The organism is Nocardia amamiensis NBRC 102102 (assembly GCF_001612745.1).
Lineage (GTDB): Bacteria > Actinomycetota > Actinomycetes > Mycobacteriales > Mycobacteriaceae > Nocardia > Nocardia amamiensis.
Window position 1 is genome coordinate 1 of the sequence record NZ_BDBA01000044.1, and the last position, 57671, is coordinate 57671.

Here is a 57671-nt window from a genome sequence, read left to right on the forward strand (position 1 = left end):
GAGGCCGCGCCGTCGCGGATGCCCGCGGCGACGATCCGGCGGCAGCCGGGCCGTCGTCACCGGTTCGGCAAAGAGGTGTCGCAGCGGACGAGGAATCCGGTCCGCAACCTGTCACGGCCGACCCGCACGACGCATCGGCGCAGCCGGGTCCGGTGGCGTCGGCGACCGAGCGCCAAGGGACACAACAGGCTCCTGACGCAGCGGCCGATCCCGAACCAATCGTGTCCCAGCTGGTACCGGCGCAGGCGCACAAGGATTCGGTCGGCGGATTGTCGCCGGACCAGGACGCGTCCCCGACAATGACGGTCGTCACCGACCCGGCGCCCGCTCCACAACGCGGCGATCCCGGTCCGCGCACACCCGGCGGGGACAGGCCCGTGGACGCGGCCGGGCAGCAACGGCAGACCGCGCAGCCGACGGGTGGCCCAGTGCGACCGGCCGCTGGGGTGCAGCCTGGCGCACCCGCTGCCGGTGGGCCACCCGGCGCTGCCGGAGGCAATCGGCCGCCACGTGTGTCGGCCCCGAAGAATGCTGGCGCGGAGCGCCCTCCGGCCGTCGAACCGGTCGAAGGAGCGCGCGGGCAGGCCGAGGACGGTCGTGCCCCGTCAGGGTCGGCGACCGCCCACGCCACCGACAATGACAACCGGAACACACCGCCCGCGGCCGCCGAAGCGGAGTCGAAGCACGGTCGCACGGCCGACGGCACCACAGGCGACGAGACCGCCCGAGCGACGCATCCGGATGAGGCGAATGCACCGGAGCACGCACGCGCGGGCGACGACAGCGCGAATGGGCAACAGGCCAAAGGTCATCCCGATGTAGTCGACGAGGCGGGACCATCGCAACCGAAGCCCGGTGAGTCCGATACCAGCGGAGACGATGTCCCCGGCGGTCGTGCGGGCGACGATGGTGCGAGTGAGCAGCAAGCGAAGACGAATTCCGATACCGCCGACGACGCGAACGCGCCACGACCCGAGTCCGAACCCGCTCGCGCACAGGATGACTCGGACGCACCGCCAACCGCTCGCGCACAGAATGACTCGGACGCACCGACAACCGCTCGCGATGAAGACCCCGCCGACGCGCGTGCGAGGGCGAGAACCGAAGTAGAGCAGCGTAATGCGGCCGAGCGGCAGCAGAACGAGCTGGTGCGCGAACACCACCGGCAGCGTGTCGGAGCGGCGGCCGAGCGCGAGCGGGCCGCCCTTGCCGAGCTGCAGCGGCAGGAGAAGGCCGTACGGGTGGCGGAGGAGCATGAGCGGGCCACCCGCGTCGGCCTCGGCGACAAGGTACGCGATCTGTTCGGGCGGGGCACGGCGGAGGATCGGGTGGCCGTCGAAGCCGCGCGGGCCGCTCAGGAGCAGCTCGGGCAGGCTCGGGCGAGGTTGGCCGAGTGCCGGGATGCCTACGAGGCGGCGGTAGCCCAGCATGACGCCGCAGCCCAGGCGAGAGCCCGTGACCTGGTCGAAATCTCGGACAACGCGGGTGTTTCGCTGATCAACGACTACGAGGCCGGGGTGCTCACCGATCGCGACGCCGTGTTCGAGGTAGTTGCCCAGGAGCGGGTACGCGCGGCCCTGGATGCGGGTCGCGCGATCGGGGAGTTGCGGAACCCCGGCAGCACGGCCGACGGTACGAGCCCGTTCGCGAACGCATCACCGGAGTCGTTGGTCGACACAATGGTGCGGGGATCCAGGGAGGAGCGCGTCGCGGCCATGACGGAATGGATTCGCCGGGGTGACGACCGGCATCGGCTGGTGCGGGAGACGCAGGCCGCGGCGTTCCTGCTGCTCGAGCACGGTCCGGTCGATATGAAGACCGGTGAGGGCAAGACCATCGTCATGGTGATGAAGAAGGTGTCCGACGCCATCGATCACGGCACCGCACATGCATGGACCAGTAGTGATCTGCTCGCCGGTGAGCTGGCCGCCGAGTTGCAGGCATTCGTGGTGCGGCCGGAGTCGGATACCGGGATCGATGTGGTCCGGATGGATCAGGACGGTCCGCTGCCGGATCCGGTACCCGGCCGTAGCCGGATCGTCGTCGGCACGAAGGAGGACTACCTGTTCCGCGCGTTGAAGGTCGCGGATTCGATGATGAACGAGCTCGCGGCCAGTGGCATGTCGCACCAGGAGGTGACGGCACTGCGGGACTTCCTCAATACGAAACCGTCGATCGATCTGATCAAGGAAAGGCTGGATACCGCGGCATCCGACCACGGCCTTGACCTCCGGTACGACCCGTTCCCGGCGGGCAAGCTCACCATCGACGAATTCGACACCATCTTCGACGGCAATTCCGAATGCGTACTTTCCCCCGGGGCGGCGGAGGAGGCCACACCCGAGGTGGTCGCCGAACTGCAGGGGATCTGGGATCGGCTGACGACCGCGGAGCGCGAACACGGTTTGACGGCAGCGGATTTCAAGAGGCCGGAGAACACCCGGGGAATGTGGGCCGCAGAAACAACCCCGGCGGCGGTCGCCAAGCTGGAGAAGGTGACGGGTGGACCGGTCACCGCCTCGGAGCTCAAGCTGTACGCCGATGCCGCCAACGCCCGCTGGGGGCTGGAGAAGGGCACGCACTACATCACCCGGGCGGACGAAGGCGAGGGCGCGAAGATCGGCATCCTCGCTCACGAAACCAACGACAAGGCGATGTGGGACAGGACGAAGTCGACCGAGGTGCGCTGGCAGGACGTCGGTCAGTTCGTCGACCTCAAGGAAGGGCTGCCGGTCCGGGCGAATCAGGAACATTCGCTGCGCATGTCGGATCAGCAGTTGATCGGCAGCAAATTGCTGTTCGATCCGTCTGGTTTGTCCGGGACCATGAAGGGCGTCGAGGGCATCACCTACGACCTGTACGGCGTGGGGCCGGTGCCGGAGCTTCCGACATTCTATACATCGCAACGGGTCGTGGAACCGCCGAAATTCTACGAGAACACGCATTCGAAACTCATGCAGCTGGCCCGTGACATTGTGCGGGATGCACATGTTGTCGACGGCGAGCAAACGGGCCGTGCGCAGTGGGTCGTGTGCATGGACAACGGCGAAATCCGGGGCGACCCGGATGCCGGGCGGATCGGTCTGATCGACCTGCTTCGCACAGCGGCGAAGGAAGAACACGGCGAGGGATTCGAGCTGAAGTTCGAGGTGGTCGATGCGGAATTCTACGCCGAGCACGGTGGTAGCAATGCCGCCGCCGAGGCCCTGGTCAGGCAGAAGATCGAGGAATTCGGGGACAAGGGCACCATCTATATCACCAACAAGGACGGAGGCCGCGGTGCCGACCCGACACCGTCGCAGGAGGTGATCGATCTCGGCGGTGTCGACGTCAAGGTCAGCGGCGGGCCGTCGTACTCCGAGCGGGTGAACGACCAGGTCGATGGTCGTGGCGCCCGTGGCGGATCCGGCGACGACCGGGAGCACGGTGGCACCCCGGGTTCGGCGGTGCACTACGTCTCCCCCGAGGACTTTCTGGGCCGGGTCACCGACCACGGCGTCACGCAGCAGATCGTCCAGTACCAGGAAGCCGTCCAGGCCCACCGGGCCGCCCAGGAACAGCACGAAGCCCACAACACCGAGGCCACCCGCATCGAACTCAACAGGGCCGAAACGGCGCTGCGAAACGCCGAGTCCGACCTGTGGAAGCATGCCGTCCCGGCGATGAAGGACGCCGTCGAGCAGAATCAGCTCGCCTCCAAGTACGCGAGCGCCAACCAAGCCAACGCCCCGCCCAGGGACGCACATGGCACCGCGACCCAGCAACCCCAGCAACCCCCTCCCCAATCCGCAGGGACAGCGGCTCCGCATGCGACCGGTTCACATGCGACCCCGCACACACAGCACACCCCTGCCGCCAGCCACAACGGCACCCCCGTCCCGACCGCCGCCGGCCTCGCCGCCGGGGCGACATCCAACCTGGCTTCCGGTAACCCACCGGTCGCACCCAACCTGCGTGACGAGCACGGCGACAGCACCCTCCGCCACCTCCTGCAGGTGCTGGACGCACCCGGCGGACAGGCGGCCGCACCGTTGCTGCCGGTGGCGCAGGCCGTCCGCGACGCGGCATTCGATCAGGTCGAGTCGCAAGGGATCCCCATCGGCACCGACGTCGCCGACCACGTGCGCGAGACCGCACGAAATCTGTTGAACACCAGCCTGAACCAACTCGATCCGGCGCAGCGTCAACTCGTCACCGACGCCGGGACGGTGCTGCAGCAAGGACGCCGGCTCGAAGAAGAGCACAGCGCAGCCGTCGCCCAGTTGGTTGCGCAGGTGCCGACCGCCCAGCCTGTCCTCGCGGCCGCTGCGGGTACCACCGTCCCGTTCGACCTGCTGCCCGCCGGCGACCGCACCGAGACACTGCAGCGGGCGCAGCAGGGCGACCGATCCGCCGCGCAGGCCTTGGACCGCCATTTCGGCCCCGCCACCGCCCAGGCCATGTGTGCCGTACTCAGCGGGGATGCAGAGCACGGCACCCCACCCACGCGGATCCAGCTCCTGGCGCACGCCGTCGCCCGCGCCACGCTCGGCGCCGCCGAAGCCGATGGCTGGCAAGTCCCCCCGGGCATCGACATCGGCGACTGGCTGCTCAGCCGAGCGCTAAACACGTGGCTCGACAGCCTTAATCACCTGAATCCCGCCGTACGCCGACTCGTCACCGAAGCGCTGAGTCCTCAGTCCCGCGGCACTGACCTCACCGACGCCCAGGTCGCCTTGCTCGAGTGGGTCGCGCAGGAGATCGCAGTGCAGGCGGCCGATTCGACGGCCCGGCAACGGAAACCCTCGGCCGAGAACGGCGACCGTGCGAACTCCGCGAGGACGGCCGAGGCCGATCGAAAAACCAAGCAGGCCATTGCCCGGCAGTTGTTCGAGACGTTCGACATCGAGGTGCTCGGACTGGACAAGCCGGGGATCTCCGTCGACACGGCTCTGTCGATCAGGAATGCGATAGTCGACGGTTTCGCGGCAGGGCAGGAGATCAAGCTCGACGTCGTACTGGTCGCCCCCATGGTCGGCAATACCGGTGCCTGTATCTGGACTCCCGACGGCATCGAGAAGGACGCTCCGACCTTCATGGTCCTGAACGAGAACCTCTTCGGTGATCAGGAGAAATTCCGGAAAACGATGCGGAAGGCGGTGCAGGCAGGCCGCCTGATGGCCCCGACCGGAGATCCTGCGTACGACGCCGTCAGTCACGAGATGGGGCACCTGCAAGACAAGAACGCCCGAGAGGGCATCTACGAAAAGCGGCCGATACAAAAGGAACGAATCAGACACGAGAAAGAAGAGCTCGCCAAGAAGGCGGAAGATACCGGGGAGGCACGCTCCGAGAAATCGGATCAGACGGCGGAGGTACGCTCCGCAGACTCGAAAGAGGCGCGGGCCTTCGGTTTCCTGTACGAGCATTTCGTGGCCTTCAAGAAGGCGGACATGCTGCCATCGGAAATTGCTTTCGATGATTGGCTGGGTCAGCTCGACTCATACAGCAGGAGTAGGAAGAAGTCCACAGAAGAAGATCGCCTGTACAAGGCCTTCGTATCGTGGACGAATCAATTCGAAAGTCGGGCGGCTTTCGACAAATGGCTGCAACGAGCCGGGATCTCACGGGTTACCGGTCCGCTGCGCCGGGTTTTCGGCGAGCAAACAGAAGAAGACGATCGAGCGGGCTGGGTCGATATGAGACTCGTATACGACGCTTGGCTGCAGCAGCTCGATCCCCACACTCGCAGACAAATACTCACCGGCGAATTCGAACAAGCTCATCCCGATCCGGACGCGGCGACGAAGAGGGACGAACTGGGCACTTACGAACCCCGGCTGGGCGACCTCAAAGTGTTCAATCCGGCAGAAGCACTGGCCGAGGCGAACAACGCGTTCGGCAGGACCGCACCGGCCGATCGCACACATCCCGCCTACGTCCTGCAAGCCCTGCTTCGAGACATTCCGTATTTCCAGGTGTTGCGGGAAGCCGAACAGCGCAATGCCCTGGTGCAGGCGGACTATCGCGGTCCGGTCCCGGCCGCGTCCGAGTCCGGCACGAGCATCGCCTCGAACGGCCCGTCCGCATCCCTTGCCGCGAGATGGCGCGCTATGTCCCCCACCGCCCGCGCCAACTACGCGGAACAGCAAATCGCATACTTGAACCCCGACACCGGTTTCGTGCTCGACGAGTTGGCCCGGCTCCAGGCGGAGCACCGCGCCACGGTCGCATCGTCCCCGGATCGCACCGCACAGACGCCCGAACCGCCAGCGCCCCAAGGTAATTCATCACGCACGGCGGGGCCCGGACGACCTGACGGCAGGTCGGCGCTCCCACCGGAGTTTTGGCAGCAGCACAGTCAGTCCCACGCGCGGGCAGCTGTCCCGGCCCCGATCCACCTCGGTGACCCCGACGATGCGCAGCCGGACCCGACGCAACCCGTCCCGGACTCACCGACTCCTCGCTCGGACACCGGCGGATCCACCAAGGCGAAACCGGCCCACCTCGCCGAGGATGTCTCGAACCCGGAGCCGGACACCGTTCTGCAGCGCGCGCGGCAGGGGGATGCAACGGCGTTCAACGAGCTACGCGAACGATACGGCAGGGCCGCACTTCGGGAAGTGCTTGCCCGGCTCGGGGTTCCGGCCTCGCCGACCGGCCGCGACTTGCGGCCGCTCGTACAGGTGGCACAGGAGCTCAACCGCATGGCATTTCGGATCGCGGAGGCGCACCGATGGCGTGCCGATGCGGGCACGGATCCCAGCGAATGGCTGCACGGCATCGTGGGAGGTCTGGTAGACGGCTGGTTCGGGCTGAATGCCACGCAGCGCAAACACGTCACCGAGGCGGTGGACGCAATGCGGCGTGGCGCGGCGATCAGCTTGGTGCAAAGAGGTGCGCTCAACAGGTTGGCCGACGCCGGCGAGCAGGTGATAACAGCCGCCGAAACGCACGCAACCGACTCGTCACAGCAGACGGATAGTGGGCTTACCAAGCGTCAGTTCGAGGTGCTCGAGTTGATGGCTGCGGATATGACGAGCCCCGAGATCGCAGATGAGCTCGGGTTGTCCCCGGGGACCGTGAGCATCTACGCGACCCAGGTTCGCCACAAACTCGGTGCCCGTACCCGTGCGGAAGCGGTGTACATCGCACTGAGCACAGGCATTCTCCCCGGCAGTCCCCGCGCCGACGGCGAGACACCCGGTCGCGAAGATCTCCAACTCACCAGTCGCGAAATCCACGTACTCGGGCGGATCGCGAACGGAGACACCAGCGACGACATCGCTCAAGACCTTGAGATCTCTCCGAGAAGCGTGGACCAGTTGGTGGGTCGAGTCGGCCGGAAACTGAGCGCACGCAACCGTCCTGGAATTATGGCTGCTGCCGTAAGAACCGGCGACCTCGCGCTCGCCGACCCTGCCGACGCCGTCCCGGGCACCGGCCGAATATGGCTGGCCGATTACGAAACCAACGTGGTCAATCGGATCGCGAACGGTGAGACCAGCAAAGACATCGCGCAGGCGCTGGGCCTGTCCTCGCTCACCGTGGACGACTACCTGATGCGTGTCTGCCGCAAGCTCCGCGTGCACAACCGGGCAGCGATGGTGGCCATCGCCATCCGCGCCGGACTCCTGCCGGGGACTGCCCGGACCGCCGTGGAAGTTCCCGAGTTGACCACCGCCGAAATCGATCTGCTCACCCGGATCGCGAACGGCGATACGAACGCCGATATCGCGGAGAACCTCCAGACTTCCTCGAGCGCGGTGGACAAGGCGCTCGCCCGTATCCGCGAGAAACTCGGTACCCGCAACCGACCGCAGACGGTCGCAGTGGCTATCCGTGCCGGCATCCTGCCCGGCGCCGATACGGTCGAAGCAGCTCCCGCCGCTCCCACAAACCCGGCGGAACTGAGGGAACAGCATGGGCTCGACACGTTCGGCTATGTGCTGTCGCTGCTCGGGGTATCAGCGAGGGGCGGGCGCCGAAGCGAACGGCTCGCGCGCGCCGTGCAATTGGCGTTGGAGATCAATGACGATGTATTCCGGCTCTCGGACTCGAGCTCAGGCGGCGACGTCGTCCAGCGATTGCGCGAATCTGCACGGGAAATGCTGGAGCACAGATGGTTCCACCCTCTCCGCGCCAAGATGCTGGCGGTGCTGCGCTCCGATGGCATAGCCGAATCGGATCCCCGGTACGGCCGCCTCGCCGAATTGACCGTCACCGAACTCCGGGGACACCTCGACCAGATCGGTGTCACCACGCGTTGGGTGTTTCTCGAGCTGGCGGACAGTCTGCATAGCGGCCGGGACATAGGTTCGTTGTCGCGGCAGGAAAAGAACAGTGTGCTGCGGATCGCGGATATACCGCGTGAGGAAGAGGTCTCGCCCCCGCTGCAGGGCGCCGCGCCACACACCGCCTCCGGAGCCTCGCGAACCGGCCGGGAGGAACCCGAACCATCGGCTACCACCGACCGAAGCGCTTCTGGTACAGAGCATTCCGGCATGACCGATCGCGAGATCGACATGCTGGCACTCGTTGCGAAGGGTCACTCCCACCGCGAGATCGCCACAATACTGGCACTTTCGGGCCGCGACGTCGGCGCCGCCATGCGTTCGGCGGCGGCGAAGTTGGGAACCGCTCACTGGGCGGAAATGCTCGAGGTGGCGCGGTGCAGAGGGATCGATCTGAATGTCAGCAGCCCGGCCACTCCCGGGCGCGACCGGCCCCGAGACGATGCTGCGGCACGCTTCAACGCCTACCGCTCCGCACTGGCAAATTCCTTGGCGGCAAGGACCGGGGAGTTGGGTTCTGCCGCAGTGCTGGCCGAGGCCACCCCCGAACAGATCGCGGAGGCCAGTAACCAGCTATCCTCCATCGAGCGACAAATACTGGCGAAACTGCGATCGAGACAACCGATTCCGCGGGATTCGGCCGCCCGGCCAGCCGTCGCCGCCGCTCGACGTCTGGCTTCGATTCTCGTTGCCGAGCAACACAGATTGGATGTCCAGCTGGCACGGGCGCTGTCCGAAGCCACCCCGGACCAACTGGAGGAAGCGCTCGGCACGCTCACGGACCTGCAACGGAAGATCATCCGCGCTGTCTTCACACGCAGGCTGTCCCTCGAAACCATGGTGTCCGGTCTCGGATATCGGGATGAGGCGACAGCCAAGTTGTTCGTGGTCAACACCGTCCGGCAACTCGGACAGCACCTGGCCGGAATACCCGTCGCCACGCCGCTGAGTGAGACACGGCCGAGTGGCGCAATGCCATTCGGACATGAGCATATAGCTGGACGAAGCGCAGTCGCCCAGGCACCACCCGGCGAAACCGCCTTCGAGCGCGGTCGTCGTGAGGCCGAGGAGGAACGACGGGCCGCTGCCTCACGCATCAGCGAAGCCGAGATCGACCTGCTCAACAAGGTTCTGTCCCGCCTGGATCAACTCGCACCCACCATCGGTCGGGTGTCCGGTCCCGACCCTGTCGCTATCGACCTCGGGGACTCCGAGGACCCCAGCGTCCGGGACCTCGAGAAAGAGGAATCACGCGACAGTAGCGCCCATGAACCGATCGATCCGGCAAGTACCCCATCAGGGGCTGGGCTGGGATCGCCCGGCGCACATGTGCCCAGAACCGCGCTGCGGCAGTTGCTCGAGCGATACGTCACGCAGGGTCGCCGGGATAAAGCTATCGCTGTGCTGCGGCACGAGTTCGGCGACAAGGTGTTTCGGTGGGTTTCAAGAGCCTTTGCCGAACCCCGAGTGGCGCAGGAGGTCACAGACGAAGCATTCGCGGCGAGTGTCGACCGTCTCGCTCAGATTCCTGACCGGAACGTCGAGGCTTGGGTGGTATTCATTGCGCGCAACCTCATGCCCAAACACGCCGAGTTTGCGCAGTTCCGGCAACGTATCCAGCAGGTCTTCACTGAAGCCGGAGGCGCGGAAGAACTCCGGCAACCGCTGGCCGAGGCGACGACGTCGGAGCTGCAACGGGCGCTGGAGGCACTGAATGCCACGCAGCGCGCGAGGCTTGGCCGCTTCTGGTCCGGCGATGCCGCGCAGTCGCTGCCCCAGGGCAATCGCCCGGCGCGGGACCGCGCGGTGTGGTCCGCTGTCCAAACGTTCGTACTCGCCATTGCCGCTGAACGGGGCAGGCACTCGACGACCCCGGTTGGCGCGGCCGAGCTGAATGGCTTGCAGCTCCAATTGCTCGGACTTGCCGCGTCAGGCCTATCCAATGAGGAGATCGCGGAACGTTGGGGGATCTCGACACCCCGCGTCGCCGGACACTTTCTACTGATCGCCCGTCTCATGAACCTCAACGTTCGCGAATCGGCACTCGATGCAGCACATCACTGGTTCACCGAGGCCCCCCGCCCGGACTCGGCCACTCGTACACCGCACACCATGACGGTGGGGGATAAGGAACTCTACCGCGCTCTCACAGAGAGTGAGAAGGAATTGTTCCGGATGGCGGTGGCGGGAAATACCGATATCGAGATCGCGGAGCGCTGGAAAGTATCCGAGAATAATATTGTCGCGCGCTGGCTCCAAATCGCACACAAGCTCGGAATCGAATTCCGCGGCGACCTGTTGGACAGCGCAGCACAGGCAGGCATCATTCTTGCATCACGGCCTGCAATGACTGAGCGCCATGAGGGCGACACAGCGAATTTCGATATCACGGAACAGCAGATCGAACTGCTGCACCTGCTCGCCAAAGGCTGGGTCAGCAGCGCGATAGACGAGCACTGGCATGCACCGCCCAGAACAGCCGAGAAGCAACTGGCCCAGGTAGCCAAACGATTCGAAATACCGGGCCGGGGCCCAGGAGTAGTAGCATATGCGATACGTAGAGGAATTATCGAAGGACCGGACGACGGATCGGCTGCGGCCGAGCTGAGGCCGAGAGATATCACACTGATCGGGCTCGCGGCAGAAGGTAGGACCGATCCGGAGATTGCGAAACTCATCGGAAGAACTCCCGCAGCAGTAGGCATATATTTCAGGGATATTCGTCACCTACTCGGCGCCAAGACGCGCTCTGAGATGGTGGCTATGGCTATCACCGCAGCCGACTCCCGATCGGAGGAAATCGCACCCGGTCGACGACAGGAAAAGTTACTTGAACTATTTCCGCCCCCAGCATCCGTGCCGCGAATGCTGCCGGACCCCGATGATCCGCGTTACGCGTCGATCGATCAATGGCTGAAAGCACTGCGGCGACATTTCAAGATGACGCAAGCAAAGTTCGGCGAGCAGGCCGAAACAGCCACATCGACAATTTCCCGGATGGAGCGGGGCCTGTCGAAGCCACGAGTCATCGTGCTTCGGAATTTGCGGGACAACCTCGGATTTCCCAACGATGTACTGGTCAAGGCACTCCGACGCTTCTATGCACGCCCGGATGCGACAGTGGCCAATCCGGCAATACAGCGCCGGTTCTGGGATCTGATCGCCACGCGGCGAGGATCTCGCGAGGAAGACGAGATCCATGTGGAAATATTTGAGGAATACGCGTGGATTGCCCGTGCGGTGGCTGCGGGCTGGGACGAATCGGATGGGAGCCGGGCTGCCGACGACATATTTATCGCCATTCTGAACTTCGCCCCGGTAGACGATTTCTCCGATCTCGCATGGGCGACTGCCCGAGGCGCCTGCAAGGACGACTATTTCGAGCACCGATTTCCAGATATGGACGAGACCACCCGGAAACTTGTCGTCCGAGTGGATACTTACCTCCGAACTTTCGACAAACCGGATTCGGTCCCCGACACCGAGATCGCGATATCGCTGAACCTCGAACTGTCGCAAGTCTCCAAGGCACGCGCAATTCTCGATCAACGCCTGACCGCGATTCAGCCGTTTTCCAAGGACTTTTCAGGCAGGCTACGGCAAGCCCTATCAGATCTGCCCGATCCCGAACTCGCGGAACACGCAATACGACTGCGCCTGTACGAAGATCTTTCGGTGACGCGGGTGGCGAGACGTTTGGGAATCTCACCTGAGCAAGTCGAGCATATCCTGGGTGTGGCCGTGCCGAAACTTCGGGCCGCATTCGCTGACCGCGATCCAAACCCACCGAGTGCCGGTGGCTGGGAGCGGGAGAGGCCCCGCGGCCCCCACATCGATCCTGTCGCCATCAACTTCGACGATACCGAACCCACACCGCACACCTCCGAATCGGAAACTCCGAACACGGCACCGTCACGTATTCAAGTCACCGATATCACCGCTGGTGACACCACAGCGGCCGAACTCGTAGCGCAACAACTCACCACCCTGCTGGACGGCTGGGCGAACCCCGACTTCATCCGCGACATCACCGCGGCCGTCTGCGCATCGGTCCGATGGGGAATCGGCACCATCTCCGTCACCGCCCAACTCACCGGCAGTGAACTGCACGTCCATCTCACCGACATCACCGGCGATCACAGCTACGTCGAAGTCGACTGGCACCTGGACCCGACACCACGGCCCGTCGAACGCGCCGCCCGGCCACCCGACCGAGCCTCTGCGGACGAACTCGATCTCGCCCGAATGCTGGAGATGTTCGGGGACGAGGACGAAGTTCCCCGCTATCAGCCCGAGGTCGGACGTACGCGAACCGCCGTCGAACAACGGCTTCCGTGGCTGTCCCGCAACGAGATCGCGCCGATACTGCGAGCGGTCAGCGAACTGGTCACCAACGCCAAGAAGCACCTCTACAGCAACGCCGATGACCATGGACTCGCACCCGAAGAAGTCCTCGACCTCTCCGTGTCGGCCACCGGCGACGTGCATGTCACCGTCACCAACGAGCTCGCACCGGGAACCGCCGCGAAACTGCCGCCCTGGACCGACGACGAACAAGCATGGGAGCGCGAAGGCGGCCGCGGCACTCAAATCATGATCACCGAAAGCACCGTGGCGGTCCGACGTCTCATCTTCGCCAATGGCAAGAACACCATCGAACAATCCGTCGAACACTGGCGGACACCCCCCGACGGCGAGATCGCCACAGCCCATCGCCAACTCGGCTCGAAGAAGGCCGCCGCCGCCCGATACACGACGACAGGCCGGTTCCTTCGCGACGCCGTCGAAGAACAGCACACCTCCGCAGAGCAACCGGCCAACCCCGACCCCGTACCCGACTACATCCGCAACTGCGTCGTCCAATCCGTCCGCGTGGCCGGGGAGGACGGCCTCGTCGGCGCCCGCATACCGCACAAGGACGCGACAGCATGGCGCGAACTCGTCACCGGCCTTGGCACCGGCATCCACGAAATCCCCGTACCCGAGACCTGGGACAATCCCGACAACGACCCCCTCGCCGCGTACATCGACGCGATCCTCGATCCCGACAACGAGATCCACAGCGCTGCTTTCGTCATCGAGGACGATCAGGGCAACGCCCACAGCTACTACGTCACGCAGCTGAACGGCCAAGCCATCATCTTCGACACCACCATCGCCCAACCCTCCGCCACCGATCCCGACCACCCCCACATCTCCGGCAAACACGTTGCCCGGGTCCGCATCCGCGAAAAGTGGACACAGTCCTACCCCACCATCAACCGCGCCTTCGTCGCCTACTTCACCACCATCACCGACCCCGGCGACACCGGCCTCAAAGGCACCCTCACCCCCCTTCCTCCACCCGATAACGCCAACTTCGGAGGCACCGACAACCCCATCCTGGGCAGGCACGGCAACACCGAATCCGCCACGCAACGCCCCCCGGTGACCGACCGACAGCGGGAGACACTCAACCTGGTCGCCGCCGGACGAACGAACCAAGAAATCGCAACACTCCAAGGCTCGGACCCCGATCCCACCGACGCGAATGATGGGACGCAGAACCAGTCCACCCCACCCACGGACACCGACAGCCAGCACCCACCCACGCCCGGCAACCGAATCGACCCTGTCGCACTCGCCCTCGACGAACCGGAAACGCCCGAATCGACAGCTTCAACCCACCGGGCACCGAGTGACCCCAACGAACACGACCCCGCCCCGCTGCCCACAACCCAGGAACTGGTCGCGGATCCAGGAAAACTGAAGACGTTGCGGCAGGAAGTCGACGCACTGCGGCAGCAACTCCTCGAACTCAGCAACGGGCGCGCAGATCTGTCGAGCGCAGCAGCGGTGGACAGGTTGCTGGGGGCGCTGCTGCAACTCGAGCGAGAAGGCAAGCTGAACGCCCGCCAGGCCCGCGCACTCCCGCTGGTCGAGGAGTATCGCGAGAAGTCCGGTCTCCTCGACGACGCCGAAGGAGTCCGCGGCGAGCACCGGGAATTCAAAGCTAATGACGCTCGCCGGACGGAGCAGCCGGAAGACGCCAGGCCGACCGCCTCCCCCGGACCCGACCCCGTCGCTATCGACCTCGGCCCCGACGAAAACCCACCCGCGGACCGGCAGTCCGACAACGTGGAATCCCGGGACACCGAACAGCTGCGGACGCTGCGTGCCGCGGTCGCCGCGAGACTGGCAGGCACAGCGGAGGTCTCGAACGATCCCGTGCTGAATCGCGCACCCGCTCTGATCGATGAACTGGTGGCCGCGCGGCGCCAGCCGGATGCGCAGGTCCCGGCGGAACGGCTGCGGTTGCTGGAGCAGTTCGCGCACCAGATGTCGGCATGGTTGGCCGGCGCGGACGAAGCCGCCGAGGCAAACGCCGCCTACGAGCAGGGGCTGCGGGAAGGGACGCCGGCCGTCCTGCGGGCCCGGCAGGACGCCGCGGAGATCCGGCTCGGATCGGCTCTCGCCGCCGTCGCGGAGGTCTGGGCACAGCCCCGCCCCCAAACAGACACGCTGATCGTGACCCGGCCCGCGGACCACCTCCGGCCAGGAGAGACGGAACGGCTGCGCGACGTGGCCGAAACGATCTTCGGGGAGATGGTGGCCGCGGGGCCAGCGATCGATGCGGAGAGCACCCCCGACCGCCATCAGCTCGCCGAGGCCACGCGGCGCTATGACGCGCTGCGAGATATGTCGCAGTGGCTGGAGGAACTGCTGACCTTCGCGGAGCAATGGGATCTGACACGGATAGGCCGGGAGCGCCTCTCGTTCCTGCTCGACCACTTCCGCACGATCTCAGAGCTGTTGGCGGCGACCCAGATTCGCGACACTGCGGCCGCCGCCCTGGCCGGTGCGACCGATCGAGAACGACGACTCGCGCAAGCCGCCGAGAGCTACGGCATGGCCGACCGCGCGGTCCGCAATATCGCGCAGATGCTCGGCGAACCGCAGCATCGCGCGACGGCCGCTCCCCCGGCAGCGCAACCCGGCGCACCCGTCGTCTGGCCCGGCGCGGACGGACAGCCCGACTTCATCGCACAGACCCAGCCCCGGCAGCACGATCTCACCGAGCCCGGTCCCGGCGGGTCGGCGTCGCCCGATCGAACCTCCGAGGACCGCGCAGCGCAGGCCGGATCGGAACACCCACGGGGACACCATGTCGAGGAACCCCGCGGCTCCGATGAAACCGCACCGCGGCGCTATGTCGAACAGAACCTGACGGTGGAGGATCTGGGTTCGGTCGCGGCAGCGAGCGATCAGGGCCAGCACGCGCACAACGAGGACGCCTTTGCCCTGATCCGAGTGAATGTCGGTGGCGAAGAGGCCACCGCACTGATCGTGAACGACGGTCTCTCCCGGCCGAAGGGCGGTCACCGCGCCTCCGCCGCCGCCAAGGCAGCCGCCCACGATTTCGTGGTGGCGGCGCTGCGGCAGGCCGACCGCGACGGCCGGATCGATCCGGTGGCCGTAGTCGAAGGCGCGGTGGCCGCCGCTCAGGAGGCGGTACTCGCCCTGCCCCCGGAGTCGCCCGCAGACAAGCCGCCCGCCACCACGATCGTGGTCGCGTTGATGGAGTCGGGACGGCTCACCGTCGACTGGGTAGGCGACAGCCGGGCGTACTGGATTCCGCTGGACGGCGGCCCGCCGATACAGCTGACCAGGGACGACTCGAAGGTCCAGGATATGCTGGACGTCTTCGACGACATCACCCGCGAAGAAGCCGAACACTCGTCGATCGGCGGCCCGGGTCTCACCCACGACCTGGGCCGGTCTCTGGACGGGCTGAAACCGCGCGAGAAGGCCCGAGACATACGCGGCTACGGTGTCGTCCTGGCGCTGACGGACGGTGTGTGGGAACCGATCAGTCCCGACGACCCCGAACCCATCGCGGCCATCGTCCGGCGATCGCTCGCCGAGGCCCCGGGCGATCTCGGCGCCGTCACGCGCGCACTGGTACGGGCAGGCATCGAAGCGGGCACAGCCGACGACGTAACCGCCGCAGCGGCATTCCTGTCGGCCGCGAACATCGACACCCCCGCGAATGCGGCGACGGACCACGACGGGCCCGCGACCCCGGCCAATCGCGGCCCTGACCCCGTCGCGATCGACCTCGGTCCGGACGAAGCCGATCCCACGCCGGTCGGGTCACGACAACCCGGAACCACCCCGCCGCGGAACTCGCCGAATCGCATCGGGGGACCGCACGGCACGACTAAGGAGGCGAACACCGCCGGCAGAGTCGGCACCCCGTGGGACAGCGCACTGCAGCTGCGGCAGGTCCTCGAGCAGCATGTCGCGAGCGGACGACCGGAGCTCGCGACCGCCCTGCTCCGGCAACGGCTCCAGGCCGAGATACCGCGCCTCGCAAAGAATTTCGGTCAAACGGCCGCGCACCACATCGCCGACGAGATATGCGCTACGGCGATCGGGCGCCTCGCGCAGCTCGGTAACCGAAATATCGAGTTGTGGTTGAACAACATTGCGCGAGAAGTCATCCGGAACCATCGCAGTATCGCGGGCCCCTGGTTCAGCATCCGCGAGTTCGTTTCCGAGTGCGCACAACTCGAGCAAACCGATCCACTGATCCGGCTGCTGGCCGAAGCCCGAACCACGGATGTGCGGCGGATCCTGGAGGGGTTGCCGAGCCACCGGCGTGACCGCTTGATCCGCGCCTTCTGGCCCACGGGTCCGGGCACATCACCTACCGCGCCCAACGGCACCGAATCCGATCGTGATGCGCTCTGGGTCGCAGCACGCCAGTTGGCCACAGCGGTGGCGGCCGCCGCGAACTTCCCTGCCCAGCTACCGGCTCGGGCCGCAAGCAGCGTAGCTCGGATCGACCGACCCAGCAGCCCGTCCACAACGACATTCTCTCCCTGGCTCACCAGCAGGGAACTCGAGGTGCTCAACCTGATCTACCAGGGTTTGACCTATGCGGAAATCGGGCGACGGCTGGATGTCGACCCGAAGGCGGTCAGTAACTACCAGAGGAGTGCGGCCAAGAAGTTCGGTACCGCCGGCGTCATCCCGACGGTCCTGGCGGCCAAGCGGCAGGGATTCATCCACGACGGGGACCGACCACCGGCCGGTACCGTCCGACTGTCCCGCGAGCAACGGCAACTCCTCCAGTTGATGGCCGACGGCCTCACGGATCAGGCCATCGCCGAGGTGCTGGGCGTGGCCACGCTCACCGTCAAACGCCGCCGAGCCCGGATCGGCGCCGTACTCGGCGAGACAGAGCGAACTCCGATGCTGATGAAAGCCGTGCGGCTGGGAGCCATCGACGAACCCGCGAGCGAAGCGAGCACGCCTAGGCCACCCCGCAGACCGGACACCGTCGCCATCGATCTCGGCGACGCCGACGAACCTGCGCCGGTCACACCACAGCCGTCGCGCGCCTCTGGACCGGCGGAGCAATCAGCGCAGGGCACCACGACGCGCGGCGCCACCCCGTGGGCTCGACCCGCACAGAGTGAGACACCGCCGGGAACCGCAGCGCTCAATGTGAGCGTTTCACGGCCTGGTCCTCTGCTGCATCGGGTCCAGGAGGCGGAGCTGGCCCGGTACCTCTACGGTCGGCCGGAGGTCAAGGCTGCGGCGGTGGCGGTGCTGGACCGGCTGGAGAGAGTGATCAGGGGCCTGTTCCAGGACGTGCTCGAGGATCTGCCCGCGACGGAGCGGGACGAGCGGATCCGAGCGGTTTTCGACGCGTCCGCGAGGCCGCGGTGGGGCGGCATGGTGCTGCCGTCGGTGCCGATGGACGAGCTGAAGCGCGACGGAAACCTGCGCGAACTGTTGTCGGCGATGCTCAACGCCATGATTCGCAATGCCGAGCTGGAAGCAGGCGTGGGTCTGACGTTGGACCAGGGCATCGCCCGGTACATGAATCAGACGCAGGAGTGGCGACGGAGCAAAGCGCGCGAACTGGGGCTGGACTTCGACGCGCTGGAGGCGGTTCGCGCGGCCGTTCTCGAGGACAAGCAGCCCGGAGAACCGATCACCTGGAAAGACCTCAACTCGGTCAAGTACGTGCGGAAGCACGGCGACGCCGCCGATCGGGCCTACGCGGAGTACGAGCGGCGAAAGGCGGCATTCCCCGAACGAAATTCGGACGTGCCACGTCTCACTCCCACTTCCCGGGATGCCGCCGCGCTGGGCATGCCGCTGTCGCTGCGCGAATTCGCCGCGATGCCGGAGCGGAGAGTGCTGCGTATCAGCAAACTCGAACTCGAGGACGGCGTGGCAATCCCGCGTCTCGAGGACGGCCGCGTCGATACCTCCCGGTTGGAAGCCCAGCTGAGAGAACACGACAACTCTGTCGCCTATGTCGCGCCCACCTACATCCTCGACCCACGCGGACGGCGAATGGTCGACGAAAATGGTTGCCGCATCGCATCTATCAGCGTCTATCACGATGAGGGCACTGTCGGTCCCGAGGAAGCCTTCGCCCTCGACCACTCCGAACGGGTCATCCAGCTCCCGTGGCGACCGGGATACGTCTACGTCGCCCCCGACGACAGCAACGACGACATCCGCAGGCTGGCCGAGCAGGAAATCCCCTCGAACGCAGGCATTTCCGGCACCGCCACCCGGATGCTCGCCCGCTTCGACTGGCTGCGCCCGCCGGGCGTCTCCCGGCACGGTTTCATTGCGGCGTTGTTCGCCTTCATGCTTCCCCACCAGCACACGGTGTACGAGATCGTGCGGGGCTTGGAGATGGCGGGCGTGCGGATGGGCGACGACCCGGAGTCGATGTACCGCACGATCATCGAACAGTTCGGCCCCGGGCAGCTGCCCGACCGCCCGCCGCATGCCGCGCCGAGTGATACAAAACGGCAGCCGGCACGGACACCGTGGCAGCCATCCGAATCGCCATCCACTGCTCGGCCCGATCCGGCCGCATCGGAGCCTCGAACAGACGGCTGGACACCCTGGAAGGACAGAGCGTCCCTCGCCGAGGCCGCGCGGAACGCAGGCAGCACTCGGAAAGAGTTCGTGCCACACGCTCTCGCAATAACGCCGTGGGCGGTGCAGAAGCAAGCCACGTCGATCGACGCCGAACTCGGCGTCGAGGGGCGCAACGAGCTGGACGCAGCAATCCGAGCCGGCCAGGCCGGCAGCACCGCCGCGGCCGCCCCGCGCAATCCGGCCGCGCCGGCCGAGACCACTGATCAGACACCGCAGACCGACAAATCAGCACGCCGCCCCGGAGGCATCGACCCCGTAGCGATCGACCTCGGCGATCCGGAGGAGCCAGCGGGCAACGAGCCCGCTGAGGAGCCCGCCACATCACAGCAACCGACCGATCCGCCCGCCGAGAAGTCGTTGTCGACGCGAGGGCTGCTCGTAGTCAACAAACCGTTCGCACGCCTATTGCTGGGCAAGTGGTATCTCCCGGCAGAGGTCGGCAATATTTTCGGCACCAGCCTCGCTACGACTGCCGGACCCTATGCGCTGTTGAACGCGGACCAATCAGCGGCGGCCGCCGCCATAGCCGCCGCCGCGTGGTGGCTTGCAAAGGGCGCCGAGCCATTGGCCGGCCGCGGCGCCGACCGTTCCGATCGGCGAAAAATAATGCTCCGGGCCCAAGCGATCGGCGCGGCGGCTGCCGCCACCACCACCGGTTTGTTCCTTTTCGATGCGCCGAATCTCGCCCTTACGGTCGCCGCGGCATCACTGGTCGAAGGTACTGCGGCCACCTATTATTTCCGCGCCTTTCAAGCAGCGGCCAAGGACCTTCTTGTCACCGATGCACAGAAGCAGACAGGCAACGAGCTGAGGAATGTCACCGGATCCGCTGCATCTGTCACCGGACAAGCCCTTGGTCCCGGCCTGGCCGGCATCGCGCCCGCGGCGCCGTTCGGACTGAACACCCTTTCCTATCTGACGAATTGGGTAAACATAAAGAACTTGTCGTTGCCGCCCCAGACCTTCAGCGCGCCGCAGTCCCTGTTCCGTGATATTGCAACCGGTGCGCGGGCACTGTGGGACGACAAGTTTCTTCGTGACTACACCGCAATCACCGCGATAAACAACGCCGCATTTGCGATGATGGGCTTCCGCACCGCCACCGTAGTGGAAGCCTCCGACCTGGGCTGGGCAGGAGGCGCGGTCGTTGCCGCACCCGCCATTGGTGGGATAATGAGCGGCGTTCTCTCGAAGGTGACTCGTAACGTAAAGACCACCACCTTTTACCCGATAGCACTAGCCAATATGGCCGGGGGCTTCGCGCTCCAGGCCGCGACAACCGACCCTGCAGTAATAGCGGCCGCAACATTCTGGGACTCGATGGTTATGTGGACCATGATCGCCAAGGCCGGCACCTACGAGCAAAAAGCCATCCCCTCAGAAATATTCGGTCGAGTAGGAGGCGTGAAAGGCGGGATAACGAATGTCCCCGCCGGTGCCGGTCTGTTCGTAGCCAGCGCCCTCATCGGCGGTGCCGCAGCGAACGCGCACAGCGGCGACACGGTTGCCGCGCTGGCGGCGACCATCAGCGCAATCACCGCGGTCGGCTACGGCGTTGTCCTTTTCGTCAGACAGGGCCGCGTCTTCTACCGGATCGTCAGCAAAGGCGGCCGCGGGTGGTTCGGACGACGCGAGCGCCCCGCCGGGACCGAGACCGCAACCGCGCCAACGCACATCCCGGCAGAAGCGAGCGCGGGCTCGCCCACGCACACGGCTCCGAATACACCCACCCCCGCGCCGGAGGCACCCGCGCCGGAGGTCATTGGCAACTGCGCCATCCACATGAGCCGCGTCCACCGAGCGCTCGGCGACGACACCGCACCGGAACCCGTCGACAGCGACCCGCGATGGAAGGCCGAAGACAATTGGCGCATCACCGAAGAGACCCTCGGCGCCCAACTCCGCCCGATGAAGACCAAGGGCCTCGACCCCATTGCCATAGCCGTCGAAAAAATCCGCGACAAACGCAACAAAATCGACAGTGCCGCTGTCACCGTTGCCGGACACATCCACTACATCGTCGACGTCGAAGGCCAAATCCTCATCTTCGACACCCTCATCGACACCGCCACCACCCCGGATGCGAGCACCGCATCAGAAGCGAAACGCACCCGGAAACAACGTGACCTCCACGTCCGCAACTACGACGGCGACGAAAACGGTGAGACCAAATGGAAACCCTCGTACGACACCTTCGAAGAGGCCTTCGCCGCCTATTTCAAGAGCACCAAGACGGGCACCCCCACCCCCGCCCGTCGCCCCCGGCCCGATTTCCTGCACCGCAAACACCCGGTGAAGCTCCTCGGCCGACCCGAGGACACCGGCGGGGACGCGGTATCGAGGTTGAGCCCGGCGGAGGTCGGTGTATGGCTGCGCGACGAATTGCGCCGACTGACGGGCAATCCCGACGTTGAGGTCCACGAATTCGACCGGCCCGATCTCGACCCGGAGACTATCCGTGAGATCGCCCGGGCTTTGGTCGACATGGCCACGCAGCACCCGCAGGTCGATATCGGCAGCATCGACATCGGCGAGCTCTCGTCGAAGGTGGGCGCGAGGACGATGTCGAAGACCGATCCCATCACCGGTGCCGTCACAACCGAATGGATGACGTTCAACGCCGACTTCGCCGCGAATCCGGACGAACTTCATCGGTGGATGCAGGACCGAATCGCCTCCGGGAAGGCGCATCCCAGCATGGCCGACCGTCCTGCGTATGCGATCGTCGTGCACGAGTTTGGCCACATGCTCGACTACGCGGGGCGGCGGGAGGCTAACTACCGTGCCGAGGAGATGCTGTTCGATCATTACAAGGCAAATCGCCTGGGAGAGAAAACTTACGCGGCGTTTACGGCCTGGCTGCACCGCTATCTGACCGTATACAGCTTCGACAAGAACGGCTATTTCAACCCGACCGAGGCGTTGGCCGAGGCCTTCGCCGATGTCGTGCTCAACGGCCGCGACAGTGTCAACGATCCGGTGGGGCTGATGTACGACCTGCTGGTGGACTCCGTCGCTGCACCCCGAACAACGGCCGACAGCGGCGAGGTGGACCACTCACCGGACCCCGAGCCTGAGCCCGAGCAGGAAGTTACGCAGGTCATCGACCAGATGCGCGACCTGGAGAGTGCGCTCAGGCAACTGGCCGACAGCGCCGGAATGATCGACCCGACCGTGCTGCTTCGTATCCGTGCGGAATTGGACGCCCTCATGGACGACCGGCTGGCAGCCCGCCCGGATGCCGCGCGCCGGCACGATCAGACGATTGCCACGCTGCGGGATTTGACCTCTCGCTCGGACCTCACCGAGAGCGATGTCCGAGCGCTCGCCGAGATCGTCCCGATGAAACGCAGCCGAATGTCAGGGTTGTTGCGCGGGGCGAATGATCGCTACGTCCAAGCGCTGCGCGCGGCGGCCCGTTCGCTGCTCGCGGATCTCGACGCCGACCGACCCCCGCGCGTGGCCGTGGACCTGGCTGTCAGCGAATTCTTCCACGGCCTCCGCGCCGAGGTCGACGATGTGGTGCGAAAGTTCTACTCCGGCAGTAACTCCGAGTGGACCGTACCGCGCTTGCTCGACAACAGCCGTTCGATGCTGTCCGCTGCCGAGGCCGCTCGGCGGGCCATCACCAGCGCGTGGCGCCGCATCCCCGAGGATCGGCTGCTGCCGCTGTTGTCGGAACTCGCCCGGGGCGGGCTCGGCCGAGATGACGTCATCGATGACGTCATCGCCAGACTCCCTGCGCCGCTGGGTGTGTCGGGCGGCGTCCGGGAATCACTGCGCCGGGCAGAGAATGCGGTGTTGCGCAGCTACACCGAAGCCGCGGTGCGCGGGTACGTGTTCGGGGAGCAAGACGCGCGGACCATCACGGCCTTCGAAGAGGCTACCGCGAGGGTGCGCGCTGCGGTGGGTCTGTCAGAGACCGATCGGGACCTGTCCGCCGAGGTGCGCGACGCCGTGGTCCGGGCCCTCTCGCTGAACGGTGTCCCCGCCTCCGACACCACACCACCGTCGACGCACACAGGAACGACCCCGGGTAACAGCGCCGACCCCGTCGCGATCGACCTCGGCGACGGCGACGAGCACGAACCCACACCACCGATCGACGACGCCGAGTCGCCTGACCCGTCGGCCGCGCCGGCGGAGGGACCTCGGGCGAGCAGGACGGCAACCGAGATCGTGGCCGCCCTGGAGCACGCCGACTGGCTGCCGATCGAGGTCAGGGCCGCTGTAGGTGATAACCGGCGAGCGTTGGCCCGGCGTGTCGACAAACTCCCCGATCTGCAGCGAGAATGCCTGCGCCAGAAGCTCGTCGAGGGGCACACGACCGCTGCGGTGGCCAGACTTCTCGGCAAGAGCCGCGGGGCCGTCACCATGGCCCAGCGCCGCGCCATGGCGAGCTTGTCCGAGATGCTGCCGCCCGGTTCGCTAGCTTGGCTGCAGGCTCCGCAGAAGACAGCGCAGATTCAGGCGGCCGAGCAGGACAAGACCCCCGACGCGACCGCGCCACCGGTGATTTCCGAAGAAGACGCGGCGCTCGACGCCGAAATACGTGAGCTGGAGCGTGCGCTCGGCATCGAGACCGATGCCGAGCGCACACTCGAGCTGACGTTGTATATGGAGGACAAATTCCGGAATGTAGCGATCGCGGCGGGGGTGGATCGGCCCGAGTTGCTCTTCGGACGTAAGGAGTGGCTGAGCTGGCTGGAAGCTCGCCACTACGCAAAAAAGCATCTCGGCGACGAGCTGAGCGTGGAGTTCATCCTGAAATTGCATGAGCTGCTCGGGCGGCGGATGGACCCGGAGTCGGCAGGAAAGTTCGGTTATTCGAAAAACAGCAACTTTGGCTCGTTGTACTGGCCCGCATCCGAATACGAGCGTGCGGCAATCAGTGCCAACCGTCTTCTCACCTATGTGCCTGGGCCGCTCGAATCCGGCCCGTACGGTGTCGTGTTCTATCCGGCAGACGACGGTAAGCCAGGAGCACGCCGGGTCCGAGTCCTGGATGCGCCGTTGACCGAGGCGGAGATCGCGGCCATCAATAAGGATCCATTGCTCGGATACCGGCCCGCACTCCGGACCCAAGAATACGGGATCATCGTATACCCGAATTTCGGCGGCCTGGACGGGACGGCCGCGGACGTAGCAGCGATGTGTGAGTCGTTCAACGCCGCAGTGACCAATCCCGACAAGGACCCCTACGAAGTAGCCGCAGACCTGGAGCTGTGGAGCATTTCCGGGCATCACGGGAAGGGCGACTATCACGGCCGGCTGTCCAGAATCCTGCTGAATTGGGCGCTCGAAAAGCAAGGAAAGCCCGCCAGCGCCATTCCAGAGTTCGACGAAGATCTCCTCACCATGCGGGACGACTGGGTGGACACGGTCAAGGCGGGAAGCCTGCGGTACCGACTGCTCGAAGCCCAGGTCGAACAATCCGCGGGCACAGCGGATCCGGTGTCACTGCTCGGTCTCGCCGGTGCGCGAGAGCGCTACCGCCGCATGGGTGGAAGGCCCGCGCCGTTCGTGCCGGGAGAACAGCACGATGCCCTCGCCTGCAAGCGACTGCTGGCCACGCTGCTGTCGGACGCGCCGCTCCCCGAAACCGACGAGCAGGTACTGGCAATCGTCGACCGATCGCTGCGTGAAGGGCCGAATGGGGGCAGGGACACAGCGCACCAGCCGGATACCACCCCGCACGAACCCGCAAAGCCGACATCATCCGGCAACCACATCGACCCCGTCGCCATCGACCTCGACCCCCACGAACCGGACGCATCCGACAACGCCGAGACCGCCGGTCCGGCTGACACATCCCGCGAGGGCGTCGCCGATCGCTCCCTCGAGCCGCCACAGCACGAACCCCCACCCGAGCCGGCCGGCGCGGTCGTCGTCCATGGTGTAGATGAATTCGACGAGCTTGCCGATCTGGAGCCGGGACGGCCTGACGGCGAGATGTCCGGCGTCGTCTTCGCGGTCGGTGCGGACACCACCACATCGACGACACTCGCCGTGCAGGCGGGCACCGACCACCGTCCCCGGACTTCGCTGTCCCTGCACACGGTCGAAACACCCGCATGGCACGACGAGGTGGAAGAAGCCCTGGAACTGCCTTATCTCCAGGTGCGAATCGGGGACGTGACGGCGGAATGCCGGATCAGATACGTCGTCCACGACGACGGGTTCATCTACGCCTATGTCATGTACAACCATCCGGCCCTGTCCGGCAACGCCTTCCGTCTGATCCGCGCGACGATCGACGCCGCTCTCCTCGAGCGCAACTCCGGTGCCGCGGTGTTGATCACCGAGAGCTTCGAGGGGGATGCCGAGACGCCCCCGAGTTCTGCCACGCGGATGACGTCGCCGCAGGCATACTGGCGGCCCACCGGCAGGGGCTGGCAATCCGACATGCGTATCGGCCAACCCCGATTCTCGGCCGCCGCTCGGATGCGTAGCACCGAGCCCACGGTGGACTGGTTGGTCGACCGATTGAGCGAATTCGGATGGGGAACCGCCGCAGACATATCACGTGTGGCAGTCGCGCTCGGCACGGTAGTTGCTGAGCCGCTGCAGCACAGCCGCGCGGAGATACAGATCGCCGTAACAGTCACCGGACCCGCCGATCCGGTGCGGGTGGAAGTCACCGACGACGCCGTCCCGAACCATGATCTGACGGAATCGATCGACGTCGACGACAGCGGCACATACTCTGTCGACGCTACGGCGCAACGCGTCACATGGTTCGAGGTTCGAATCGCACCCCCTGATAGCCCTCCTGCCGTCGCATCCCGCGACCAGCACATCGGACGCGCAGACCCCGTCGCCATCGACCTCGACCCCGACCCCGACGGCGATATCGGACAAGGGTCGGCAACTGCTGAGACCAACGACATACGGCATGCGATCCGCAAGTTCGAAGAGGCACTTGGCATACATACCGACGCCGAGCGTGCGCTCGAGCTCAGCCTGTTCATGGAGGACTGCTACCGAGACATCGCCCTCGTCGCGGGCCAGCATCGGCCGGAGGAAATTTTCGATGGTCCCGAGGGATGGGCGAGCTGGCTCGATGCCAGGACCTACATCGAACAGCGGCTCGAGCAGGATCCTGATCAGGACCTCAACGTCGGGTTCCTGCTGGAGATCCGACGGAGACTGACGATTCGGCACCATCCCGAGATGGTCGGAACATTCCGAGCCGCGCCTGGGGGCTTCGGAGAACTCGGGGCACCGCTGACCGAGGGGGAGGTCGCCGCCGTCGAGCAGAACCGACTACTGACATACGTGCCGGGGCCATTCGGACCAGGACCACACGGAGCGGTCTTCGAACCCGTGCACCAGGGCCGCCCCGGAGCGGCGACGGTGCGTTGGCTGAAGTCGCCCCCGACCGAAGAAGAATTGGCCGCTATCGAAGCCGACCCGCTGCGGCAGTTCTGGGGGCCGGAAAATGAGACGGTCGAACACGGGGGGATCCTCTACCCGGCGTTCGGCGGGGCCGAAGGCACGCGGGCCGCGCTGGATGACGTGTGCCGCTGGTACAACCAGGCCATCCGGGATCCGAGGAACGATCCATATGTGGTCTCCGCGGAACTACAGCAGCGACTGATCACCATTCATCCATGGATTCCCGACTTCAACGGCCGTTTCTCCCGGCTGGTGGCACTGGTGTGGGGCCTGACAAGGGCGGGGCTGTCACCCAGCGCCGTACCCGGCTCGTATAACAACGACCTGTTCACAACGGTTCCCGAGTGGGCGAAGGCCGTCCATGCCGGGAGCCTCCGATATACCGGATGGGCGCGCGAACTCGAACGACTCGGTCCTGCAGTGGATCCCGTGCGACCGTTCGGCCTGGAACCGATGCGCGAGCAGTACCAGCGCATGCGCGGCACAGCGACGCCGTTCCGACCCGGCGAGAAACAGGACGGCGACCTCACCACACAGGTGCACGCCGCATTGCGGTCCGAAGGCGGAACCCGCACCGCAATCCCGGATATCACCCAGGAGGGATGGGCAGCCCGCAAACCCGCGCCCGCACCTACCGCACGGGAGCGAATCGGGTTGCCCGACAACGCCGACCCCATGCCCTCAGCGGCAGACCGGAACGTCGATGTCGAACTGAACCTCGCAATCCTCGCCCGCAACCACGACCACTTCCCGGTCGAATACAGCACCGACCCGGGAATCGTCTACATCCCCGACCCCGGGAGCTCACCAACCGAAGTCTTCACCACCGGCATCCTCCCAAAGGGAGAAGGCCCCCTCACCGCCTACCGCGACATCGACCACGCCCGCCGCTGGTCCACCACCGGCCGTGTCTTCGCAGCACGCCCCGAAGCCGCATTCCTCCGCGACGACCCCGACCGCTCCGCCCAACTCATCGGCGGAATCACCGGACGAGACATACTCGGCTACTACCACTTCGGCCACGAAGTGCCGGCCACCCTCCCCTACGGATTCACCATCGCGGCCCAGCACGCAGGTGATTGGATTCCCAACTCCACACACGACGATCCGCCCGAGGCACCGCTGCCAGCCGAAACCACTACGCCACCCGAGCCCGGTTCCCGGATGTCCGCCGTCGAATTCGCCGTGCTGCTCGATGAAGCCGAACGCTCCGGGCCGCCCGTCCGAACGAGCCCCCGCCACATCGCCAGCCGGAACAGCCTCACGGAACTGCTCACCTATCCCAACGGTTTCCAAGTGATCGAGAAGAGCCTGCTGGCGTCTGAGTGGCGCGCCGCCGAGATCCTGGTGTCGGCTGTCGGCTATCTGATCGGGGCACCCGTACCGCCGGTGATCCCCGCATATGACCGCGAAGATACCGTGCTGATGCCGCGGCTACCGGGCGATGCCGTTCCGAACGTTGCCACCCTGGATGCTGCTGCTCTGGAGATATTGCGGAACCATCCGGACACGCGCGAGCTCGGTTTCCTCGATGTGATCGTCGACAACTGGGACCGAATGGACAACCTCCTGCGCGACGGACACCACTACTACGGCCTTGACCACGCGTTCGCCTTGGAGAAGCCCCTCGACCCGAGTGCGAGCCCGATCTCGCAGCGCTATGTCACCGGCGTCGACCTCCACAACGAAGCCGACCCGTACGAATGGGCGGCCATCGACCGGAGCCGATCAGAACTCGATGAGCACATACGTACCGTCAGCGCACTGCGGGCGTTGTTCCTGGTCTACGGGTCCGTGGACGGGCATCGACGGGTGCTCGCGCGGCTGGAAGGGATGCGCGAGCACGCTTCCGACGACGCACCACAGGATTCGAAACGGCCCGTGTCCGGCGACCGCGAGATCGCCGAGTTCTGGCGAGATTTCCAGGATTTCCTGATCCGTGCCGGAACCGTCGTAGTGGGCGACCCGGCCATCGAAGAACTGGCCCGTGCTCGTATGTCGGATGTCCGGGCTGCATTGGACAGCCTCACGGAGAGCCAGCGACGCCTCATCGATCTGTTTCGGCGCGGGTCCGAGACTCCGGCTTCGGGACAGACACAACCCATCGATCACGGGATCGAACCCGCCGAGATAGTGGATGCTGCACGCACACTCGCGATCTCCACATTAGAATCCGGCAGCCGGTCCGGCCCGGAACAGAATCGGTCTGTACAGACGAACAACCCGCCGGTCGGCAACCGCATCGACCCCGTCGCAATCGACCTCGGCGACAGCACGCCCCCGTTCGACGGCGAGACCGCCCCAGCCGAACCAACTCCCGACTCGCGCTGGGCTTTCGGCACCGCCGAGGGCGAGCAAGGATCCACGCTTCCAGCCGATCCGCACCCCACCCAACAGGAGGAGAAGCACGCGGCGAGGGCATTCGCCGCACTGCGCCATCAATTCGGGCAGCACGCGACATTGCGGTCGCTGGTCGAGCGCGTCGACCCCGACGAGGTAGTCGATGCCGCCCGAGCCCGCGCCAGAAGGAATGCGCGCTGGTGGTTCTCGCTGTCCACCGAACAGCAGTCGGGGATGGTGGCGGTACACCCCGCCCTGATCGGCAATACCGACGGCATCCCGTACACCGTGCGCGATTACGCCAATCGCCGATCGATCACCCGGCAGCTCACGCAGCTGCGCCGGATCATCGGGCACCGCAAACTCACCGCCGCCGAGAGGACGCATCTGCTCAACCTGGAGACCACCCGAGATCAACTGGCCGAAATAGAACGCCGCGTCGAGGAATTCGGTTCGCCGCCGGTACAACTCCTCGCCTACGACGCCGAGAAATACAACGGCAACGGCCGGATCTCCGTCTCCATCGGAAACGCGGACGAGGCGACGAACGTCACCCGCCATGTCGGCGGCTTCGGGACCACGCTGCGGTCACTGCTGTACCGATATGGGTTTGCGGGTGCGCAGTACGAGATGACCTCACGGTATGCACCCGAAGAGACCGTGGCGGCCATCATCGATATCGGCTACGAACACCCGACCAAACTGCTGAAGGGAACGGCGCCGGTTCTCCCGTTCGATCCCGCCTATCACCGGTTCGCCGAAGTCGGTGGCTATGCCGTGGCGCGAGATACGGTGTCCTACAACGCTACTCGCGAGGCATTGGCCGAGTATCGGGGAATCGCGATGCCGCGGCTGCACACTCTCCTCGGGCACAGCTACGGCACCACGACCGTGTGCTACGCGGGGCAAGATGGACGGCTGGCCGGCGAGATCGACCAAGTGGTTCTGACCGCATCCCCGGGCGCGGGCCCGATGACCCGGGCCACCGACTTCGGGATCGGGGCCGAGAACGTCTACGTGCTGACGGCGACCCGTGATCCCATCGCCTGGCTCGGCGCCACCACTCCCGACGGGCGCGGCCGATTCCTCAACCGTGGTCTGGGACCGGATCCTGCCGGCGAATCCTGGGGAGCGGTACGGGTCACCGCGGAGCCACCGAAGACACCGGAGTTCCGCAAGCGCATGCAGGTCCATCAGGGTTACAACTCGTATGCCGATGTCGAGGCCCGGGTGCCGACCGAGTCGTTGGACAATATCGGCCTGATCACCGCGGGCCGCGGCGCCGAGGCTACCCGCGCCGAACATCGACCGGCCGATGCGGGCCGCGGTCCGGCCCCTCGTCTCACCGATCCGGAACGCCGGCGTGCCGCCCGCGCCCGCGCACTGAACGATGGCTTCGCTCCGGCGGAGGCCGCCGAAATCGAGCAGCTCATCGCTGAACTGCTGACCTTCCGCGACAAGGACGGCAATCGTCCGTTCGCCTACCTCGAGAACATGCCGATTCCCAGCGCCGCCGAACCGTCCGGGCCGGATTGGGTCGCCAACCGCGGGCAGTGGTTCCGGGCGCTGCTCGACGGCGATCGCGCCAAGCTGCGAACCGTAGAACTCACCGCCAAGGATTTCTTCGAACTGAAGCGCTTGCTGCGCCGCTCCCCCATCTACCTGACGCTCGCGCTGGTCGCCGCTACCGGTTTGAAAGCCGAACAGCTGCTGGGTATTTCCGACTCCGGCCCGCTGTTGTTCAAGCAGGAGAAGCGAATACAGGGTGACAAGACAATCACCGTCTGGAAATTCCGGACCTTGCCGGAGGACGAGCCGGAAGGACCCACCAGCAGCGCCGCCGTCGATCGGGCCATGCCGTTCCAGCGGTACCTGCGCGACACATCGCTCGATGAGCTGCCGCAACTGCTGTCCATCGCGACGGGAACCATGTCCTACCTGGCGGGCAGACCGATGCTCGACGGCGACCGTGTCCAGATGCGGAAAGTACTCACACCCGAGGAATACAAATTCTGGGAGCACCACCTCAAGAACGACCTGTGGTCGGCGCTGCACTTCCCCGGCTGCCGCGGTTTCGACCGCGAGTCGCCGGAATACCTGCGCACCAGATATCTCGCGGCCCGCCTCTATTCGCTGATCGGAAGCCGGTCGGTCGACGAGTACATGCTCGGGGTGATCGACCGGTACCTGCTCGGCATGGCTCGCAGCGAGGGCCGAGTACTGATACAGAACCTCGCCGCCCACCTGCACGGCCGTTTCCTCTCCAGCCCCGGCGCGAGGACGGAGACGACCGATGCCGCAGCACAACCGTCGTCCGACGCCGAATCCACGCAATCCCCCGATGGTGACTCCGGTCGTCCGGTCACGGACAGCGGCGCGGCGCAACCATCACCCACCGCGGCGGAGCCCGCGCCCGGCGACCCGCTGCTCGAGCGGATCCGCGGCATCAACCCACTACGCAACTGGGACAACAGCGCCGAGTGCACCATCGCCGCCGACCTCCGGCTCAGCGGCCGACCCGACATCGTCGCCGAACCGCCGGAAACTGGACGAGCACCCGGTGACGACAGCCGATCCCACATCCGGTTCATCCAGGCCCACTACGACACGACGTTCCAGCACGTCGAGAGCTGGACCGGCCTCGAACAGCAACTCCTCGACGCCGGCCACCTGGCACGCGGCATCATCGCCTACCGCCACCAACCCTTCGGAGGTCCACAAGGCCACACCGTCAACGTCGTCAACTACCACGGCACCATCCGCTACGTCGACGGACAATCCGGCCGAGACGTCACCAAGAGCATCCACGCACTGACCCACCGACTCACGGAACCTGCGGGCCATCGCAACCGACCTCCGGATATCGACGCCCACTTCCTCCGCACCGACGGCCATTACACCGGATCCCGCCCCGGCGCACCGGGTGTGGCGAAGCCCGTCCCTGGCCCGCCCACGGTCAACGAACCCGCCCGCGACCCCGGGGACTCCGACCAGGAGCCGCAAAGTTCGCCGAAATCCGAGATTTCCTAGAGCTCATCGCCCCCCGGATAACAGAAAGACCCCCGGCAACGGCATCGACCCCGTTGCGATCAGCCTCGGCGACGAAGACGCCGAGGACGAATATTTTGCCGAAGGTCCGCTGACCGACGCTCCACCGAATCCGCTCGACAACGCTCAGGTGGTACGGCTCGGCCACCTCTTCCAGTGGGGCCGACCATCGGCGGTCTGCTACTGGAGTATGCGGCTGGCAATGGATCTTCTTGATCAACGCGCCGATCGGATTGCTCGGGCTGCTCCTGGCCGCACGACTCCTGCCCGCCGACGAACCTGCCGGAACAACCGGGCCGCTGGACATAGTCGGTCTCACGCTGGCTTCGCTCGGCATGGTCGGTCTCACTTACGCCCTGGCGGCCTTCGCCATTCGTATCAGCGAGTTGCTCCCGCCATCGAACGTTCGATCACCTCGAAGATGTCGGCATCCGTCTCCTGCTGCCACTCGGGCAACTGATCCCAATCCGCCACATACCCCGGCTTCGGGTCAGGAATGTGCTTGTAGATCTGCCCGATCCAGCACAGCGCGAGCCATCTACCTTTCTGCGTCCGGCTGAGCTTGCTCGTACTCCCACCGCTAGCTGCTACAAAGGCGGCCACTTGGTCGTAGACGGCAATCGCGCTGGCCTGCTCCCATTCAGGCATTTCCTCCCAGGGTGCGATGTACCCCGGCTTCGGATCACCGGGGTAATGAGCCTTCACTCCGTCGATCCATGCCTGTCGGAAGACGCGACCGCGGTCTAATTCCTGCACGACTCTCCTCAGATTGATTGGCGTGGTTCTGTGACAACGCGACGATCTGGCGATCGAGGTGCTCGACATGCCGGTCGTCGCCGAGCGGCGCGAGTCGGCGGCGTAGATTTTCGAGCCGACGACCGATGTATCCGGAGCGGGTCTGCCGGGCAAGATCCAGAGCAGCGTCGCCATACATGACCGCCTGGAGAGGGTCTCTCTTCACTGCGCCGACGGCAGCGAGATCTACGAGAACGCTGGCGCGGCGCCGAGACGAAAGCCAGTTGTTCAGGACGTCATCGAGAATCTGTTCAGCGCGGTCAGGCTGATCGAGTTGGACAAGACACGTAGCTCGTTCCTCGGCCAGACGATCGCCGTCGAATCTCAACCACCCGTTGGATCCCAGGTGACTCATGGACAGGACTCCTTCCGCTGAGTCGGTGGCACGCTCCCACCCGGCATAGTCGCCCAGTCCAGCCAGCGCCCGCGCATGCACCGCATCGACCCAATACCTCGTGGTCAGAGCATGATCCCCACGACGCGCAATCTGCCGTGCCGACTCGGCGAGTGTTACCGCCGCGGGAAAGTAATTGTCGTGGATGCTGATGTAAGCCTGCCGGGTCAAGGCGCAGGCCCAAAGATCCCAAGCAGAAGCTTCTTTGCTGAGAGATGCGGCAACCGTATAGCAGTATGCCGCCTCAGGATACCGATCATCGTCGAACAGAATCTCTCCCGCCAACTGTGAGACCTCGGCGGCAAGTTCGCAGAGACGACGACGGACCGAGTCACTATCGGGACGGCACAGACCGCTGACCACGACACGCAAGTGTTCGCGGACTGCAGGTAAGGCTGCAGCTTTCGTCGGCGCTGATGAATACTCCTGCCACAGAAGTTGATTCATCGCCGCGTATTGATCGGTCGTGGCAATCTCGATTCGGCGTTCGAGGTCATCGGATTCGACGACCCTGTCCCAGTCGATGGACGTCGCCAGCGCCGCGCTGGACACGGATAGCAACTGCAGCAGTTCGCGCCGATTCATGTCATCGATCTCCGTGAGGTACTGGGGGCCGTGCAGACCGGGCGACTCGTCGCTGTCGAGCTCAGACGCTCGTTCCGACGCCTGGCGCAGCCCGGACGGTCGTCGCAGTTCACCGCAACGCAGTCGGAACCTGGCCAGCTGGTCTGCGTCTGCTCGCGCGAGAAAGGTGTCCATGATCGCGGCGTGTTGCGCACGGAGGATCCGCTTCGCACCTTTGCGTTCCCAGTTCCGGAGCGTGTCGAAGGGAACCCCAGCGAGTTGACAGAACCCTAGCCGCGTCTCACGCAGCGCATCCCGCAGCGCACGTACCTCCAGCCCGGTCCACTGAAGCTGAACAGACATAGGCACTACCCCCATACCCGTCGAGTGCATGCAGCATACCCCCGACGAACCCTTGTAATACCCCTGATGACACTCCTTACCAGGCCTTCCTTGCTGCGACCGTTGGCACAGCTCCAGATATCAACCCGAACCCACGCAAGAGGACAGTCATGTTCGAAACATTGAAGGTCGGCGCTTGGGCATGCATCGACGGACGGTGCCCCGTACGCCCACTCCTCCACCCGGAAGACCAAGCTGTCACCCTGATCTTCGGTGACTGTGACACCTTCGAGCTGTACCTCGACGGTGCCGCCCTCCGAAACATCATCAAACTCGCGACCATCGCTCTCGACGAGCTCACGACGCACGCCTCCACTTAGACCTGGATTGATCGCAATGTGCAGTAGAGCGGTACCGGCTCAGCATCGAGGCGACCTTCGCCATACCGTCAGCGCGTCGGATACCCGGGCGCACTGGCCCACTTCTCGCCCGCGATCACGACGTGGTCGAGGAAGCGGAGGCCTACGGTGTGGGCGGCTTCGGTGAGGATGGTGGTGGCGCGGCGGTCGTCGGGGCTGGGGGTGGGGTCGCCGGAGGGGTGGTTGTGGACGACGGCGAAGGCGCGGCCGTCGTGGCGCAGGACGGTGTTCAGGATTTCCCGGACCGGGACGGCGACCTGGTCGACGGCGCCTTCGGCGACGAAAACCTTGTGGCGCAATCGGTTCTGCGTGTCGCATACCAGCACGAGCAGTCGCTCCACGCGGGCGCCGGTGAACTGCGGGCGGGCCGCGGCGGCCACGTCGGCGGCGCTGGTCAACCGGAACGAGGTGTCCGGGCCGCCGCGTGCGCGGGCTCCGAGGTGGAACGCGGCGATGATCGCGGACGCCTTCGCCACGCCGATCCCGGCCCGCCGCGACAACTCCTCCGGACGCGCGGATGCCAATCCGGGCAGCCCATCGTGCTCGACCAGCAACTCCGCCGCCAGATCCAGCGCACTCGCACCACGCCTGCCGTGCCGCAACAGCAGCGCGAGCAACTCCGCGTCGCTGAGCGCTTGTGGTCCGAGCACCAGCAACCGCTCGCGCGGCCGCTGCGCGACCGGCACATCGACAAGAGAGACCGCCATTACTCCACCCCTCGGTCCGGCCAACAGTGCCCGGGATTCTGCCAGCCACCACCGACATCTCGGCCGGAGCTGGTCGCTCGCGGTCGTGCCTTCCTGCCGACACGCGGAGCCCGTCATGCTCCGCCTGCATGCCGACAGTCCTATCCCGGTTCTCCCCGACTGCTGCTCGCACTCGGGCCACGGCAGTACGGCGTCGCCACTCGAACCTGAGCGCTACACAGCCCCGCGCCGGGCCGAGCGGAGACAAGGCGGCCGCCTATCCGGGAATCAGCACGCAACCCATATGCTGATGGGCGGTTCGGTCACCAAGTCAGTCCGTGAGCTGGGAGTTGATGGGCGATGTGGTACCTGAAGGCGCAATGGCATCACAACTTCACCGACGAGCCGGTCGAGATGTTCAGCGAGATCGGCGACGACGGTTTCGAGGTGCGCAAGGTGGAGATATTTTCCGACGGCCGCATGGATTGGGCCGATGCCGGTCGCGGCACCGGCACGACAACGCTCAGCCGGATGCCGATCCCGATGGTGGACGAGATCAACGAACAGGTCGAGTATTCTGCCCTCGCGGTCGATGCTCGCGAGTTCGAAACCGTATGGCTGCGTGCACTCGGACAGCAACGGCGCGAGCAGCGATAGTGCGCTGCTGTGAGGTGGCGCCGCCCATCCGGGTGATCCCCTAACGCTCGACGGCCGCGGCATCCGGCTCGGGAGGGGTGAGGAAGGCCTTCGCGGCGAGCTTCTCCAAGTGATGCAACTGCCGCTCGTGGACGACGATCCGGCGCAGGGCCTCGTTGATGGTGGCGTCGCTCGTCGCCGTGCCCATGATGGCGGCGGCAGCGGCGAGCAGATTCTGGTCGAGATCGATCCGCACGGATTTCATGCGTCCTCCTTCGTACATTCGCCATATTGCGGCATGACGCCCGCTCATGTCCGGCAAATCGCGAACTAGGCCTTGCATTCATACCCTACGGGGGTATAGTTCCACGCATGGAGCACAGGCACGACCTCTCCGGCGACCACGCCTCGCACGCGCACGCGACGCACACCGCCGAGCAGCACACCGCGAAGCACCCGTCGGCTACCTGGCAAATGGCCGCCATGGCGACCCTGCACTGCCTCACCGGCTGTGCCATCGGCGAGGTCCTCGGCATGGTGATCGGCACCGCGCTGGGCTGGAGCAACGCCGCGACCATGGCCCTGGCCATCGTGCTGGCGTTCCTGTTCGGCTACGCCTTCACCATGCGCGGCGTGCTGCGGGCGGGACTGCCGCTGGCCGCGGCCGTGAGCACCGCCCTCGCCGCCGACACCGTGTCGATCACCGTCATGGAGATCGTGGACAACGCGGTGATCCTCGCTGTCCCGGGCGCGATGGACGCCCACCTGGACAGCGCGCTGTTCTGGATCACCCTCGCCTTCGCCTTCGCGGTGGCGTTCGTGGTGACCACGCCGGTGAACAAATGGATGATCGGACGCGGCAAGGGCCACGCGGTGGTGCATTCGCTGCACGGCGGGCACTGATCAGCACGCGGCCCAGCATTTCCTGCCGCCGACGCCGGAAAGTGGCCCGTTCAGCTAGGCAGTTTGCTCAGCTGGACGGGCTTTTGTTGTCGGCGGCGGTCAGCGGTGCTTGCATCGAAGTATGTTCAATGAGGCTCAGCTGTACTCGCCGGTCACCCGCACCGGCGACGACGTGACAGTGCACCTGAGCGACGAGCACCCCGGCGTGCACGATCCCGAGTACCGGGCCCGTCGCAACGCCATCGCCGCGCTGGCACTGGACTACGCGCCAGGAAAACCGCTCCCCCGCATCGACTACACCGATGAGGAACAGCAGGTGTGGCGGATCGTGTCGGCCGAACTCACGCGCAAACACCGCACCTACGCCAGCGCGGAGGTGCTCGCGGCGGCCGAGGCGCTGGCCCTGCCGACCGATCACATCCCGCAGCTGGACGAGGTGTCCGCGGCGCTCGCACCGCTGACCGGATTCCGCTATGTCCCGGCCGCGGGCCTGGTGCCGCTGCGCGAGTTCTTCGGCTCCTTCGCCGATCGGATCTTCCATTCCACCCAGTACATCCGGCATCACTCCGCGCCGCTGTACACACCGGAGCCGGACGCCATCCACGAGATCATCGGGCACGCCACTCAGATCGCCAGCCCGCGCTTCGCGGCGGTCTACGCCGCGGTCGGCGCGGCGGTCGGCAGGCTCAGCACCGAGCGTGCGCTGAAGTTCCTCGCCGACGTCTTCTGGTTCTCGATGGAATTCGGCGTCGTCCGGGAACATGGCGAGGTCCGCTGCTATGGAGCGGGTCTGCTGTCGTCCTACGGCGAGATCGAGGAGTTCCGGCACGCCGAGCTGCGTCCGCTCGACATCGCCCAGATGGGTACCGCGGTCTACGACATCACGCACTACCAGCCGATTCTCTACTGCGCGGAATCGATCGCCGAGATCGAGGACGTGATCGGCGGCTTCTTCGCGACCATGGACGACGACACACCCGATCGATTGCGGCACGCCAGCCCAGCCGGAGCGTAGTAGTTCCGGCACACCGAGCCGGGTCGAAGCCGCTCAGGCCTGCGGCCCGAGCGGCATGCCCGCGTCCAGGAACTCCAAGGTGCGGGTGATGTTCTCGATGTTCAACGGCGTGACCGTGGCCATGGCCAGGGCGGCGCCTGCCATCGCGCCCGCCGCCACGCGCACCTCGAAATCGTCTGCGGGCCTGCCGACATGGTCGGCCAGCAAGCCGGCGAGGAGATCGATGCTGCGGATGATCTCCCAGCCGATGGCCGACCGCAGCTCCGGCACGTGATAGAGCAGCGCTTGCCGTTCCTGCTCGAACGCCAGATCGGCCGAGGGCAGACCGCCGAAGACCTCGAGCACCGCGTTGCGCAAGGCGGTGAACGGCGAGACGTCGCGCGGCTGCCGTCGCAGCGCCTCGATCATCAGCGGATCGAGGTCGTCGGCGAGCACCAGCTGTTCCTTGGTCGGGAAGTAGCGGAAGAAGGTGCTCGGCGAGACATCGGCGGCCGCGGCGATCTGCTCGATCGTCGTCTCGTTGTAGCCCTGCTCGCGGAACAGCCGGAACGCCTCCATGCGAATCGTCCGGCGGGTCCGTTCCTTCTTCCGCTCGCGCAGACCCTGCGCCGTCCCGCTCGCGGGTAGCTCAACCGACATGAATCGATTCTGCCGCACCCGGCTCCGGCGCCTGGTCGGGTCGCCGGGTGCGCACGAACGCCACGGCCAGCGCCGCCGCCAGCAGGCACAATGCGGCGCAGGCCCACAGCATCGCGCTCATGCCGCCGACGAACGCGTCCTGTACGTGGTGCAGCATCGCCGGATCGCCCGACTCATGCGCTGTCGCGACACCCGCGTTGACACCGTCCGAGATCGGGTCGCGATTCAAGGCGCCGAGCTCCGAACGGTAGCGGGTGGACAGCACGGTGCCCAGTACCGCGACGCCGATGGTGCCCGCGGCCTGGCGCAGCGCCTGCAGCAGCGCGGAGCCCGACCCGGAGCGCTCGGCGGTCAGCTCACCCATCGCCACGCCCATGGCCGCGGGCATCACCAGGCCCATGCCGGCGCCGAGCAGCGTCAGCCACACCGCGGTGAAGCCGTAGCCGCTGTCCACGGTGGTCAGCGCGCCCAGCGCCAGCGAGCCGCCGAGCAACCCGAATCCGGCGGAGATCACCACGCGGATGCCCAGTTTCGGCAGAATCCGGTCGACCAGCCTGCTGCCGATCAGCAACCCGCCGATCAGCGGAAGCAGCCGCAGTCCGCTGCCGAGCGCGTCCACGCCGAGCACGGCCTGGAAGTACTGCGGCACGGTGAAGAACATGCCGAACATGGCGAAGTTCACCACGATGGAAAATGCCGTGCCCCAGCGGAATCCGTCCGCGGCGAACAAGCCGAGATCGACCAGCGGATACGCGGTCCTGCGCTGCCAGGCCAGGAAAGCACCGAGCAGCAGCACACCGCCCGCGACGATCGCCCAGGCGCGGCCGTCGCCCCAGCCTTCCTCGCCGATGCGGATGAAGCCGTAGGTGAGCCCGAGCATGCCCGCGGCCGACAGCAGGATGCCGAGCAGGTCGATGCGGAAGCTGTGCGCACTGCGCGATTCCGGCACCAGCGCCGCGACGGCGAGCGCGCCGATCACCACCATCGGCACGTTGATCAGGAACACCGAACCCCACCAGAAGTTGCGCAGCAACCATCCACCCACGATCGGGCCGAGCGGCAGTCCGATCGCCGTCGAGGTGATCCAGATGGTGAGCGCACGCTGCCGCTCCGCTCGGCCGGGAAACATGTCGGGCAACACCGACATCGACAGCGGAATCATCGCCGCCGCCGCGATGCCGAGCACGACGCGCGCCGCGATGAGCTGACCGGGCGAGGTGGCCACGGCACAGGCGATCGACGCGATCCCGAACAGCACCAGCGCGGCCAGCAGGAACTTCTTGCGGCCGTAGCGGTCGCCGAGCGCGCCCGCGGGGAGCATCACGGCGGCCAGCGCCAGCGTGTACGCACTGCTGAACCATTGCAACGCAGCGGTATTCGCGTTCAGGTCGACGGCGAGCGTGGGCAGGGCCACGGTCAGCACGGTGACGTCGAGCCCGATGGTCAGCATTGCGACCGCCAGCGCGCCGAGCGCGAGCCAGCGACGGGTCGAGTCGGTCTTCATGACACCTCCAGAAAAGAAAGCTACAACCTTTTGATAGTAGCTCTCATTTGAGAGAGTATGTCAAGTTTGTTCGACGAGCTCGGGGATATGCGCGGCTGACCGGCGGAACCCTCGCTAGGCTCACTGCCGATGAAGATCACGCAGTTCCGTCGCCGCGCCGGGTTCTACGCGGGCGCCCTGCTGGCCGTCGTGGCGATCGGGGCGACGGCCGTGCCCTCGCTCGCCGCGCCGACCACCAGCACGCCGTTCACCACGCCGAACACCGACGGCTGCCCGCAGAAGACACTGCCGCCCCCACCGATCGATGCGTCCGAGGTGCCCGCGCCAGGGGAGCCGACACCGGCTCCGCTGCCGATCCCGACGCCTCCGATCGGCGGCGCCCGGCTCGGCGAGTGCGGAGTCGCGCTACCGCGATCCGGACCGCCCGCACCGCAGGACATCTCGGCGACGGCCTGGCTGGTGGCGGATCTGGACACCGGCGAGGTGGTCGCGGCGAAGGACCCGCACGGGCGTTATCGGCCCGCGAGCACGATCAAGGTGCTGCTCGCCACGCTGGCGCTGCGGACACTGGATCTGAACAAGGTGGTGGTCGGGACGCGAGCCGACGCCGATGTGGACGGCACCAGGGTCGGCATCGGTCCGGGCGGTCGCTACACCAATCGCCAGCTCATGCAGGCGCTGATCATGGCCTCCGGCAATGACGCGGCGCACGCCATCGCCGCGCAACTGGGCGGCGACGCGGCCACCATCGCGAAGATGAACGAACTGGCGAAATCCTTGCGCGCCATGGACACTCGTGCCGCCACCCCGTCCGGCCTGGACGGCCCCGGCATGAGCACCTCGGCCTACGACTTGGCGGTGCTGTTCCGCGAAGCCATGACCATCCCGCTGTTCGCCGAGCTCATTCGCACCGAGCAGGTCGATTTCCCCGGCTATCCCGCGGATCCCCAGATTCCCGGCGATACCGACCGGCCCGGATATCCGATCGGCAACGACAACCAGCTGCTGTACAACTACGCGGGCGCCCTCGGCGGCAAGACCGGCTTCACCGACGACGCGCGCCAGACGTTCGTCGCCGCCGCCGAGCGCGACGGCCGCAGGCTGGTCGTGACCCTGTTGCAGGCCGAGGTGCGGCCGTTGCGCCCGTGGGAACAGGCGGCCCGGCTGCTGGACTACAGCTTCGCGCTGCCCAGCGGCGCGTCGATCGGCAACCTGCCGGGCGCGGTGGTTCCCCAGCGTGACGCGGTGGTACCCCAGCGTGAGCAGAGCGAAGTAGCGCTTGCCGCACCACCCGCGTCGGGAACCGACCCTTCCGCCATGCCACTTGCCGAAGAGCGCCGCGTCGATACCAGGACCGTGCTGATCGCCGTCGGCGTCATCGTGATCCTCGTCCTGCTGGCGGGGGCACGCCGAGCCAATCGACGACGTTGATCACCCCTGCTCGCAGGGCAACTCGGCCTGCTTACCGCTCACCGGCGGCCGGGCAACCGGCGTAACCCCGAAAGCGCAAGGGCCGCAAGTGCACCCGCACCGAAGAAAGCGGCGCCCGCACCCACCGAAACATCGCGCGCGTGGACTCGCGGCGCGATAACCGCGGGCGGAGGCGGTGGGATCTCGGCTTCCGGCTCGTTCTCGGCGGCGGTGGCGGCCCAGGCGGTAGCGAAGAGGACGATGCGGTAGGTGACGTAGGTGAACACCAGCAGACCGATGATCGAGCCGAACGTGGCGCCCGCCGGGCTGCTCAGCACCGATCGCAGGTAGATCGAGGCGACGATCTTGAACACCTCGAACGCCAGCGCGGCCAGCCCCGCCGCTTTGGCCGCGCTGGCCAGTGTGACAGGTTCGCGCGGCAGCCTGGCGATGACCCATGCGAACACCGCCCAGGAGGCCAGAAACCCGAGCAGTGTCGACAGCAGCGTCAGCAAAACCCCGGCGCCGGGCAGCTCGGCGAGACCGAGGCTGGTGAGCAGTTGCCTGCCGAGCGCGCTCGACGCCAGCGCCGACAGCCCCAGCGAGACCACGAACGCCAGACCGAGACCGACCAGCGCGCCCAGATCGGAGAGCTTGGTCACCAGCCAGTTGCCGTCCGGCGTCTTCTGTTCCCACTGCTCGGTGAGCGCGGCCCGCAGGTTGGCCATCCAGCCGAGTCCGGTGTAGACGCCGACGAGAAGACCGAGCACGCCGACCGTACGCCGCGACTCGACCGCCTTGTCGACCAACTCGTTGAGCTGATCGCCGAACGAGCCGGGGATGTTCTCGACAATGTTGGCCCGCAACTCGCTGAGCAGCTCCGGATTGCGGGACAGGACAACGCCCGCGACCGCGAACGCGATCATCAGCAGCGGAAACAGCGATAGCACAGTGAAGTACGTGATGCCGGCCGCGTAGTAGTCGCCTCGTTGCTGCTCATAGCGCCCCGCCGCCCGGACCAGATGATCCAGCCACGGCATCGCCTGAATCCGGCGTTCGATCCCGGCCTTGATGTTGTCGATCACCTGCACGCTGCGCCCCTTCGAACGTGAGACAGACCTCGCACGAGCCTAACGGGCGCGGCCGAGCGCAGGTTGACGAAGCGGCAGAGAAGACGCTGTCGGACGAAGTCCGCCGTCAGTTCGCGGAAGGAAGCCGCCTAACGGCCCAGCAAACCGACCCGGTCGTATACCTGAGCGAGGGTGTTGCCGGCGATCTCCCGCGCACGCTCGGCTCCGGCGGCCAGGATGCGGTCGAGTTCGCCCTGGTCGGACAGGTACTCCTGCACCTTCGCGCGCAACGGCGTGACGAATTCCACCAGCGCGTCGGCGACGTCGGACTTGAGCTCGCCGTAACCCTTGCCCTCGAAGTCCTTCTCCAGCGTGACGATCGGCGTCCCGGTCAGCGAACTGAGGATCACCAGCAGGTTGCTGACACCCGGTTTGCCGTCGGGGTCGTAGACGATCTCCCGTCCGGTGTCGGTGACCGCCGATTTCACCTTCTTCACGGTGATCTTCGGGTCATCGAGCAGGTTGATCAGGCCCGCGTCGGTGGAGGCCGACTTGCTCATCTTCGCGGTCGGGTCCTGCAGGTCGTAGATCTTCGCGGTGCCCTTGACGATATGCGCCTCCGGCACCACGAACGTCTTCTTGAACCGAGTGTTGAAGCGCTGGGCCAGATTCCGGGTGAGCTCCAGATGCTGGCGCTGATCCTCGCCGACCGGAACCTGATGGGCGCGATAGAGCAGGATGTCCGCGGCCATCAGCACCGGGTAGGTGAACAGGCCAACGGTCGCGTTCTCCGCGCCCTGCTTCACCGATTTGTCCTTGAACTGGGTCATCCGGCTGGCCTCGCCGAAGCCGGTGACACAGCTGAGCACCCAGGCCAGCTCGGCGTGCTCGGGCACCTGGCTCTGCACGAACAGAGTGGACTTCTTCGGGTCGATGCCCAGCGCGAGCAGCTGCGCGGCGGCGGCCAAGGTGTGCGCCTTCAGCTGCTTCGGATCCTGCGGCACCGTGATCGCGTGCAGGTTCGGGATGAAATACAGCGCGTCGTAGTCGTCCTGCATGGTCACCCAGTACTGCAGCGCGCCAAGGTAGTTCCCGAGATGGAACGAGGAGCTGGTCGGCTGGATCCCGGACAGAACCCGCTGTTTGCGTTCGGCGGCCGGGGTGGGCGCAGGACTGGACATACCCCGATCTTCGCATGCGGCTCAAGCCGAATTTCGCTGCACCCAGTTGCGCGGATCGATCCCGGGCATGCTCGGCCGCCCGCTGCTGACCAGTTCGTGCTCCCGCTTGGAGAGCAACTTGTAGACCGGCGCGCTGGGTCCGGCCAGCGTGGGACGCAGCACCGGCGGCACCAGCGGAACCGAGACGTGCGCGGTGCGAACCGCCCGCGTCAGCGCCTGGTAGGCGACCTGCTCGGCCACACCCCAGCGCATCCCGTACATCCGCCGGATCCGCGGCGGCAGGCTGCCCTGGACCAGCAGATAGAACGCGGAGGTGACCTGCTGCAACGGCACACCCTGCGAGTAGGGCACCTGCTGACCGGCCAGGTAGGAGCCGACCAGCCGCGCCTCGTCGGTGAGGAACACCTCGTCCGAGGCGAGATAGCCGTCGAAGTAGGCGCGGAAGTCCCGGTAGCTGCCCGGCGCAGCGTCCGCGGGCATGCCGAACAGCTCGGCCCAGCGCACGTAGTCCTGGTAGAGCCCCTCGCGCTCGCCGTCGGTCATGGTGCGCACCAGCAGGTCGTACATCACCTCGGCCGAGTCGAAGGTGAACGCCATGGTCATGAACATCAGGTGTGGGTCGAGCGCGGCGTACCTGGTGCCCGCCGGATGCCGGGTGCCCGCGTCCTCGGGCAGCGCGCCGCGCACCTCGAGGTGCTTCTTCCTGGTGAACGCCAGCGCGCGGTCGGCCTCGGCCTTGCTGCCGAGGAACACCGCCTCGAACAGGTGCCCGGTCAGCGCGAGCCGGGTGTAGGGCGTCATCCGGTGCTCGGTGTTCTCCGCGGTGCCGACGTAGAGCAGCGGATGCACCGCGCCGACGACCAGGGCGCGCAGGCCGTAGGTGAGCCCCACCGCGCGCTTGCTCATCACCCGCCGAATCATCGAGTGATCGCTGAAATAGCCGGTCTCGGACATCGCCGCCTCCTCGTCGAGAGCATCTGGCAATAGCATCCACCAGAATTAGAATTCTGGCAATAAGCTCTGCCAGAATTTGCCTCGCCTCGACTGTCTGCCCCATGTGCGAATCGCGCAAGCCCACGGCCCATACCGCGCCTCGGCTGTCCTGCTGAGATCCTCGGGATTTCGACTCGGCAACCACACTGGCCCGACCCCCGCTTTCGAGCGCAGCAAGACCGAGCATTCCTCGTTCGCGGCGCGTCCGAGCCGCCGAGGCGCAAGCGCCGGTCGCTCGGACGCGGACCCACACGGCGGCGGGCGAACCCGCAGTGCCGAAGGGGCCTGCAAATAGACTCAGGTGGTGACTGCGCAACGTACGTACGGGGGAATCTCCGCACAGGAGCGCCGGGCGCAGCGGCGCGCCGCGTTGCTGGAGGCGGCGCTGGAGATCATCGGCACCGACGGGCTGGAGAAGCTGACCGTCTCCGGGTTGTGCGCGCGGGCCGGGCTGAACGAGCGGTATTACTACGAGAATTTCGACAGCCGCGACGCCGTACTCGCCGCCCTGATCGACAGGATCGCCGAGGAACTGGCAGACGCTGTCCTCGCGGCCGTGCGCGCCGCCCAGGACGGAACCGCCCCGCCGGACACTCGCGCGACCGCGCATGCCGCGATCGCCGCAGGTGTGCACCTGCTCACCGACGACCCACGCAAGGCGAAGGTCGCCCTGATCGCGGGTATGGCGACGCCGGAGCTGCGCGCCCGCACCACCGAAACGGTGCGCGTGTTCGCGCGCATGGTGGCCGCGGAAGGCATCGACTTCTACCGGATCAGCGACGCCGCGCCCGACCCTGCGATCGACTTCCGCGCCATGTACCTGGTCGGGGGGCTGGTGCAGACGCTGGCCGCCTGGCTGCACGGCGATCTGGATCTGACCCGCGACGAACTGATCGAGCACACCGTCGACGTGTTCGTCCTGCTCGGCGAGGATCTGGCGAGCAAGCTGCGGTGAGCGCCGGGCGTCACAGGCGCAGCGACACGTCCTGGAGGTCGGGCGCGTCACCCTGCAGGACGACCCGGAAGAGCACGTCGCGCCGCGTCCAATAGGCCGCGCAGTCGCGCATCGCCTCGGCGAACCAGTCGCGTTCGACCAGTTCGTCGGTGAGCAACCCGGCCGAGTCGCGCACCACGGCGACGTATCCGGCCGCTTCGCCGATGAAGTCGTCCAGGTCGCGCAGGCATTCGTCGAACGCGTCCTTGTTCTCGCCGAAGTAGTACGGGAACTGGAACGCGGCGGCGAACTCGTCGAAAACCCGCGCGGTGGTGGGCATCTTCATGCCGCGTACCTCGCGCACCAGATATCCCGAAGGCGCCCGGTCGCGCACCGCGCTGAATTCGGCGGAGTCGAGCGCGAGCGTTCCGAACGTGACGCCGGGCGGAGCGAGCGCGGGGCTTGGCGGTAGGTCCTCCGCGTCGGGACGGGCAAGGAACTGCGACAGCGTGATGGTCTTGGTCATCAGCGCATCCTCGTGAAGGTCTTGTAGTGGTCGCCGGTGTACCAGGCCGAGCCGTCGCTTCCGGTGACGATGCGTTCGGCGTCGCGGGATCGGCCGGGCTGCTTCGGGTTGACGTCCCATTCCTGGTAGGTGATCGGCTTACCGGTGGAGTCGGTGGCGGGCAGGTCGCCGCCACGGTTCATCCAGCGTTCACCACCCTTGGTGCCGGGGGCGTTCGCCGAGTCGGGCCAGCGGCCCGCATCGATCTCCCGCAGCGTGGCGTAGGCGCGCTGTGGGACACCAGCCGCCTGGGTGACCGGCGACGCGCTGTCCGCGCCGCGCGGTGCGGTGGCGGGCGCGGCGATGGTGCTCGTCGCGGGACCGACCGAGGAGGTAGTGACCTCCGTGCCTCCGCGCAGGGCGAGCACCGCGATGATCAGCGCGAGCGCGAGCGCCCCGATGACGCCGAGGCCGCGAATCATCTTCGGAGAAAAGTTCATCGGTACTGCACCGTGACGGGCGCATGGTCCGACCAGCGCTGATCGTAGGCCGCCGCGCGTTCCACCACCGCCGCTTTGGCGCGGGCGGCGAGATCGCCTCGGGCCAGGTGGTAGTCGATGCGCCATCCGCTGTCGTTGTCGAACGCGCGACCGCGGTAGGACCACCAGCTGTACGGGCCGTCCACGCCGGGATGCAGGGCGCGCACCACGTCGACGTAGCCCGCGGCCAACAGCTCATCGATCCAGGCGCGCTCCTGTGGCAGGAACCCGGCCGACTTCAGGTTGCCCTTCCAGTTCTTCAGATCGCGCTCGGTGTGCGCGATGTTCCAGTCCCCCGCCACCACGAAATCTCCGGTGCGCGCGGTCAGGTAGGCGCCGAGCTCGGCCATGAAGCGGTACTTCTCGTCCTGGCGCACGGTGCCCGCGTCGCCGGAGTGCACGTACACACTCGCCACGGTGATGTCGTCGAACTCGGCCTCGACGTAGCGGCCCGCGGCCCCGAACTCGATGCTGCCGAAGCCGATTCGCACAGCACGCGGTGCGCGCCTGGACAGGATGCCGACACCGGCGCGCCCCTTGGACTCCGGCTCGGCGTGCGACAGCTGCCATCCCGCGTCGAGCGCGGGCGCCAGCGCGGCCCGCACCTGCTCGTCGGTGGCGCGCGTTTCCTGCACGCAGACGATGTCGGCCTCGGTGGCCGCCAGCCAGGCGAGCAGGCCCTTGCCCGCGGCCGCGCGGACACCGTTCACGTTCACTGTCGAGATGTAGGGCACTCCTCGACCGTACAATGCTGGTCTGATGAAGTCCCCCGGACACCGCCGTCCAGGAAGGGGTGAAGACGATGTCGTCCGACACCTCCAAGTCCTCCGCTGCCGATCGCCCCGGCACTCCCGCACAGACCGCCGCCACACGCGGCTCCGGGAAAGCGGCGAACCCGCTCCAGCCGATCAAGGCTCTGCACGTCGGTTCCGGTGACCCGCTGCTGTTGCTGCACGGATTCATGATGTCGCCGCACTGCTGGGAGCAGACCGCGGCGCGGCTGGCGACGCACTGCGAGGTGTTCGCGCCCGCGTTCGCGGGTCACTGGGGCGGGGCGCCCCTGGACGGCAGGCCCGTCGACGTGCAGTTCCTCGCCGACCGGGTCTGCGATCAGCTCGACGAATTGGGCTGGCGCACCTGCCATATCGCGGGGAACTCGCTCGGCGGCTGGGTCGGCGTCGAACTCGCCCGCCGCGGACGCGCCCGCACGCTCACGCTGATCGCGCCCGCGGGCGGCTGGCACGGGCCCTCGCTGACCCAGGTCCGGATCAACCTGAAATTCCTCTCCCTGGTTCCGCTCATCGAAATCGGCAAGCTCCTGGGCGGATTCGCGGCTCGCAATCCGCTCATCCAGCGCGCCGGCCTGCTCATGCTGAGCAAGCACGCGGCGGCGGTGTCACGGCGCGACGCCGCTGCCGCCATCACGGCCGCACTGAACTGCCCGGTCATGCTTCCGATGATCATCAGCGCGCTGCGTGCGCCGGGACAGGACGACCTGTCCACGCTGCGAACGCCGGTCCGGCTGCTGCTGTCGGAGTACGACCGGGTCATCCCCAACCGCGTCTACGCCCGGCGCTACCTGAAGGAACTCCCCGAATCCGCCGACCGCATCCTGGTCAACGGCGTCGGCCACGTGCCGATGCTGGAAGCGCCCGACCGCATCGCCACCCTCATCGCCGAGCACGTCTACGCCAGCCGCACCCGTCTGCGCGCGATCTGAGCTGTGTTCAATTTGCGGCGCCTGCGGCGCTGCGTGTTCGCGGGCCGCCTTATGGCTGGCGTCCGAGCGACCGCCGCTGGCGACTTCGTCGCGGACGCGGCGGCCAGTCGGACGCGGGCCGGGCCGCGAACGGGCAATGCCCGGTCTCGCTTCTCGAAAGCAGGCGTTGTGCCGCTGTCGTGCGGACAGGTGTATTCGTCCGGAACCGCGCCGGTCCGGGAACTACTGCGCGAGCAGGGCCTTCGCGATGTGGGTCACCTGGATCTCGTTGCTGCCCGCGTAGATCATCAGCGACTTCGCGTCGCGGGCGAGCTGCTCGACGCGATATTCGGTCATGTAGCCGTTGCCGCCGAAGAGCTGCACCGCCTCCATGGCGACCTCGGTGGCCGCCTCCGATGCGTACAGCTTCATCGCGGACGCTTCGGCGAGCGTCGGCGGCTTGCCCGCCCTGCCGCGCTCCAGCGTGTTGAACACCATGTTCTGCACGTTGATCCGCGCGATCTCCATTTTCGCCAGCTTCAGCTGGACCAGCTGGAACCGCCCGATCTCCTGGCCCCAGAGTTTGCGGCTCGTGGCGTACTCCACGCACAGCCGATGGCATTCGTTGATGATGCCCAGCGCCATGAAGGCCACGCCGATGCGCTCGGCGGTGAAACTGGAGCGGGCGCTCTGCCTGCCGTCGCCGCCCTTGTGCTCCTCGGTCTCGCCGAGCAGCCGGTCCCGGCCGACGCGCACGTTGTCGAAGAACAGCTCCCCGGTCGGTGAGGCGTGCAGCCCCATCTTCTTGAACGGCTTGCCCTGGGTGAGGCCGGGCATGCCCTTGTCGAGCACGAAGGTGAGCACCTTGCGTTCGCGCCGGTCCCCGCCCGCCCCGTCGTCGAGCTTCGCGTAGACGATCATCACGTCGGCGTAGGGGCCGTTGGTGATAAAGGTCTTCTGGCCGTTGAGCAGGTAGTCTTCGCCGTCGCGCTTGACGTAGGTCTTCATTCCGCCGAAGGCGTCCGAGCCGGAATCCGGCTCGGTGATCGCCCACGCGGCCACCTTCCGCATGGTGACGATGTCCTCCAGCCAGCGCTGCTTCTGCGCCAGCGTGCCGCGCGACATGATGGTGGTGGCGCCGAGGCCGATGCTCACCCCGAGCGCGGTCACCAGGCCCATGCACACCCCGGACAACTCGCTGATCAGCACCGCCATCAGCGATTCCTGTCCGGCGAACGGGCTCGTCCTCGTTTTCTGCTCCGGCTTCGGCTCCCCCGCGGCGGCGGCCGCCGCTCGTTTCTCCTGCTTGGCCAGCATCTTCTGCACGGCCTCGCCGCCCATGACGTCGATGCCGAACTCGGCGAACAGCTTGCGGATGATCGGGTACGGCGGCACTTCGCCGCTGTCGAGGGCATCCAGGTTGGGGCGGATCTCCTTGTCGATGAACGCCCGCACGGCATCACGGAGCAGCAGATCGGTGTCGGACCATTCGAACATCGTCGTTCTCCTCACATTCCGCCGAGGTCAGGGCAGCCGGGCGGCGATGTCGTCGATCAGCCACGGGCCCTCGGTCTCGATGGTCTTTACATCGTGCCAACCGGCCAGCTCGGAGATCGCACCGCCCTGCACTGCGAACACCTTGCCGGTGATCGGGCAGGATTCCGCGGCCAGGTAGGCGACCAGCGGTGCGATATTGGCCGGGCTGAACGCGTCGAACCCGCCGTCGGCGGCCGCCTCCGCCTCGGCCGCCATCATCTCGCCCATGCCGGGGGTGGCCAGCGTCAGCCGGGTGCGCGCGATCGGCGCGATCGCGTTGACCCGCACGCCGTAGCGCGCCAGCTCGTCGGCGGCGACCAGGGTCAGCGCGGCGATCCCGGCCTTGGCCGCGCCGTAATTGGCCTGACCAGGGTTTGGCAGGGTTGTGCCGGAGGCGGAAGCGGTGTTGATCACGGCCGCCTTGGGCTGATCACCGGCCTTGGACTGCTGCTTCCAGTAGGCGGCGGCATGGTGCAGCACGGCGGCATGGCCCTTGAGATGCACGGCGATCACCGCGTCCCACTGCGCCTCGGTCATGCCCGCGATGAAGGCGTCGCGCAGGATACCCGCGTTGTTCACCACGACGTCGAGCCCACCGAATTCCGAAACCGCTCGAGCGACAAGCTTTTGCGCGCCGTCCCAGGTGGCGACGTCGTCGGAGTTGGCCACTGCCCTGCCACCCGCCGCGACGATCTCGCGCACCACCTCCTGAGCGGGCCCGGAGTCGGCGCCCTCGCCCGCATTGCTGCCGCCGAGATCGTTGACGACCACCGCGGCGCCTTCCTTCGCGAACAGCAGCGCGTGCTCGCGGCCGATGCCGCGGCCCGCTCCGGTGATGACGGCGACCCGTCCGGACAGTGCGCCCATGTGTTGCCTCCTGAAGTCGTTGGTGGGGGCGGCGGAGTCCGTACCGCCGCTGTCAGGCGGCGATCTCGGCCAGTCCGTCGCTGAGCACGACATCGTCGCCGCGTACGGTCTCGAACGCGTAGCTGGTCACGCCATCGGCCGAACCGGCCTGCCAGATCCGGGTCGTCAGATCGTCGCCGGGAAAGACCGGCTTGGCGAAGCGCACCGCGAATCGCTTCAGCCGGTGCACGTCCGACGCCGCGACCTCGGTGAGCACCGCCCAGGACGCGAAGGCCATGGTGCACAATCCGTGCGCGATGATGCCGGGCAGCCCGGCGTCCTCGGCGACCTGTTCGTCCAGGTGCAGCGGCACCGGATCGCCGGAAGCCGGTGCGTAACGGAAGGTCTGGTCGCGGTCGACGTGCTGCGCCACAACGGCGATGGGGTCTCGGCCGCGCAGCCGTTCGTCGAACTTGTGTGGCGGAGCGGCTTCGCCGACCGTCTTGCCCGCATCGATATTGCGGAAGAACGCGGTCAGGTACTGATGGTTGACCGGTTCGCCTGTCTCGGTGCGGCATTCGATGCGGATGGTGATGGTCGTCCCGGTGGAGCGGCTGGTATAGCCGACCGCCTGTGCGCGCGACACCAGCCGCTCGCCCGGGCGAATCGCACGATGGAAGTGAAAGTCCTGCTCCCCGTGCACAACCCGGCCGAAGACGTCCATCGGCGCGACATCGATCACCGGCATCATCATGGCCTCGAAGACCGGGACGATGGCGAAGACCGGCGGGGCGACCGCGCCCGCGAGATGCGCCGCGATCGGATCGTTCGTCGCCGCGGCGTACTGCGCGATGCGCTCGGCGGTGACCTCGAAACGCTCTTCATCGCACCAGGTTTCCAAGCCAGCGTCATCGAACTCGACCACGCGTGCGGCCGTGTTGTCGGGGTTCACGCGCGGTCCTTTCCGGCGTGAGCGGGGCGCTCCATGGTCACGCTCCGCTGCCGCCTCCGGGCCTGACCGCTCATGCCCTGTCCTTTCCGGCATGAGCGGGCCCCTCCATGGTCACGCTCCGCTGCCGCCTCCGGGCCTGACCGCTCATGCCGAGGCCAAGGCGTCGAGTTGTGCCAGCGATCGGTCCAGTTGTTTGATGCCGTCCTTCTCCACCGCCTTCCCCAGCGCGCCCTTGATCAGCGCACCCTCGAAATCGCCGGACACCAGGATCGTGCTCCCGTCGCCGTTGGGCTGGATGTCGAAGGTGAATTCGGTCTTCACTCCCGCCATGCCGGTGCCGCCCAGGGTCAGTCTGTGCGGCGCGGCCACCGAGACGATGGTCCACTCCAGCTTGTTCGCCATGCCGAGCATGACGATCTTGGCGACCAGTTTGGCGCCTTCGCTCAGCACGGCGGGCGGCTCCTCCATGAACCGCTCATGGATGGTGAACCACTTGTCCCAGGTCTGCGGGTCGGCGACGACCGCCCACAGCGCCTCAGGCGCGGCGTTGACGTTCTTGGTGGCTTCGATGTGTCCCATGGGTCCTGTTTCTCGATTTATTTTGCGGCCGGGGCGGATTCAGCGAACAGCGCGCTGGTAGGCGGTGACGACCGCGGCGCCGCCGAGGCCGATATTGTGCTGTAGGGCGGCGGTGACGTTGTCCACCTGGCGCTTGTCCGCGGTGCCGCGTAGCTGCCAGGTCAACTCGGCGCACTGCGCCAGACCGGTCGCGCCGAGCGGATGACCCTTGGAGATCAAGCCGCCGGACGGATTCACCACCCATGTGCCGCCGTAGGTCGTCCGGTTGTCGTCGATCAACTGCCCGGCCTCGCCCTCGCCGCACAGGCCGAGCGCTTCGTAGAGCAGCAGTTCGTTGGCGGAGAAGCAGTCGTGCAGCTCGATGACCTGGAAGTCCTCCGGGCCGAGACCCGACTGCTGGTAAACCTGCCGCGCCGCTTGGACATTCATGTCGTAGCCGATGATGTTCTTGGCGGTGTCGTCGAAGGTCGAGGCGAAGTCGGTGGTCATCGCCTGGCCGACGATCTCCACCGCCTGCCCGGCGAGGTCGTTGGCGTCCACGAAGTCCTCGCTCGCGAGGATCACCGCGCCGGACCCGTCGGAGGTCGGCGAGCACTGCAGTTTGGTGAGCGGGTCGTAGATCATCCGGGAGGCGAGGATGTCATCGAGCGTGTACTCGTCCTGGAACTGCGAGTACGGGTTGTTCACCGAGTGCTTGTGGTTCTTGTAGCCGATCTTCGCGAAGTGCTCGGCGGTGGTGCCGTACTGCTTCATGTGCTCGCGGCCCGCCGCGCCGAACATCCACGGCGCCACCGGGAACAGCACCTCGGAGATCTCGGCGAGCGCCATGATGTGCTTGGCCATCGGCTGCTCGCGGTCGTCCCAGGTGGAACCGAGCGAGCCGGGCTGCATCTTCTCGAAGCCCAGCGCCAGCGTGCATTCGGCCAGCCCGCCCCGGATCGCCTGCGCCGCGAGATACAGCGCCGTGGAGCCGGTGGAGCAGTTGTTGTTCACGTTGACCACCGGTATGCCGGTCATGCCGAGTTCGTAGACGGCCCGCTGCCCGGAGGTGGATTCGCCGTAGACGTAGCCGACGTAGGCCTGGTCCACCAGGTCGTAGGCGATGCCCGCGTCCGCGAGCGCCTTGGTGCCCGATTCCTTGGTCATGTCCGGGTAGTCCCAGGCCCGCGTGGCGCCGTCGGCTTCCTCCACTTGGCGGCGGCCCGGCTTCTCGAACTTCGTCATGCCGACACCGACGACGTAGACCTTGTTCGTCATCGAACTCCTCAGGTTGTGGGTGCACCGCGGGGCGGAACGAGCTGAAAACAAACATACAGATATGTATGTAACTGGGCAAGGGTTCGATGGCGATTTGCACACAGCACGCGGATGACCAGCGAATTGATTCGCGTATGGCGCATACAGTTGGACGTGCATGTGCCGCCCTGCCGGGGGACAGAGTTCGCAAGCGCTAGGGCTGGCGCGTTGGGAGGCTTCACCGCGCCATGGACCGCCGGCGGCCCGAGGCAACTTGCCGACGCGGCCACCTTCCGCCGATCGGCTTCAGTGCCGGGCACGCACCGTCCGCCATCATTCTGCGCGACCGGAACATACAGCACTGTATGTACGTGTAGGATCCGCACGTGGCCAGGAGCGTAGTCGTGAAGCAGCAGCGCCGGACGCAGGAGCAGCGCAGCACCGAGATGCGCACCCGGTTGCTGGACGCGACCGTGGACTGCCTGGTCGAGTACGGGTACGCGGGCACCACGACGCCGCGGGTAGCCGAACGGGCCGGGGTGACCCGCGGGGCTCAAGTGCATCACTTCGGCTCGAAAACCGATTTGGTGGTGGCCGCGATCAGCCATCTGGCGCAGCTGCGGGCCGAGACCGCCATGCGAGAGATGTCCCGGGTCGAAGCCGGTGACGATCCGGTAGCGGCGGCGCTGGAGTTCCTATGGGATCTGCACCAGGGTCCACTGTTCATCGCGACCGTCGAATTGTGGGTGGCCGGGCGAACCGATCCGGTGCTGGCCGCCGCGATGGAGAAGGTGGAGCCGTTCGTCAACAACGCCGTCTTGATGGCGGTGGCCCGTTTCGTTCCGGACGACGTGCGCCGCAAGGAGGCGCGTGACTTCATCTACACGGCCATGGACGCACTGCGCGGCATCCTGATCTCGAATTTCATCGATCCGGATACCGAACGCGCCCATCGCCGCTGGCGCCGCGCCTCGGCGCATCTGCATGAGATCGCCAGCCGCGCCGTCACCGTCCGCCGCGCCGAATAGTTCTCGCGGGACGGACCGATGGCCTGCGGTGCAGGGCGAATCCGACTCCGCGGCGTCGCCGAAGGCGGCATGTCAAGCGCCGCGCATCGGGAACACGACGTAGTAGTCCCCGTCGGGGATGATGTTCTGATCCGTCACGGTGCCGGTCTGGCCGTCGAGATAGTAGATCTCGCCGCCGATATTGGCGACGTTGTAGTGATGTCCGAAGGCATCGGAGTATCGGTTTCCCGACATGATCCCGTTCTGGCCGGGCTGCCGCAGCTGCTCCGATATCGCTTCGTGTATCTCATGGTGGCTGTCGCCATGGAAACGTTCTGTCGAGGGTTCGATGAACTTCTGGGCGCCGCTCGGCCCGGCCACTGCCGGGCGCCCGGACAGAATGTCGCGCACCGCCCAAGAGCACTCCATGCAGTTGCCCGCCGTCCGTGATCTCGTCGGGTTGACCAGCCGCAGTAGTTCGCGCACTTCGTCGAGTGTTGGTGGCCGGTCACCGATTCGGGACATGATCGTGGCCTGTGCGTCGTAGGCCCGCCGCATGGCATCCGCCTCCGCCGGCGTCGGCTGATGCGCGTTGCGAATCAACCGGGACACGCCTGCCGGGCGTATCTCGGCGAGCGGCACGGCAATCGAACTGCTGAACCGCGCGGGTGCGGGGGCAAATACTCCTGTCTCGGGAGCCATACCAGCCACCTTTGCCGCGCCTTCGGTATCGGCCCGCTCCAAATCTTCCGCCACTTGGTGCAAGGGCTCACTCTTCGCTCGGTAGGACTGATTCAGTGCCTCGCCAGCGGTGGGTCGCCCGTCTTCGGAGTCCTGTGCGGTGCCGAGAAGACTCTTCAGTTTTCGACGTACCTCATCCAAGGCAGCGGACAGTGGCCCTTTCATACCGACTTCGGCAAACCCTGGGAACTCATACGCCCACAGTGCTACGGGCCGCTTGCAGTCAGCTTGCCGTTGCCTTGCAACGGCCCCGCTTGCCGGTCGTCTGCTCGGTCGCCGTATCAACCCCAGGTCAAACGCTATGGCTACGGTGCGCAGCTGCCATGGGCGGCAAGATCGGCCACCCACGCCGGGATGATCGAGAGCATGGGAGCCGAGCGTTGCGCCGGTAACGATCGGTTCTCGGGCACTCCCACGCCAGGGAGGGTGGGTAGCCCGCGATGCGGGCCGCGCTGACTACGGTGAGGCGGTGGCACTCGAGCCAGGTGATCGGTTTGCGGGATTCGTTGTGCAGGCCCGGCTCGGCCATGGCGGCAGCAGCGAGGTGTATCTGGCCGAGGATCCGGTGCGGTCGCGGCCTGTCTCACTGAAGATTCTGGGACCGGAGGACAGCGCGGCACCGGAGGCACGTGCGCGATTTCTGCACGAGTTCGACATCCTGTCCGCGCTGCGACACCCGAATATCGTGCGGATGTACGCACACGGTGAAACCGGCGGCAGGCTGTGGTCGGCGCGCGAGTATGTGCCAGGCGCGACGGTTTCGAGGTTGGTGCGGATGCCGCACCAACCTCCGGACCTGCGGCAGGTGCTGCACGTGCTGACCCGGATCGCGGCGGGACTGGACTTCGCCCACGCCAACGACGTGGTCCATCTCGACGTCAAACCGGCGAACGTGTTGGTCGGCACGGACGACCCTGCGACGGTGAAGATCTCCGACTTCGATCAGGGCCGGTGGCTGCATCGGCCCGAACCACCCTTGGCCACCAATGGTTTCGTCGTCGTATCGGTCCCTTATGCCGCACCGGAACTGCTGCAGGCGCACGCGGTGTCCCCGGCGACAGACCAGTACGCGCTGGCCTGCTCGGCCGTCGAGCTGCTCACCGGCCGCCCACCGTTCCCCCGCGCGAACCTCATGGCCACCGCAGAGGCCCACCTGCACGAGCCACCCCCTGCAATCTCCGACCGCCGACGCTGGATCCCGCCCGAGGTCGACGCAATCCTGCACCGGTCGCTCGCAAAAGACCCCGGCGCCCGATACAACTCGTGCACCGAACCCATTCGCCTGCTCACCGAGGCACTCCGCGACATAGACCCCCGCCCCCTCGCCCCCTTACTGCACCGCCTGAAAGTGGCATCGCATCGGTTGAACGCCACCTTCCGGCGGAAAGTAGACGAGGCGAGCCAGGCACAGACCGGTTCCGGCACCCAATAGGACGAACTCGACACCACTACCTCGGCGACCTCAGGCTATGCGCCGCGTTGGCGCGCGGCCCAGACCGTCGCGGTGAACAGCAGCACGCCCGTCGCGGCCAGGGCGGCGCCGACCAGGGCAGGGGCTGTGTAGCCGAAGCCCGCTGCGATCACCAGGCCGCCGAGCCAGGCGCCTGCGGCGTTGACGATGTTCAGGGCTGCGCAGTTGCGGGCGGCGGCGAGGGTTTGGGCGTCGGCGGCGACGTCCATCAGGCGGGTTTGCAGGGCGGGGGCCAGCGTGGCTCCGGAGGCGCCGACCAGGACTGCGCCGAGGGCCGCGGTGTAGGGGTTGTGGGCGGCGGCGATGAAACCGCCAAGGATGGCGGTCGTGGCGATCGTCGCCGCGAAGATCGCGCGGTCCACGCCGCGGTCGGCGAGCACGCCGCCGACGATATTGCCGACCACCATGCCGATGCCGAACAACATCAGTACCAGCGGCACCAGTCCCGCCCGCAGACCCGCGACATCGGTGAGCGTGGTGGCGATGTAGGTGTAGACGGCGAACATCCCGCCGAAGCCGACGGCCCCGACCAGCAGCGTCAACAGCACCTGCGAGCGCCGCAGGGCGCCGAGTTCGGTCATCGGGTTGGTCAAGGCGATGCCGGTGAGCGAGGGAACGAAGCGCAGCTGGGCCGGGGCGGTGGCCGCGCCGATCACCGCGACCACGACGAACGCATCGCGCCAGCCGAGATGCTGGCCGAGCCAGGTAGCTGCGGGAACGCCGACAACGTTGGCGGCGCTCAAATCCAGCATAACCCCAGCAACCGCCTTCGCTCGCCGCCCCACCGGGGCGAGCGTCGCGGCGGCCAGCGAGGCGATGCCGAAGTAGGCACCATGCGGCAACCCCGAGACGAACCGGGCCAGCACCAGCGTCTCGAACGACGGCGCCAGCACGGTCTCCACACTACCCAGCGTGAACGCCACCATGAGCGCGACGAGCAGCCGCTTACGCGCGACCCGCGCCCAGCGCCGCGATCAACTGTGCGCCGATCACCACACCCAGCGCGTACGCCGATACCGCATACCCCGCGGTCGGCTCGGAAACGCGCACAGCGGTTGCG

28 protein-coding genes and 1 pseudogene (1 of these 29 running past the window's edge) are annotated in these 57671 nt (G+C 66.5%); 10 read left to right on the plus strand and 19 right to left on the minus strand.

Annotation, left to right across the window (positions count from 1 at the left end; translation table 11 throughout):
* Positions 1-221 precede the first annotated feature (221 nt).
* A complete protein-coding gene (locus NA4_RS11305) occupies positions 222-31997 on the plus strand; it encodes a LuxR C-terminal-related transcriptional regulator (protein WP_218022284.1) in 31776 nt (10591 codons plus the stop codon).
* A gap of 396 nt (positions 31998-32393) precedes the next feature.
* Here NA4_RS11305 and NA4_RS11310 read toward each other — a convergent pair whose 3' ends face one another.
* A complete protein-coding gene (locus NA4_RS11310) occupies positions 32394-32663 on the minus strand; it encodes a hypothetical protein (protein WP_245671275.1) in 270 nt (89 codons plus the stop codon).
* Positions 32664-32697: 34 nt separating this feature from the next.
* A complete protein-coding gene (locus NA4_RS11315; protein WP_067468299.1) occupies positions 32698-34161 on the minus strand; it encodes an NsdA family TPR-like regulatory protein in 1464 nt (487 codons plus the stop codon).
* A gap of 119 nt (positions 34162-34280) precedes the next feature.
* Between NA4_RS11315 and NA4_RS11320 the strand changes: the two genes are divergently transcribed.
* The gene (locus NA4_RS11320; protein ID WP_067468302.1) at positions 34281-34490 is read left to right on the plus strand and encodes a hypothetical protein; all 210 of its coding nucleotides are present in this window, start codon (positions 34281-34283) and stop codon (positions 34488-34490) included.
* Positions 34491-34558: 68 nt separating this feature from the next.
* Here the strand turns inward: NA4_RS11320 and radC are convergent, their stop codons facing one another.
* On the minus strand, positions 34559-35236 hold the full coding sequence (radC, locus tag NA4_RS11325; protein WP_067468305.1) for a RadC family protein: 678 nt from the start codon (positions 35234-35236) through the stop codon (positions 34559-34561).
* A 339-nt stretch (positions 35237-35575) separates the two neighbouring features.
* Here radC and NA4_RS11330 point away from each other — a divergent pair, with 339 nt between their 5' ends.
* Positions 35576-35872 (plus strand): DUF6881 domain-containing protein, encoded by a 297-nt coding sequence (locus tag NA4_RS11330; protein ID WP_067468308.1) that lies wholly within the window; start codon positions 35576-35578, stop codon positions 35870-35872.
* A 40-nt stretch (positions 35873-35912) separates the two neighbouring features.
* On the opposite strand, the gene NA4_RS11335 is transcribed toward NA4_RS11330, so the two are convergent.
* On the minus strand, positions 35913-36116 hold the full coding sequence (locus tag NA4_RS11335) for a type II toxin-antitoxin system VapB family antitoxin (RefSeq protein WP_067468392.1): 204 nt from the start codon (positions 36114-36116) through the stop codon (positions 35913-35915).
* Between the two features lie 107 nt (positions 36117-36223).
* Between NA4_RS11335 and NA4_RS11340 the strand changes: the two genes are divergently transcribed.
* On the plus strand, positions 36224-36754 hold the full coding sequence (locus NA4_RS11340) for a DUF4396 domain-containing protein (protein ID WP_067468311.1): 531 nt from the start codon (positions 36224-36226) through the stop codon (positions 36752-36754).
* Between the two features lie 121 nt (positions 36755-36875).
* The gene (locus NA4_RS11345; protein WP_067468314.1) at positions 36876-37769 is read left to right on the plus strand and encodes a phenylalanine 4-monooxygenase; all 894 of its coding nucleotides are present in this window, start codon (positions 36876-36878) and stop codon (positions 37767-37769) included.
* A 33-nt stretch (positions 37770-37802) separates the two neighbouring features.
* On the opposite strand, the gene NA4_RS11350 is transcribed toward NA4_RS11345, so the two are convergent.
* On the minus strand, positions 37803-38408 hold the full coding sequence (locus NA4_RS11350) for a TetR family transcriptional regulator (protein ID WP_067468317.1): 606 nt from the start codon (positions 38406-38408) through the stop codon (positions 37803-37805).
* Entirely contained in the window at positions 38398-39912 is a 1515-nt protein-coding gene (locus tag NA4_RS11355) for a DHA2 family efflux MFS transporter permease subunit (protein WP_067468320.1), read from the minus strand. The genes NA4_RS11350 and NA4_RS11355 overlap by 11 nt, the downstream gene beginning before the upstream one ends.
* Positions 39913-40041: 129 nt before the next feature.
* On the opposite strand from NA4_RS11355, the gene NA4_RS11360 reads away from it, so the two are divergent.
* Positions 40042-41343 carry a D-alanyl-D-alanine carboxypeptidase family protein gene (locus NA4_RS11360; protein ID WP_067468324.1) on the plus strand — a complete coding sequence of 434 codons (1302 nt, stop codon included), beginning with the start codon at positions 40042-40044 and terminating at the stop codon, positions 41341-41343.
* A gap of 38 nt (positions 41344-41381) precedes the next feature.
* Here the strand turns inward: NA4_RS11360 and yhjD are convergent, their stop codons facing one another.
* The 3 genes from yhjD to NA4_RS11375 form a co-directional block, all read right to left on the minus strand.
* Complete coding sequence (gene yhjD / locus NA4_RS11365; protein WP_084496984.1) at positions 41382-42413, minus strand: inner membrane protein YhjD; 1032 nt, start codon at positions 42411-42413, stop codon at positions 41382-41384.
* A gap of 128 nt (positions 42414-42541) precedes the next feature.
* Positions 42542-43573 carry a tryptophan--tRNA ligase gene (gene trpS, locus NA4_RS11370; protein WP_067468327.1) on the minus strand — a complete coding sequence of 344 codons (1032 nt, stop codon included), beginning with the start codon at positions 43571-43573 and terminating at the stop codon, positions 42542-42544.
* A 21-nt stretch (positions 43574-43594) separates the two neighbouring features.
* Positions 43595-44527, minus strand: coding sequence for an oxygenase MpaB family protein (locus NA4_RS11375; protein WP_067468330.1), 933 nt, complete (start codon positions 44525-44527; stop codon positions 43595-43597).
* Positions 44528-44870: 343 nt separating this feature from the next.
* On the opposite strand from NA4_RS11375, the gene NA4_RS11380 reads away from it, so the two are divergent.
* Entirely contained in the window at positions 44871-45521 is a 651-nt protein-coding gene (locus NA4_RS11380; RefSeq protein WP_067468399.1) for a TetR/AcrR family transcriptional regulator, read from the plus strand.
* 10 nt (positions 45522-45531) lie between these two features.
* Here NA4_RS11380 and NA4_RS11385 read toward each other — a convergent pair whose 3' ends face one another.
* The 3 genes from NA4_RS11385 to NA4_RS11395 are packed head-to-tail and all read right to left on the minus strand — an operon-like array spanning position 45532 to position 47278.
* Complete coding sequence (locus tag NA4_RS11385) at positions 45532-46026, minus strand: barstar family protein (protein WP_067468334.1); 495 nt, start codon at positions 46024-46026, stop codon at positions 45532-45534.
* Positions 46026-46505, minus strand: a complete 480-nt coding sequence (locus NA4_RS11390) for a guanyl-specific ribonuclease (RefSeq protein WP_067468337.1) — start codon at positions 46503-46505, stop codon at positions 46026-46028. Before NA4_RS11390 ends, NA4_RS11385 begins: the two co-directional genes overlap by 1 nt.
* The gene (locus tag NA4_RS11395) at positions 46502-47278 is read right to left on the minus strand and encodes an exodeoxyribonuclease III (RefSeq protein ID WP_084496985.1); all 777 of its coding nucleotides are present in this window, start codon (positions 47276-47278) and stop codon (positions 46502-46504) included. The genes NA4_RS11390 and NA4_RS11395 overlap by 4 nt, the downstream gene beginning before the upstream one ends.
* Positions 47279-47346: 68 nt before the next feature.
* Between NA4_RS11395 and ephH the strand changes: the two genes are divergently transcribed.
* Complete coding sequence (ephH, locus tag NA4_RS11400) at positions 47347-48264, plus strand: epoxide hydrolase EphH (protein WP_067468402.1); 918 nt, start codon at positions 47347-47349, stop codon at positions 48262-48264.
* A gap of 222 nt (positions 48265-48486) precedes the next feature.
* On the opposite strand, the gene NA4_RS11405 is transcribed toward ephH, so the two are convergent.
* The 5 genes from NA4_RS11405 to NA4_RS11425 form a co-directional block, all read right to left on the minus strand.
* Positions 48487-49740, minus strand: a complete 1254-nt coding sequence (locus NA4_RS11405) for an acyl-CoA dehydrogenase family protein (RefSeq protein ID WP_067468343.1) — start codon at positions 49738-49740, stop codon at positions 48487-48489.
* A 27-nt stretch (positions 49741-49767) separates the two neighbouring features.
* Positions 49768-50646 (minus strand): SDR family oxidoreductase, encoded by an 879-nt coding sequence (locus tag NA4_RS11410; RefSeq protein ID WP_067468347.1) that lies wholly within the window; start codon positions 50644-50646, stop codon positions 49768-49770.
* Between the two features lie 52 nt (positions 50647-50698).
* Positions 50699-51577, minus strand: coding sequence for a MaoC/PaaZ C-terminal domain-containing protein (locus NA4_RS11415; RefSeq protein WP_067468350.1), 879 nt, complete (start codon positions 51575-51577; stop codon positions 50699-50701).
* A 144-nt stretch (positions 51578-51721) separates the two neighbouring features.
* The gene (locus tag NA4_RS11420) at positions 51722-52156 is read right to left on the minus strand and encodes a type II toxin-antitoxin system Rv0910 family toxin (protein ID WP_067468353.1); all 435 of its coding nucleotides are present in this window, start codon (positions 52154-52156) and stop codon (positions 51722-51724) included.
* Positions 52157-52195: 39 nt separating this feature from the next.
* Positions 52196-53413 (minus strand): lipid-transfer protein, encoded by a 1218-nt coding sequence (locus NA4_RS11425; RefSeq protein ID WP_067468356.1) that lies wholly within the window; start codon positions 53411-53413, stop codon positions 52196-52198.
* A gap of 425 nt (positions 53414-53838) precedes the next feature.
* Between NA4_RS11425 and NA4_RS11430 the strand changes: the two genes are divergently transcribed.
* The gene (locus NA4_RS11430; RefSeq protein ID WP_245671279.1) at positions 53839-54420 is read left to right on the plus strand and encodes a TetR/AcrR family transcriptional regulator; all 582 of its coding nucleotides are present in this window, start codon (positions 53839-53841) and stop codon (positions 54418-54420) included.
* Between the two features lie 72 nt (positions 54421-54492).
* Here the strand turns inward: NA4_RS11430 and NA4_RS11435 are convergent, their stop codons facing one another.
* Complete coding sequence (locus NA4_RS11435) at positions 54493-55101, minus strand: toxin glutamine deamidase domain-containing protein (protein ID WP_169811015.1); 609 nt, start codon at positions 55099-55101, stop codon at positions 54493-54495.
* Between the two features lie 508 nt (positions 55102-55609).
* Between NA4_RS11435 and NA4_RS11440 the strand changes: the two genes are divergently transcribed.
* Complete coding sequence (locus NA4_RS11440; protein WP_169811016.1) at positions 55610-56572, plus strand: serine/threonine-protein kinase; 963 nt, start codon at positions 55610-55612, stop codon at positions 56570-56572.
* A gap of 35 nt (positions 56573-56607) precedes the next feature.
* Here NA4_RS11440 and NA4_RS11445 read toward each other — a convergent pair.
* Positions 56608-57671, minus strand: a pseudogene (locus NA4_RS11445) (MFS transporter) (it continues 74 nt past the right edge of the window).

What these genes read in the sequence shown, in the direction of transcription:
- NA4_RS11335 (WP_067468392.1), bottom strand. Translation starts at nt 36,116, where the DNA reads ATGAAATCCGTGCGGATCGATCTCGACCAGAATCTGCTCGCCGCTGCC.
- NA4_RS11430 (WP_245671279.1), top strand. Translation starts at nt 53,839, where the DNA reads ATGCGCACCCGGTTGCTGGACGCGACCGTGGACTGCCTGGTCGAGTAC.
- NA4_RS11410 (WP_067468347.1), bottom strand. Translation starts at nt 50,646, where the DNA reads ATGGGCGCACTGTCCGGACGGGTCGCCGTCATCACCGGAGCGGGCCGC.
- trpS (WP_067468327.1), bottom strand. Translation starts at nt 43,573, where the DNA reads ATGTCCAGTCCTGCGCCCACCCCGGCCGCCGAACGCAAACAGCGGGTT.
- NA4_RS11340 (WP_067468311.1), top strand. Translation starts at nt 36,224, where the DNA reads ATGGAGCACAGGCACGACCTCTCCGGCGACCACGCCTCGCACGCGCAC.
- NA4_RS11310 (WP_245671275.1), bottom strand. Translation starts at nt 32,663, where the DNA reads ATGCCTGAATGGGAGCAGGCCAGCGCGATTGCCGTCTACGACCAAGTG.
- NA4_RS11420 (WP_067468353.1), bottom strand. Translation starts at nt 52,156, where the DNA reads ATGGGACACATCGAAGCCACCAAGAACGTCAACGCCGCGCCTGAGGCG.
- NA4_RS11355 (WP_067468320.1), bottom strand. Translation starts at nt 39,912, where the DNA reads ATGAAGACCGACTCGACCCGTCGCTGGCTCGCGCTCGGCGCGCTGGCG.
- NA4_RS11330 (WP_067468308.1), top strand. Translation starts at nt 35,576, where the DNA reads ATGTGGTACCTGAAGGCGCAATGGCATCACAACTTCACCGACGAGCCG.
- NA4_RS11435 (WP_169811015.1), bottom strand. Translation starts at nt 55,101, where the DNA reads ATGGCTCCCGAGACAGGAGTATTTGCCCCCGCACCCGCGCGGTTCAGC.
- NA4_RS11315 (WP_067468299.1), bottom strand. Translation starts at nt 34,161, where the DNA reads ATGCACTCGACGGGTATGGGGGTAGTGCCTATGTCTGTTCAGCTTCAG.
- NA4_RS11405 (WP_067468343.1), bottom strand. Translation starts at nt 49,740, where the DNA reads ATGTTCGAATGGTCCGACACCGATCTGCTGCTCCGTGATGCCGTGCGG.
- NA4_RS11345 (WP_067468314.1), top strand. Translation starts at nt 36,876, where the DNA reads ATGTTCAATGAGGCTCAGCTGTACTCGCCGGTCACCCGCACCGGCGAC.
- NA4_RS11390 (WP_067468337.1), bottom strand. Translation starts at nt 46,505, where the DNA reads ATGAACTTTTCTCCGAAGATGATTCGCGGCCTCGGCGTCATCGGGGCG.
- radC (WP_067468305.1), bottom strand. Translation starts at nt 35,236, where the DNA reads ATGGCGGTCTCTCTTGTCGATGTGCCGGTCGCGCAGCGGCCGCGCGAG.
- NA4_RS11425 (WP_067468356.1), bottom strand. Translation starts at nt 53,413, where the DNA reads ATGACGAACAAGGTCTACGTCGTCGGTGTCGGCATGACGAAGTTCGAG.
- NA4_RS11360 (WP_067468324.1), top strand. Translation starts at nt 40,042, where the DNA reads ATGAAGATCACGCAGTTCCGTCGCCGCGCCGGGTTCTACGCGGGCGCC.
- NA4_RS11385 (WP_067468334.1), bottom strand. Translation starts at nt 46,026, where the DNA reads ATGACCAAGACCATCACGCTGTCGCAGTTCCTTGCCCGTCCCGACGCG.
- NA4_RS11375 (WP_067468330.1), bottom strand. Translation starts at nt 44,527, where the DNA reads ATGTCCGAGACCGGCTATTTCAGCGATCACTCGATGATTCGGCGGGTG.
- NA4_RS11320 (WP_067468302.1), top strand. Translation starts at nt 34,281, where the DNA reads ATGTTCGAAACATTGAAGGTCGGCGCTTGGGCATGCATCGACGGACGG.
- NA4_RS11350 (WP_067468317.1), bottom strand. Translation starts at nt 38,408, where the DNA reads ATGTCGGTTGAGCTACCCGCGAGCGGGACGGCGCAGGGTCTGCGCGAG.
- ephH (WP_067468402.1), top strand. Translation starts at nt 47,347, where the DNA reads ATGTCGTCCGACACCTCCAAGTCCTCCGCTGCCGATCGCCCCGGCACT.